Genomic DNA, 57,671 nt, shown 5'->3' with positions numbered 1-57,671 from the left:
GTTAACTTCACTGGTAAAAGTGTTAATTGCATTTACACTAAGGCGAATAAAGAAGAAATCATTTTATCAAGACTTAACTCTGTTAAAGTATTAAAAGAAGCCATAAAAAAATGTGAGGATCCACCTCAATCTTTTGTTCAAGCGGGTTCTCTAGCCATTTTTGGTGATACTCGAGAAGTATGTGATGAGGATTCTAAGCTTGGAGACGGGTTTTCAGTGGATGTTTGTAAGCAGTGGGAAGAAGAATTCTTTAAAGAAACACTACCAGAGACAAGACAAGTAATACTTCGAATTGGTTTTGCATTAGGAAAAAATGGTGGTGCTCTCGATCCATTAATAACATTAACCAAAATGAACTTAGGTGGAACAGTAGGAACTGGTAAACAGTTTATTAGTTGGTTACATATTGACGATTTGAATGAGATGTTTTTTCAATCGATTGAAAATGAAAACTATACTGGAGTATTCAATGCAACGGGGCCCAACCCAGTTACTAACAAAGAGTTTATGCAGAAGTTACGTAAAGTCATGGGGAAAGGCTGGAGTCCGCCCGCACCAACACCATTTGTATGGCTAGGTGCCTACCTCTTCATGAGAACAGAACCTAGTCTTGCTTTAACCGGAAGAAACTGTATTCCCAAAAAACTGCAAGAGAAAGAGTTTGAATTTCAGTTTACTGACCTGGAAGGGACTTTAGAGGATTTAATTCATAAGTAAATAATTTTTTACTTAAAAAGAATGATTGTACGAACTTGTTTCATCACCTCCTTTAAAAAAATCAGCAGATGCCCTGTGCAGTTGTCCATATCATTATTGGACATTTTACATAAGGTAAACTATCACGAGTAAAGGAGGACCTCATTAATGAGTAACCAAATTGATTTAGAAGCTGCAAATGTAAATAAAGAGATTCAAAGCTCTGAGGAGTTAATTCATATCCTAAATTCATGTGATGTTACAGTGAATACAACAGATACGAAAGCTGCAATCTCTTTACAAGCTTCTTTACAAGCTGTCATTGCATTAATTGTAAACATTGCCATTGCAGATAGTACTAAAGCTGATACAATTACACAAGAATTGTTACAAACTTCAAAAATCAAACAACAAACGGTACAAAAAATCGTTATCGATGGTTCACAAAATGTTGATGTTACAACAACAGACACACAAATCGCTGCAAACATCCAAGTCCTGCTTCAACTTCTAATCGCGTTGCTAGTTGAAATAGATGTTCTATAATTTATTTTTTTCGAAAAGGCTGACTATACCAGGTCAGCCTTTTCCACGTTTTCACTTATCTAGTTACATAAAATTATTTCAAAATAGCTATTTACTAATAAAATATAACCCTTTATAATAGTCAACGGTAGTATGATGTCAGACATCATACATCATGATTTTGTTATTAGTTTTAGGAGGGACGGTACAACTTTCGTGTTTTTTACATAAGCTCAACTTTATAAAACTTGTTTGTAACCGTTTTATAAGCTTTCAGTCAACTAGAATTGTCAAACTGGACAAACTAGTAAGTTACAACATCATGAAAAAGACTAGGGAAGGTTAGTGTTTTATGAATTTTTTATGGGGTATTTTCGGGATTATTACAGTTTTTTTGCTCGCGTTTCTATTCTCGACGAATCGTAAAGCGATTAAATTACAAACGATTCTTGGAGGATTAGCAATCCAGCTGACATTTGCTTTTATCGTATTAAAATGGGACATGGGTCGCGCGGCACTTCAATGGTTAACATTAAGGGTGACAGATATTATTGGTTATGCAAATGAAGGAATTGACTTTTTATTCGGTGGTTTATTTGTGGAAGGAGCGAATATTGGGTTTGTCTTTGCTTTTCAAGTGCTTACCGTTATTATTTTCTTTTCGGCACTCATTTCTGTACTTTATTATATGGGTGTTATGCAATGGCTGATTTTATTAATTGGTGGAGCACTTTCAAAAGTTTTAGGTACTAGTAAAGCTGAATCGATGTCAGCGGCAGCTAACATATTTGTTGGTCAAACGGAAGCACCTCTTGTTGTACGTCCTTACTTAAGTAAGATGACGAATTCTGAACTATTTGCTGTTATGACTGGGGGACTTGCGTCTGTAGCTGGGTCCGTTTTAATCGGTTATTCACTACTAGGCGTACCGTTAGAATATTTGTTAGCGGCTAGCTTTATGGCAGCACCAGCAGGTCTCATTATGGCAAAAATGATTATTCCTGAAACGGAAATAGTTAAAACAACTGACGATGTTAAGATCGAGAAAGATACTGAATCTGCCAACATCATTGACGCCGCAGCACGCGGAGCTGGTGTAGGCCTTCAACTAGCGCTCAACGTCGGTGCGATGCTACTGGCATTTATCGCTTTAATAGCTTTAATAAACGGTATATTAAGCGGTGTTGGCGGTTGGTTTGGATTTGAAGGGCTAACGCTGGATATGATATTAGGCGTTCTTTTTGCACCGATCGCGTTTGCTGTTGGGGTACCATGGTCGGAAGCTTTAGCAGCAGGAAGTTTTATCGGCCAAAAAATTGTGTTAAATGAGTTCGTTGCGTATGCATCTTTTGCTCCTGAAATTCCAGAATTAACGGATAAAACAGTTGCGGTTGTTAGTTTTGCGCTGTGCGGATTTGCCAACTTAAGTTCAATGGCGATACTTTTAGGTGGACTTGGTGGACTAGCTCCAGATCGCCGTAGTGACATTGCTCGCCTTGGTTTACGTGCTGTACTAGCAGGATCACTGGCTTCATTATTAAGTGCTGCTATTGCTGGAATGTTACTTTAATTAAATAAGCTAGAAAAAAACCTCTTAATCGTTGGTCACTAATCATGATACGATATGGAGGTTTTTTGACGTTTTTATTTCTGCTATTTAACATACAATATTTGCAAGTTCATTACTTAGAAATATGCAACAAACAAGTGTATACTATCTTATAGCATACGAACAATTGAATTTTAGGAGTTACGAATATGTGGGAACTTTTATTTGTCATGATTGAAAGACTTGGCATTATTATTGCAGTAGCATTTGTTTTGACGCGCTTAAAATTTGTACGTCATTTAATCGATAAACAAGAAATTTCTAAGTCACATAAGGTAGCTGTCATTGTCATTTTCGGATTATTTGGTATTATCGGGACCTATTCCGGCATAACGATAAATGTTTCCGATGCAACATATAGCCGGATCGTTCTTGATGTTGGGGAAAGCGAAGCCATTGCTAATTACCGAGTGATTGGCGTCGTGGTAGCCGGATTGCTCGGTGGATGGGCTGTTGGATTAGGGGCTGGTGTTATTGCTGGAGTTCACCGTTTTTTGTTAGGGGGATTTACAGGTTTAGCTTGTGGTTTATCAGCAATTATTTCGGGTTTAATTGCAGGGTACTTTTATAAAAAAACGAAAGAACGTAACAATATTGTCTCGATTAAAACAGCTCTTTTCGTCGGAATGGCTGCAGAAGCTGTTCAAATGGCATTAATTTTAATCATGGCAAGGCCATATGACCAAGCATTAAGACTCGTTGAAAATATTGGTATCCCAATGATTATTGCCAATGGAATCGGAACGGCAATCTTTATTTTAATTATTCGTAATGTCCTAAATGAAGAGGAAAAGAGAGGCTCGCTTCAAGCCCAAAAAGCACTTAAACTCGCCGATTTAACTTTAAAATATTTACGCAGTGGCTTATCTAGGAAAACGGCACAACCAACGTGCGAAATCTTGCTGAAGGAAATTGATGCTGATGCTGTTTCCGTTACGAACAAAGATAAAGTGTTAGCTTTTGTCGGCGAAGGTGAAGAACATCATCTAGCGAATGAAGAAATAAAAACAGAGGCAACGAAACGGGTTTTAAGAGAAGGGCGGCTCGTAATCGCTCATTCATGGGAAATTCGATGTAGACATAATGAGTGTCCTCTTCAGGCAGCGGTGATTGCTCCACTCAAGTTAAAGGAAGAAACAATTGGTACGATCAAATTTTACTTTAAGTCAGAAAAACAAATTTCACCGATGATTATTGAGTTAAGCAAAGGTTTATCCACCTTGTTAAGTCATCAACTGGAGTTGTCAGAAGTAGAGCGACATTTAGAGCTTGCTAAACAGGCTGAAATTAAAGCATTGCAAGCACAAGTCAGTCCTCACTTTTTATTCAATGCATTAAACACCATAGTTGCACTCATCCGAACAGATCCAATGAAAGCGAGGAAATTACTAATTTCACTCTCCCATTTCTTCAGACAAAACTTAGCTGGAACGACGGCAACAGAAGTGACACTAGAGGATGAATTAAAACACGTTAGAGCTTATTTATCGATCGAAGAAGCGAGGTTTGCCGATAAGCTAACCATTATATATGAAATTGACGAGGGTGTATTTCATTACAAAGTTCCGCCAATGACGTTACAGCCGATTGTAGAAAATGCAATCAAGCATGGGGTAAAACAATTAACAGATGATAGTTTTATCTTAATTCGGATCCGAAAACATCAGGAGTATGTAACCATTACAGTTCAAGATAACGGTGTCGGTATGACAGAAGAGAGGCAATTAGAATTAGGACAAGAAGGTGTTGCCTCTAAAACTGGAACTGGGATTGGACTTTATAACTTAAATCGTCGCTTACAAATGATGTATGGAGATACAGCAACACTGCAAGTTGAAAGTGCTGTAAATCAAGGGACAAGTATATCGTTTACAATAGGAAAAAAGTGAGGAAACCTTAGTATGAATAGAAAAATGAAGACGATCATTATTGATGATGAGCCTTTAAGTCGTGATGAGCTGAAATTTCTCTTAGAAAGTTTTAACGATATTGAAATTATTGCCGAAGCCGAATCTGGAGAAAAAGGGCTTGAAATGATTATGATGAAAGAGCCTGATATTGCGTTTATCGATATTGAAATGCCACAAATGTCAGGTTTAGATTTAGCACGTGCGATCCAAAACATGAAAAAGACACCACTTATCATCTTTGCTACTGCTTACCCAAATTACGCAGCTAAAGCGTTTCGTGTCGATGCTGTAGATTATTTACTTAAACCATTTGATGAAGAGCAGCTTTTTGAAACAATGACGAGAGTAAAGGAACGTCTAAAACGGGATGACAAAAGCGACCAAGTCAGTCCAATTGCACGCTTAGCAGTAGAAGACGAAGGGCGAATCGTCTACTTATCCCCATCCGAAATTGTGTATTTATATCGTGAGGAAAGGGAGACGATTATTTGTACACAAGACAGGAAGTTTAGTTTGAAAACACCAATTAAAGAATTAGAAGAAAAATTGAAAGGGTATCCGTTTTTCAGAACACATAAGAGTTACTTGGTAAATCTAGATAAAATTGAAGAACTCATTCCATGGTTTAATGGTGCCTACCAATTAAAAGTGGAAGGTAAGCAAGATGAAATTCCTGTTAGTCGGAACTATGTAAAATCGCTAAGAGAACGTTTGGAGCTTTGATTTTTTACCGAATATACTTAAATACATGCATGTTAACATCCTCTTTCGACATGTTGAACAGGTTTTCGTCACAAATTGTTCAAAGATGCTAGAATAATAGTATGATGAAAACGCATTCAAAACAGAAAGAGGTGTTCATATATGTTTACATTTTTAATTGCTATTGCACTTTTAATTATCGGTTATTATACGTACGGTAAGTTAATAGAAAGAATTTTCGGTGTAAAAGAGGCAAGACAAACACCAGCATATAGTATGAAAGATGGAGTGGACTACATTCCAATGGGAACCAATCGTAACTCTTTAATCCAGTTATTAAACATTGCTGGAGTCGGTCCAATTTTCGGCCCAATTATGGGTGCGCTTTATGGTCCAGTCGCTTTTATCTGGATCGTCGTTGGGGCAATTTTTGCAGGAGCTGTTCATGACTATTTAACAGGCATGATTTCCATCCGTAATAAAGGAGCCCATTTACCACAACTTGCTGGTAAGTTTTTAGGAACGGGTATGAAGCATATCGTTAATGCCGTTGCTGTTCTTCTGCTACTTCTAGTTGGAACCGTTTTCGTGACTGCACCTGCTGGATTGTTGTTTAGCTTAATGGATGGCGTGATTGCATTAGGAATTATTACTGGAGCCATTTTTGTTTACTATATTATCGCTACGTTGTTACCTGTTGATAAAATTATTGGAAGAATTTATCCGATCTTAGGAGCACTTCTTTTAATTAGTGCAATCGGTGTAGGTGGGATGCTGATTGTAACAGGTGCACCAATTCCTGAATTAACATTACAAAATATGCACCCGTCAGGAGCAGCGATCTTCCCATTACTGATGATTACAATCGCATGTGGTGCGATTTCTGGGTTCCACGCGACACAGTCACCGATTATTTCAAGAACCCTGCAAAATGAACGAAATGGCCGTAAAGTATTTTACGGAATGATGATTGTTGAAGGTATTATTGCGATGATCTGGGCAGCTGCAGCGATGAGTCTTTTCTACGGACAAGATTTAAGTGAATTAATCGCTACAGGTGGTGCGGGTCTAGTTGTAAGTGAAGTTGCATTTACATTACTAGGTGCAATTGGTGGTACATTAGCAGTACTTGGTGTTATCGTGTTGCCAATTACATCTGGAGATACAGCGTTCCGTTCAGCTCGTATGATTATCGCTGAATATATCAATCTACCACAAATCAAGCTATTCAGTCGTTTATGGATTGCTTTACCGTTATTCGTAATCTCGTTTATCTTAACAAACATGGATTTCACATTACTATGGAGATACTTTGGTGTAACCAATGCCGCAATTAGTGCTATTGCATTATTCGTTGGAGCGATGTATTTAGCTATTCAGTATAAATTCCACTGGGTGGCTTCGATCCCTGCAACATTCATGACTATGGTTGCTCTTACGTTTATCTTTAACGCACCAATTGGGTTTGGATTGCCAATGACAACATCTTATATAGCTGCAGGTATAGGTACAGTAATTATTCTTGTATTGTTTGCTTATAAGTTAAAATTAAATCGTGCAGAATCTGAATTTAAAATTGATGCGGATGAAAAGATCGCAGCATAATAATTATGAAATACAAAGACCACTTGGGCCATTACTAAATGCTCAAGTGGTTTCTTTGTAGACCAAAAAGATGTACTTTATAACACTAGTCTTAATTAATGCGATAGCAGTTTCTCTTGTATATAAATTTGGAAAAGAACAAATGATACTTAGGACAAATTTAAATAAATAGGAGGGAATAAATTGACTGAGTCTAAGAAAAATCAAAACCGTCCGGCTAGTAATGATGAACAGGCTATGCAGGATACTTCCGAACGCCAGCAAAATGAAGAAACGACAGCTCAAAATGATGGGTTTCGTTACGACTATGATGATTCATCAGATCTATAGGCAGTTTGTTTAAATGTGATTGCATATACATACTAATAAAGGAAATTTTATGAAAAAGTGATGTCTACCCATTGACTATGTAAGCGTTTTCATTTATAGTGAATGTAGGCAGGATAGCAATTGTGGCTATCGTAGTATTCAGCGTAGGTGGGGCTAATACTGTAACGAGGAGAAGTGATATCTTTTCGCTGGAACTCGTAATTGTTTGAAAAAACCAAAGTGAAGATGATGTCCTTTTCCTTCATTTCTAACTTATAATTTTAACAAATGTTGAAAGACCTGCTGTGATCCAGTAGGTTTTTTTGTTGTGCTTTTTGGCAATAATGATCAATAGGTCATCCATTGGTACGAGCAATCATTAGCTAATAAAATATTATTAGAATATTCCGTCAATTATAAATCTATAATGAATTAAAAGAGAGAAAGTAGGGGATGAGATGTTTCAACAAATACTTTTAGCGGCAGATGGTTCAAAACACTCGGTACGCGCTGCAGAAAAAGCGATTCAATTAGTCAAGAACCAAGCCAATAGTTTAGTTGAAGTCATCTACGTCATCAACGGGTCTACTTCTAAGGCAGATGCGCTTCAAAATAATGACTCAAAACAAATAGAAGAGCAACGGCGAGAAAAGTTAAAAGACATTATAAAGCTTCTTACGATGGAAGGAATTAAACATCAAGTCAATATATTACGTGGAGAACCTGGACCAACTGTCGTCCAGTACGCCAATGATAAAAATTTTGATTGTCTGGTCATTGGGAGCAGAGGGTTAAATACATTGCAGAGTATGGTGCTAGGAAGTGTCAGTCACAAAGTTGCTAAACGAGTTAAATGTCCAGTCATGATTGTTAAGTAGAAACATTGTAGGCGTTTACTTTATGTATAGAATGAATTAAACGGTAGCTGGTAGCTGGGTATTGAAACCTAGCTACCTAAATTATTGTTTACATGGGGTTGAAAGTTAAACATTAAATTTACGAATTTTATCATACAATATAAATAAATATATATAAATGGTTATCGTTTTTAATTGTGACAAATATGTGTTATAGTACAATAGTACATACCTCTTATTTCCTCTTTGTTCTTCCGTTCACAATTATTCCTAGACATACATTCTTCTTAGATAGATTAATTAAAAATAAATGACAGAAAGGTGGATATGATGAATAATGAAGAGTTCTTAACTGATGAAGAGCTTAATCAAATTGAACAATTGACTGACCGAATGGTAAACCATGCAACAGAAGATGAAATCAAACGTTGTATAACAGAAATCACGATGATCAAAGAAAGAGCAAGACTTCGTCAGCTGCAAATTACCGACAAGTAAAAAGGAAAAGGCTGACCAGATAAATGGCAGCCTTTTTCGATTCCCTTCCTACAAGGAATCTGCAATGAAACTGTTTTCATTTTACAATTGAATTTCGATCGTGACAAGTTTTGTGATTAAATTTCAGCAGAATTATATTTTTATCTTAAATAATTCAAACCATGGAAAATCTCGCTGTCCCTATCGATGTTCCATAACAACCACAAATATCTCCAACTACACTTACGTTTCGTCCCCCAAAAATGAATTTAATATATCCACAAAGAAGATACTACTCCTATTGAAGGGTAAAAAACTCCATTACTGTAAAAACCCTACATAGATAAAAAAATTAAAATTTTACATAAGAAGGAGTGGTTATTCTGAAACGAATAGCTGTTTTAACAAGTGGTGGTGACTCACCAGGCATGAATGCTGCGGTACGTGCAGTCGTTCGAAAAGCGCTTTATCACGACCTTGAAGTGTTTGGCGTATACCGTGGTTATAATGGTTTGATCGAAGGAGACCTTCAGCCGTTTCAATTAGGGTCTGTAGGTGACATCATTCACCGCGGAGGGACAATTTTACATTCTGCTAGGAGTGAAGAATTTAGAACGAAAGAAGGACAATTAAAAGCGGTAAAACAACTACAAGAACGAGGTATTGACGGGTTGGTCGTCATTGGTGGGGATGGTTCCTATCGTGGAGCAGATAAGCTTGTAGAGCATGGGATTGCAACTATTGGCGTACCGGGTACAATTGATAATGACATTCCTGGCACTGATTTTACAATCGGATTTGATACAGCACTTAACACCATTATTCAAGCGATAGATAAGATCCGTGATACTGCTTCTTCACATGAACGAACGTTTTTAATTGAAGTAATGGGAAGACATGCAGGTGATTTAGCGCTTTGGAGTAGTTTGGCTGCAGGTGCGGAAACGATTTTAATACCTGAAGTATCTTACAACATAGATGAAGTTATTAAAAGGTTAGAACGAGGATCTAAACGAGAAAAGAAACATAGTATTATTGTGGTGGCCGAAGGTGTCGGAAGTGCCATGGAAATTGGTGAAGAAATTAAAAATAAAACCGATCTTGAGCCGAGGGTTACTGTACTTGGACACCTTCAGCGCGGTGGACAACCAACAGGTTTCGATCGAGTGCTAGCTAGTAGACTCGGGGCCTATGCGGTAGAATTACTATTAGAAGGTAAAAAAGGATTAGCCGTTGGTCTTGAAAATAATCGTCTTGTTCATTATCCGATTGCTGAAGTTTCAGAGAAAAAGCATACCATTGATGAGAAGATGTACGAGCTCTCTCATCATTTGTCTATATAATTAGGTATGGTCGCTTGAAATTCATTACCGAAAGCCGAAGTTGCTAAAAAGTGATGGTGCCTGGAAAGCTTCTGGACACTGAATTGACGAAAAGCTATATCTTGAACGGTATAGCTTTTCGTTATACTATGGATAGAGACAGATAAAAATGAAATTTTTGGGAGTAGTGATGATATGTTTCAACGTATTCTTTTAGCGGCAGACGGATCAGAGCATTCTTTAAGAGCAGCAGAAAAAGCAGTTGCGCTAGTAAATGGTAATGAGGATGCTGTTATTGAAATTATTTATGTGGTAGATAGTGCAACATCGAAAGCGGATGTTCTTCATAATAGAGGATCGATTGAAGTCGCAAATAAACGAAAAGAACGACTTACTGGGATTGTCGAAAAGCTGGACAAAGCAGGAGTTAAGTATGAGATTAAGACACTTCATGGTGAGCCAGGGCCAACTGTTGTCGATTATGCTAACGAACATGACTTTGATTGCGTACTATTAGGCAGCAGAGGATTAAACCGTCTTCAAAGCATGGTTCTTGGCAGCGTTAGTCATAAAGTTGCAAAACGTGTGAAGAGTCCAGTTATGATTGTGAAATAATGAGTGAGTATGAAGAGGTTATAACAGGTTTGAGCTGTTGTAATCTCTTTTCTGAGTATTTTAGTGTATTATCGGGAATTTTGATTTTTAATATAAGTCTTAAATAAATGGCTTCGAACTCTGCCATTTTCTGTAGCAAGCTAATTTCTCCTTTGTATTCTTACTCTAATTCACCAAACGATACATAAGTCGACATATTTTAGAAAAAAATGAACATGTATGAACTATGAAGGAGGGGTAAAAAAATGGCACGAGGAAAAAGCTTAAATCATAAAAAGAAGAGTCACCCTGGAGAGTTCCCAAAACACGGCGAGCAAAAAGAGCCGAAAGTCGAATCATCTGGGGATGATGGGTACTTAGTGGAAAAGGAAGCCTTTAAAAATCGCCTTCCTGAGTAATTTTTAATAGGGTAACATTTCTTTAAAGAGGCTGAACACTTGCTGTCAGTCTCTATTTTGTTTAAACACTAATAAATGTTTGTTCGGTGGTCGATTGTTTTGTAAAATAATGAAATGAACAGAAATTGAAATAGAAAAGGTGTTTTATAATGAAAACATATATAGTAGTGGGAGCAGGGATACTTGGAGCCTCAACTGCCTATCATTTAGCGAAAACAGGAGCTAAGGTGACCTTAGTTGATCGGAAAGATAACGGACAGGCTACAGATGCCGCAGCGGGGATCGTTTGTCCATGGCTAACGCAACGTAGAAATAAAGCGTGGTACCAACTCGTAAAAAACGGTGCTCGTTTTTATCCAGTTTTAATTCGGGAGTTAGAAAAAATCGGTGAAACGAATACAGGATATGCAAAAGTAGGGGCGATTAGTTTACATACAGATGAGAAAAAGTTGGACCAGATGGAGGAGCGGGCTAGAAAGCGAAAAGAGGATGCACCAGAGATCGGTGAAATTACACGATTAACACCTGCAGAAACAAAAGCTCTATTTCCGCCTCTTTCGGATAAATACGGTGCTGTCCATATAAGCGGGGGTGCTCGAGTAAATGGCAGAGCGCTTCGGGACTCAATGATCAATGCAGCTAGAACAATGGGTGCAACGATTGTTACAGGGGAAGCCTCATTAGAGTACAAGGGTAATCAAGTTTCAGGTATTACAGTAAATGACCAAACATTTGAAGCGGAACAAGTGATCATCACAGGGGGAGCGTGGGCAAACGAGTTACTTAAGCCGCTTGGGGTTCATTTCATTGTCAAACCGCAAAAAGCCCAAATCGTTCATTTGGAAATGCCGGACATGGACACTAGCGAATGGCCGGTTGTAATGCCACCTAATAATCAATACTTACTTGCATTTGAAAACGGTAGGGTCGTAGTTGGCGCAACCCACGAAGATGAAAAAGGCTTCGATACTCGTGTCACTCCAGGCGGTCTCCATGAAATATTTGATAAAGCTTTAATGATCGCACCTGGGTTAGCTGATAGTACAGTTCTTGAAACTAGAGTTGGTTTTCGTCCATTCACACCAGGATTTCTACCCGTCATTGGACCAGTACCGAATGTTAAAGGCGTTCTAGTAGCCAACGGCTTAGGAGCTTCTGGTTTAACTGCAGGGCCATACTTAGGTGCAGAACTCGCCAAACTAGCATTAGGAAAACAATTGGAAATTGACATAAGCCAATATGATGTCGCAGGAGCTTTGGAATAAAGTATCGGTAGCAGGTACCTTTAGTAAAGTGCAGTACTAAAGGTACCTGCTACCGATTTTTAGTTAAAATAGTTTTAACAATTATCTATAAGTTTGCTACGTAATTGCTAGCTAATGGATATCATAAATGTAGGTGAAAATAACCTCTCTTACAACTACCATAGGAAAAGTTAAGAGAGGATCCTCAAAAAAACAGTGGAAAGGTTCCCACTGTTTGGTATCCTGTGTAGATGGTTGGAGTTCACCTGAATAATTGTCTTTATTTCCGGTCTACCTCTGTCGGTGCATAACCTGGTCGAGCTTTTAATTCATAACGGTCATCTAGCTCTTTTGCTAACTCTAAATCTTGATCATCGGTCTTGATGTCTTTCTTTGGTGTTTGTGGTAATCCGGCTTTATTTTTGTCGCGTGCTTTTTGTTTATGATGTCTGCCCATATTGTTTGTCTCCTTTATAGTAGAATAGATAATTAGCCCTTAATATTCAATTTCTTCAAAATCTTTGGGTTGAGGAACCGGTTTGTTTTCCCTATTTTTAATATCATCCTGGTTCTGTAACTGCTCATCTCTCTCATCGATTGTTGGGTGGTTTCTATTCTCATGCTTTTTCATCGTAAGTCTCCCTTTGAGTGATGTGCTTTAATTTATTATGTGCCGTGCTATTCCGTTTTATCTTTCCTTCTCCAGGTCGTTTCTCCACCCTTAACAGGACAGACTGGAAACGTATCGTTGTTTTTAAATTGCTTCATTACACCGGCATCACATACATAATCTGTAGTTTCAATAACTCGTTCTCCTGTAGAAAAATTAAGTTCATTTCTTTGAGGCATATTACCCACCACCTTTACCTTTACAATAAAATGTACTTCAATAAATTAATCTGTTCTTTTCCTTGTTAAACTATCCTGAATTTTAAGATCGTTAGGCTTGCTAAAATTGTGGAATTCCAGAAAAGTTTTACTTACTTTATCGGGAAAAACTAGTAAAATGGACGTATAAAAATGTATTTGTCAGAAAGATGCTCTAACATGAATAACATTACAAATACAACCTTAAAACGATTAAAAGAAGTGAACTTAGAAAAGGTGAGGGGAAAATGAAAATTGATGTAAAAAAGTGTCCACTTTGTAATGAAATGAACCATTGTGGAAACGAAGAAAGTGAGTCGGCTTGTTGGTGTAGTAAAGAATCTTTTCCTAAAGAAATTTTCGAGCTAATACCTAAAGATCAACTCCATCGCTCCTGTATATGCCAAAATTGTTTGGATCAATTTAAACGTAGCCTTAAAAAATAATCAAAAGAGCAGGAATCCTAAAACACTGCTCTTTTGTTTCGTCCCCAAATTATAATATTACTGGTAATTGTTATTTTGCATTTGATTCATAGAATGGTTCATTGTTGGATTCATTGTACTCATTGCATTCATTGTATTGATGGCATTCATTGATGCTTCCGCTGGTTGGAACATTGCTGTCATTTGGGAAGTTTGAGTAGTTGAGAAGGTAGGGGGTTGATAGTAGCCATTTTGGTTCATCCAATTCCAAATCTCATAGCCCATTTCTTGACACATGTTAGCGCCGTTAACATGATACATACGAAGTTGTGGGTCTGCACATTCGTTTGCCCACTGCATTCCCATCACTGCACCTGATTTATGAGCATTTAAAGCTAATGTTGCGATTGTTTGGTCAGAGAGAGTTTGTGTATTTGTCATCGGTGCAGACATTGTTACTTGTTGGTGCATGCCCGTACTTACATGTTGTGCATTAAAAGAGGGACTTTGATGCGTAATTTGAGCTCCTTTACCTTGCATCATACTTACACCTTGCTGGTAGGCTTGAAGCATTGATTGTTGGTGTCTCATTAAAATTTGCTTAAGTTGTTGATCCTTACACTGTGCTGCAAATACACCGTGTTGCTCAATTTCAGCCGCCTTTGTACGTAATGCTTCAGAAGTTTCTAAAAGTTCATGTGCTGCGATATTCATTCAAACGCCTCCAGATGTTTTTTGGGTCTTACCCAAATCATATTGTGATCTAAAGGTCGAGATAAATTCACAAAAGATATTGGATTTAAATGGAATAGTGAACCATGATTAGTCAAAAAACCCCCTCTGGTAGAGCATGCAACTATTATCTGGGCACGCACTTGACCAAAAGGGGGAACTTCAATCGATATCGGTTTTAACTTTGAGTTTCTAATTCATCTTCGGTAGACCTAATGAAAAACTTATGAAAAACCCATTCACCAGCAGAAATAATAATGGCTGAAATTAGCGCTACCGAAAATGGGATGAATGCGCCTTGGAAAAAAGGACCGACTATCCAAATAATTAATGTTGCTAACACTAAGTCAGATAGTGTTGCAATGGTATTATTGGTCGCTTGAAGTATAGCCAAATCTCCGACAATATAACTTAAAATGACGATCAAAACCGCTAAACCTATCGTAGCACCGGCAGGGTAATTATATATTCCCGTCAATACAACAAGTAGGACAATTCCCGCCATTGCTGTTTTTATAAGTAGTGCTTGAATATGGCTCATGATTTAACACCTCCTATTAAAAGTATTTACGCAAAGTTATTTTTTATGAAAATGTCAGAACATACTGTCAATTATGTATACCCATATATGTAAATAAATGTTAGAATATTACAGTAGATTAAGATTTAGGGGGAGAAAAAATGAATGCACATCATCCTTGGTACGTTTTAAGTTATGCGATGAGCAAGGAGTCAGCTATTTTAGAAGATTGTGTGGAACAATTGCAGGAGGTCCCTGAAGGTGGGATTGCGGTTTTACCTGAATATGTAGCTAATTCAATCGAACATTCTGAAACCGCTTTCGCCAAGTTAAGAGAGGTTTGTATTGAGCGAAAAATTAGTGTCATCACTACTTTAAATATCGTTCCAAAAGATTTGCCGCATGCAGAAGTAGGAAAAAACTACAATACGTTAACCGTTTTTACAAAAGAGGGGGAAGTACATACCCCACAAGCGAAAATAACACCGCAATCCTTTGAGAGAAAACAGTACGATGAAAAATTCCCTGCGATCAATGTCGGTGACTATGATTACTTAAACACTGTTGATATCGACATTAACGGCGAAAAGAAAAAAGTTCTTTTTGTGATTTGCTCGGATATGTATACGTTAATGGCTGGTGTTCAAAATATACAAGATCTAAAAGTGGATCTTTGTATCGTTCCAGGTAATTTCGGTAACGGAGCAGAACAAGCGGTGTATCGAACGCTCAATGCGTTTAGGCAAGCAGGTATTTTTGATATTACGATTTTCGCTAATCCGTATCAAAAGTTAAAAAAGCATACGCACACTCCACTCGTTCAGCAAGCGACAGACTATACGAGTAGAGACCAGGCTGAAGAAACGATTGAGTTAACCGATTGGGACCGCATTCAATTAGTCAAAGAAAACGTTGCGATTTACCCTGATGAGCAAGTTCCAAGCTTTGTGCATATGGCGAGCTTAACGACAATGGACAAAGGTAGAATGACAATTGGAATGAGCCGTTTAGCTGTTGATGTGAAAGTGGACAAATACCCTAAAGTGATTTATTTCTAATGTAGCACTAGAAAAGTGTAATTTTTCGAGCAGGGAACATTATTTCTAGAATTTAAAGAGACGTTCATCAGGTAGATGGGTGTCTCTTTCTTTTTGAATTGGCGAGTCAGAAGTTTTAATGATTTAGGAATTTACGTTAAACTAGTAAGAGTACCTTTAGACTGACAAATAGCTAAAAAAGAGAGAAAATAGGAGGAAAACCAGATGATCCAAGAAATTAATAAACAAGTCATGCACAGTTACCCTGGAATGGTTGCCCTTGTAACCGTTTCAAACAATGGTGTAAATAACATTATGGCTGCCGGATGGCATTCCTACATATCTTATGAACCGCCGATTTACGGTGTTGCGATTGGACGAGAGCGTCATACGTACCACTTAATGAAAGAAGCAGGAAAGTTCGCTATTAACTTTCTTCCATTCGAAAAGGCCAATATTATACAACAAGCTGGGGTTTATTCGGGTTCAAACGTCAATAAGTTTGAGCAAGGGAACATGAACTTTGAAAAAGGGGTAGCAACAGGTGCGCCTATTTTACATGATGCTTACATTGCTTACGAGTGTGAGGTAATCGACCGGAATACATATGGAGATCATGATTGGTTTGTAGGAAACATTGTACAATTTTATCGAGACAATGAGCTTTTTGAGGAGAATGGCTTACCTAATTTCGATAAGCTTTCTATTCCTCTTTATATTGGGCGTTCTAAGTATACGAGTGTAGATAAAAATAGTACATTTGTAGATCATCCTATCATGGAGGAATAAACTTTGTATTGATTAAAATGGACCTTTTTGCAGACTCAAAGGGCCTATAAAATCATAAGAAACAATGTTTTTATAGGCCCTTGGTTCTGGTTCAACTCTGTGTTCTAAGGTTTGTATATCCGGTAACCCAAGCCATAAATTATATATCTTTGCCTAGCCTTCACCACTCTCTATCGATCGGAGAAGTGATGTGATCATGATACGTATCAATATAAACATTTCCGTTTGCTGCAAGGACCGCGTAAGCGACTTCTTCCGGCTTATATTTGCGCTTTTTTAAGACGTCGCTAAGCCAATGATTGCTTAGGTTATTCTCAATTAAATTCTCTTCAATAATTTCTCCATCCATAATGAGTTCAATCGGTAACTTTGTTTCAAAAGGAGCAGGGAGGTTTAAATCTTGTTTTGTCACATGTCGGTATTGTGGTTTTTTCAATACAGTCAAGTTCCCATTTGGCTCTATAATTGCAAATAGCACTTCTTCAATATTAAATACATCTTTCTCACGCATCTGTTGATTTAAATAATCAATTGTGTAGCGCATTTTCCTCATATTACCTTCTAATATTTTCCCATTTTGAACAAGTACGATTGGATCTCCAGCAAAAAGTCTTCTTGCCTTGCGATTTTTCATTGAAATATAAGCAGTGATAAAACTAACAAAAACAAAGATGAAAAATGCGAGAAGAAAATGGTGAATATCAATCGTTGTATTAAAGGCTAAGTTTGCAGTAATTGAACCTAGTGAAACAGCTGCAATAAAATCAATCGTATTCATTTGAGATATTAATTGCTTTCCTAATATTCTTGCTCCCATTAATAAGATCGAAAAGGCCATTACTGATCTTAATATCACTTCAATATGTTCCGCCATTGTTTAACTCCTGATGATTGATCATATTTTCATGTAAATTCACTTTATAATTGTTTATTTTTTACAAATGAGACTGGAAATATTCTACTTGGTTCTTCTCATAGCGTTTTTTTAAAAAACGTTCACATATTACCCTAATTAAAAGTGTGATTTTTGTCACACACTTCTTCCATTTGTTCATGTAAAATACATTATGAGGTATATACCCTATATGGTAATTAAACTGTTCGAAATCAAAGGGAGGAATATAGAATGAGTAAAAAAATTGTTATTGTAGGTGGAGTTGCAGGAGGAGCAACAGCTGCAGCACGACTTAGAAGAATAGATGAGACGTCAACGATTGTTATGTTTGAAAAAGGAGAGTACATTTCTTTTGCCAATTGCGGGTTACCGTATTATATCGGTGAAACAATCAAAGACCGTGAAAAGCTGTTAGTACAAACGGTTGAAGGGATGTCTAAAAAATTCAACTTAGATATTCGCAATTTAAGCGAAGTCATTGATATCAATCGAGAAACTAAAAATGTAACGGTGAAAAATGTGCTAACTGGTGAAACGTACGAAGAGTCTTATGATGAGTTAATATTATCTCCAGGGGCACGTCCAATTGTTCCGCCGATACCTGGGCTTAGTGAGGCAAAAGCAATTTTCACGTTACGTAATATTCCTGACACTGACCGAATTAAATCATATGTTGATCTCCAACAACCGAAACGGGCTGTTGTTGTTGGCGGTGGGTTTATTGGTCTAGAAATGGCTGAAAATCTGCATGATCGTGCCATAGAAGTAACGATTGTGGAAATGGCAAATCAAGTTATGGCACCTCTAGACTATGAGATGGCAGCGATTATTCATAACCATCTCGAAGATAAGGGCGTTCAACTTATTTTAGAAGATGGAGTGAAGTCTTTTGAAAATGAAGGATCAAAAGTTGTGACTCAATCTGGTAAAGAAATCGAAACGGATTTAATTATTTTATCCATCGGTGTTCGTCCAGAAAATGAACTTGCTGTAAACGCTGGATTAAATGTTGGTCAACGAGGTGGAATTCAAGTTAACGACTATTTGCAAACGAACGATCCCCATATTTTTGCCATTGGCGATGTGATTGAAGTAAAAGATTATATTAACGAACAACCAACGATGATCCCACTCGCATGGCCAGCCAACCGTCAAGGCCGTATTGTTGCTGATAATATTTACGGCAAAGAGGTCAAGTATAATGGTACTCTAGGAACATCTATTGCTAAAGTGTTTGATTATACTGTGTCGACAACTGGAAATAATGAAAAAACGTTAAAAAGACTAGGTATACCTTACGAGGTCGTTCACGTACATCCCGGATCGCATGCTGGCTATTACCCAGGAGCAGCTCCGATCGCCTTAAAACTTGTGTTTGATAAAGACACAGGAAAGATTTACGGTGCACAAGCGGTAGGAATGGACGGAGTTGATAAACGAATTGATGTCATTGCTACAGCCATTAAAGGTAATTTAACGGTACTCGATTTGCCAGACTTAGAATTAGCCTATGCACCGCCGTATTCATCAGCAAAAGATCCTGTCAATATGGCAGGGTATGCAGCTTCTAATATTGTGGACGGAGTGATCGAGACTGTACAATGGTATGAAATAGATGACATTATTGCAAGTGGTGGTTTCTTAGTAGACGTTCGCAACCCGATTGAGCTAGAAATGGGATTTATTAAAGGTGCGATCAACATTCCAGTCGATGAGTTGCGGAACCGGCTTGATGAACTGCCGAAAGACCAAACCATTTATGTTAATTGCCAAGTTGGTTTACGAGGGTATTTAGCTTCTCGCATCTTACAAGAAAATGGGTTTGTAGTGAAAAATTTAGACGGCGGTTGGAAAACGTATTCCTCCGTTTTTAAAACAACCAATAACCAAAATTGCAAAGTTGTTACGGATGACGCTGGGGTTGCGAGAATGGAATGTACAGAGGACAACAAATTTAAAGCTGATGTATCAATAGATGCAACGGGTCTACAATGTCCGGGTCCAATTATGAGTGTAGTGAATGCCTTAAAGACTATGACAACGGGTGAAGTGCTTGAAGTTTCAGCGACAGACTCTCATTTTGTTAAAGACTTATCCTCTTGGTGTGTTCACAACGGACATACCTTGTTAAAAGAAGTGAGTAACGACAATGGCTTCCTGGCATATATCCAAAAGAAGTAACTGTCAGAAGAATATATATTATTATAGCAAAATAACAAAACTATAGTCCTATAAAAATAGATAGTATCTGATTAATTTCAGTTCTATCTATTTTTTAGATTCTATGAAAATTATTTAGGAATATCAAATCTTTAACTTGAAATTGATAGGATAACAGACAGTTTTCGACAATGGGACTTTGGGATTATTTTTAAGAAAATCTATGTTTTTTTGGAAAAATATGAATGAATACTATAAAATATTCTGTATGAGAAAAAAAATGACTATTAGATCAGAACATGATATTCGTATAGCTGTTAATGCCGTTCGTATACTAGCAAACTCTCTTTCATTTTCAAAAGTAGATTTGCAAAAATTAATTGTTGCTGTTTCAGAGTTAACACAAAATGTTTTGGATCACACAAATGAACCTGGGATATTCATATGTGAAATGATTGACGGGAGAGGAATTAGAGTCACCGTTCAAGACCGTGGTAAAGGCATTAAGGAATTGGATCAAATTTTAGAAGGAGCAGATGATTTTCAAAAAAAGGGTTTAGGACTAGGTTTAGTAGGTGCAAAGAGATTATTGGATGACTTCCAAATCGAGACTTCAGAAAAGGGGACGAAGGTCATTGCTACTAAATGGAAAAACGACTAACCAAATAAGAGAAGACAAAGACGATGTTACGGTTGACCGGCTGGCTTCTGTTGGTCAAATTGCAGCTGGAATCGCACATGAAGTTAGAAATCCATTGACTGCAGTTAAAGGCTTTCTGCAATTATTAAAAAAGGAACACCCGCACGCATATATTGATATAGCTTCAGAAGAATTAGAAAACGCACTGGCTACGATGCAAAACCTGTTAAATGTATCCAAACCTGACTTAGATGATGAAGGCTATTCTTTTATTAATCTTTGTTCTGAATTAGAAGCGATTCTCTACCTTTTCCAAGATAAGGTTTATAATGTTGAGATCATCAAAGAGTTTGATAATTTTGATGTCAATATTTACGGAAGAAAGAATCAACTAAAAAAAGCATTCTTTAATCTATTGAAAAATGCCTTTGAAGCGATCCCTGACTCTGGAACGATTACAATCAAACATTATATTCAAAAGGAGCAATTAGTCGTTTCGATTTCTGATACGGGTGTCGGAATACCCGAGGAAAAGATCAATATGCTGGGTACACCTTTTTTCACTTCTAAAGAATCGGGAACGGGAATGGGATTAACCCAAGTTTATTCGACGATATACGAACATCATGGGAAGATCGAAGCAAAGAGTGAAGTAGGATTAGGAACAAATTTCACTATTTATTTTCCAATTCAACAAAACAATGGTATAGGAGTGATGAAATTGAACTTAGTTTATGAAGAACAGCAAACCTTTAATGAATTTTATCTAACGAATAGAGAAGTGTTCAACGATTTGCTAACAAGACAATCTCGAGAGTTGTTTGAAAGAATTAAAGAAAATAACGAAATCAATGATCAATTTATTTTAAATTCGACCCATAAAGTCATTGAATTTTTACACGAGGCAAATGAGTACGGTTTAATTATGCATGCCAAGGAACAAGGTAAAAAGTGGGCGATGCATGATATCGAATTAATCCTTATTTTAGAATGGTTTCAAATGGTCCGAAAGATTTACTGGGATTTCCTTGCTAATTATTATGAGCAACAAATTCAACTTAACTTGCAAGAATTTTTCGAACTTGAAAGACGTGTAAACTATAATTTAGATTCATACATTAAGCATTTCTCATCTAGCTTTTCGGAATACAGTCAAGAACTCATTCAATCTCAAAATGAGCTCATTGATGATCTAAATGTACCAATCATCCCACTATATGATACGATGGCCATCTTACCTATTATCGGTGCGGTTGACACACGTCGTGCTAAAAATATTCAAGTCAAATTGTTAGAAGAAATACATAACCAAAGTTTAAAACATATTATTATCGATTTATCAGGTGTTGCTTACTTAGATACAGCTGTACTCGGACACTTATTTAAAATTATTAACGGGATCCGCATTCAAGGTTGTAAAGCGGTATTAACAGGCATCCGTCCTGAAATTACAAATACAATCGTTGAATTAGGAATCGAGTTAAATGAAAAAGTAGAAACGAAAGGAACTTTACAACAAGCAATTCAAGACTATAATGAATCTCTTAAAGAGTTAAGTAGGTAACTTCCCAATTCACTTTTTGCTCGATTTGTTCAACAGAGAACACTGCTTCCTTTATATTTTTAAAAAATGTTTTTATGATAAAAATTATCGGAATTTCCTTAAGGAAGTTCCGTTTTTTTATTTCTTAAACGTTTCTTAATATTTCCGCTGTATAACTGAAGAGAGGAGACAAGGAGGGAAATTATGGAGGAGTTTTTTTCACTGGGTCCTATTATGCTCCCGACCAAGTGGATCTTTATAGGGGTGGGTTTTGTGGCGGCTTATGTTGCCATGAAATTACGCTTAAAACGAAGTGTGTTAAAGGAGAAACTGTTAATTGACTCAATTTTTAATGTTGTGTTAATTGGGTGGATCGTTTGGAAGCTTAGCTATGTATTATTTCATCCGGTATATGCTTTTACGAATCCATTAGGGATCTTATATTTTAATGGCGGACGAAAAGGTCTAATACTAGCTCTTTTTGTTGGGTGTATTTATTTGTATTACCAATCTATCAAACATAAATTAAATTTGACGGTTTTCATTGATTTATTGTTCGCCGGTTTATTAGCAAGTTCAGTTATTTTTTATACGTATCAAGATCAGTTAAGCTTTTTTTACCACGCTGGACAGATCGGGTTAGCATTCTTTTTACTAGTTACTCTATTTAAGCTGGTTAAACCAGTGGGAGAATGGCACCGTTTATCTTTGCTCATTTTAATCTACAGTTTAGGACAATTCTTTTTACAAAATTTCTCGACCTCGTATGATGTTCTTTTATCATTTACGTTTGGTCAAGTAATCTTTTTTGTCATTATTGTTCTAACACTAACTTTTAAAACGAAAGGAGGGGAGACGGATCGATAATTTATCTTTATTTGTTGCCTTCTCAGCAGGGATGCTCTCTTTCTTTTCACCTTGCGTATTTCCGCTCATACCAGCTTACATCGCTACGTTAACAGGTTCATCACTTAACAATAATAAAGTGAATGCGATGAAGAGAACTGTCATGGTTCGTTCGATCAGTTTTATTCTAGGGTTTAGTATCGTTTTCATTTTACTAGGTGCGTCTGCTAGTTTTATCGGTCAATTATTTTTTGATAATCGTAATCTAGTTGAGAAAATTAGTGGATTTCTCATTATTGTGTTTGGTTTACAAATGGCTGGGTTATTGCAGTTGAAATTTTTAATGCGTGAAAAAAGAGTGCAAATCAGTACAAAGAACGATGGGATTGGAAATGCCTTCATTATTGGGGTGGCCTTTGCGTTTGGGTGGACACCATGTGTAGGCATTGTTTTGTCGTCGATTTTGCTTTTAGCAGCATCAGTTGAAACGATGGGAAGCGGGATGTTAATGCTTTCGGTCTATTCACTCGGTTTAGGTATACCTTTTTTCTTCTTATCTCTTGTATTAACGTACTCGCTAAAAGCAATAAAAAACGTCAACAAATGGCTGCCTAAACTAAGTGTCATGAACGGGTGGGTGTTGATTGGACTTGGATTACTGTTATTTACTGGACAGTTTCAAAGACTTAGTGCGTGGTTAGCTCAATTTAGTTTTATTTCTTAAAAGAGAGGGCGATTGGTTATGAAACGAAATATCATTGTCATTGTTTTATTAGCTGGTTTAATTACATGGGGCTTGTTGGATTTACGGGGAGAAGATGGGGTGAAAACCGCAAATGAGGAACAAGTCATTCAGACAACAACAGATGTAACTGACGATGCTGTAACTGAAATAGACCAAGGTGCTGACTTAGAAACCGAACAGGATAAAGCCGTTAAGAAAGAACCGAAGGAAAAGGTAATCGTCGGCTTGCAACAAGGAAATTATGCTCCTGATTTTGAACTTGAGAATTTAGACGGGGAACTTGTAAAATTATCTGATTTCTACGGACAAAAAGTCATCCTTAATTTATGGGCCAGCTGGTGTCCGCCTTGTAGAGCGGAGATGCCCCATATGCAGAAATTTTTTGAGAAATATAAAGATGACGGCATCACAATACTAGCCGTTAATCTAACGACATTAGAGCGAAACACAGACGACATCATTCCATTTGTAAAGGATGAATTTCAGCTGACGTTTCCTATTTTATTAGATGTAGACGGGGAAATTGGTCATATTTATCAAGCGGTTTCAATTCCAACAACTTATATTATAGATACAAGCGGAAGAATTCAGCACAAAGTCATTGGTCCAATGTCTTATGAAATGATGGAACACTTCAAAAAAAATATTGATTAATTGCAGGATTTCCTTATAGAGTTTAAAGTAATATTTTAATTGAACAAATCTTTGAGACTTAGATGAATGAAAGACGAGAAAATGTTACTTGAGCAAACCAGCTAAGAAGGCGGCGGTTAAAGTGAATACGAAAGGTAAATCGATTTTAATTGTTGAAGATGATCAAAAAATTAGACAGTTAATTAAGGTTTATTTAGAACGAGAAGGCTATGAAGTGTGGGAAGCAGCGGACGGGAAGCAAGCGATTGAATATTATGATCGATATGAACCTTGTTTTACAATTATCGACCTAATGCTCCCTGAAGTCAGTGGAGAAGAAGTATGTCAATGGATTCGGACGGTGAAAAAAAGTGACAGCCCAATTATTATGGTTACGGCAAAAGTTGATGAGACAGATCGCATCAACGGACTAAAAATAGGCGCAGATGATTACGTAACAAAACCCTTTAGTCCTAAAGAACTTGTTGCTCGAGTCGAAGCGGTGCTTCGTCGCACAGCTAATCGCTGCCATAAAATCAGTTATCGAGGGATTACTATTAAACCGTACAAAGGTGAAGTGAATTATGTAGGCAAAGAACTCTCGCTTACTAACAATGAGTGTAAGCTTTTACATATGTTAATGAAAAACCCGAATCAGGTATTGTCTAGAGATCAAATGATTGCAGAATTGTACCCAAATGATGAAAAAGAAATTACGTGGCGAACGATTGATGTTCATGTGCGGAACCTTCGCGAAAAGCTAAGAAAAGTCGATGCTCCTGATTGTATCCAAACTGTTAGAGGGATGGGGTATCAATTTGATGCGTTTTAAACGAATTTTACATCAGGTTATAAAACGCAAACTAATGTGGAAACTAACGCTTATCAATAGTATTGTGATCGGGTTGGTGATTTGGTTAGTCGGTATCTCAGTCAAGGACTATGCTTGTTATTTAATAGAAAAAGAAAATGCTCTTAGTGTAGAGCAACGGCTTGCGTTTATCGAAGGGATGGACACTTATCTTTTATTTGCTGTTATATTGTCAGTCATCATTGCAGCTGTTGTTCACTTTTATTTTATTTCTCGATTACTAGACCCGCTGCACAGTCTAACGAATGCGACAACAGAGATTATGGAAGGAAAGTATCCTCAATTAACTGAAAACACCGCTCAAGATGAGATTGGTCAATTAACGCTACACTTTAATGAGATGGTCAATTATATGAAGAAGATAGAAGAAAACAGAGAAAAGATTACAAGAGATGTTGCACACGAGTTACGAACGCCGCTAACGAACATCAATGGCTATCTAGAGGCATTAAGTACTGGTGTCATCAAAGGTGATAAAGAATTATTTCAATCGCTTCATGAGGAGTCTATTCGTTTAACCGATTTGGTTGAGCAATTACGACAAATTAATAAGTGGAACGAACATGAGCGAGACACTGCAAATTATGAATGGGTTTCGATGAAATCACTATTGGAACAGGCGATGCACCATTTTCAAATGGAGTTTAAAAATCAAGAAATCATCGTAGATCTTCAATTATGTGATGCCACACTGTTTGTGAATAAAAACGGATTACTTCAGGTAATCTACAATTTAATTGAAAATGTCCATCGGTATGATCAAGGGAAGTGGATGAAAATAAAGGGGTTTGTAGATAATCAACACTATAAACTGCAAATAATCAACGAAGGGCTTCCCATCAGCGTTGACGATCCAGAACAACCATTTGAACGATTTTATCGAGCTGAAGCATCACGTAATCGCAACTCTGGTGGAACAGGGTTAGGCCTCGCGATCGTTAAAGAAATTATTGAGAGTCATAACGGCGAAGTTGGTTTTTCTACAGAAAATAATATTCATACGTTTTGGTTTACGCTTCCTTTAACTCATTCGCAAGAGCAGGTAAGTAATTTATATGATTTTAACAATGCAAGTACGACCCAGACATAGGTTGTTTGATCAAGGCAAAACGAATAAACTAAAAAACATTAGGACTGCTTTCCCTAATGTTTTTTATAGTAAACGTGCTTTTATAGTTGAAGGAGCACTTTACAATTTAATTTTAAAACTAATACTGTAAAATTTCTTCTAATTCTTCAATGTTGAATGGAAATTCTTTTTCTCTAACATTACAAGTAGTGCATTTCGCTCCTTTTGAATTTCAGAAGGGGTGCGAACGCCAAAACGCCGAATTACGGGCAATGGTGGACACCAACCTTGCAGAGCGTGTCGTAATAAATAGTATCCAATTACCCCTGAAAACAAATGCCAGCTTCGGTTTTTAGTAAATCCCAATACAGTGCCGATTAGCATAAAGCTCCCCGCAGAGGTTTCCAATACTCTTTCCGTATCCCATTCTTGATCTAATTGCATTAACCGTTTTAAAATGTCTTCTTTATTTTTATGATTAAAGCTTTCAATTGTCCTCTGTGTATCGTGAGCGATCCTATCATTGATTTCTTTCGCTGTGTTCAAAGGTACTCTCATCGTTGTTGCAGGTAGTAGTGCCATCAGATTCACCTCAATACGTATTATGGAAACAACAGATGAACGATATACACCACGTGTTCTGGTATTAATGTCCATAAGGAATTTACAGCAAGCCTAACAATTATTAGCGTAAGGTCCATTAAAACCATAAACATAACATCGTATTTATTAACCTATATACATAATAATAAGCTTGTTAAGAAAGAAGGTTATGCACTTGGAAGTTATAGTTTGAAGTTCACTTTTAAATTCCTATGAGAGAATGGAGCGTATTTAATGATACAAAGTACTGCAGTAAAAAGAATTTCCGTTAAAGAATTGACTAAAAAAATTATTGCTGGTGATCGATTGTTTATATTGGATGTTCGAAACACCGGTGATTTTGATGATTGGAAAGTAGAAGGGAAAAACGTTGAGGTTATAAATCGACCTTATTTTGACTTGATTGAAAGCGTCGATCCGATCATGGACAAGCTTCCTAAAGGTGAACCAGTTTATGTTATTTGTGCAAAAGGCGGTTCTTCCGAATTCGTAGCTGAACAAATCTCCAAAAAAGGGTATGACAATGTGTATTCGATTGAAGGGGGTATGAATGCGTGGAGCGAACATCTTGAACCGATTAAACTTGGTGAACTTACAAATGGAGGAGTTATTTATCAGTTTGTTCGTATCGGTAAAGGGTGTCTGTCTTACTATATTGAGTCCAATGGGGAAGCGGCGATCATCGATTCAGTTCGGGTTACAGCACCATTCGAGCAAATGATTGATGAGCATAACGTAAAGCTCACCCATGTTCTTGATACTCATCTACATGCCGATCATATCTCAGGTGCAAGAGGGTTGGCAGAAAAATACCGGGCAACGTATCACTTACCTCCAAAAGATGCTGAAGAAGTAACTTTTAAATATAAATCGTTAGAAGATGGTAATGAAATAAAAGTTGGTGACATTATAATTAAAGCCATCTATTCACCAGGGCATACAATCGGAAGTACGTCTTTAATCGTTGATGATAAATACCTGTTAACTGGTGATATATTATTTATTGACTCGATTGGGCGACCTGATTTAGCAGGTAAAGCAGAGGATTGGGTGGCTGACTTAAGACAAACGCTATATCAACGTTATAAAGAGTTAGCTGATAACCTAATCGTTTTGCCGGCCCATTTCATGGGGATCAATGAAATGAATGAGGACGGAAGTATTTCTAAAAGCCTAGGAACATTATATGCTGAAAATCATGGCTTAAACATTGAAGCGGAAGATGAATTTAGAAAAACGGTCACTGAAAATCTACCACCCCAACCAAATAGCTACCAAGAAATCCGAGAAACAAATATGGGTAAAATAACCCCAGATACCGATAAGCAACGAGAAATGGAAGTCGGCCCGAACCGTTGCGCGGTTCGTTAATTAACGTAGGTCAGTATATTGTACAGCTAATAAAGATTGCTTAGTTTGCAATCTTTATACATACCGTTTAGTGAGGAGTCTGGTTATTATGAAAGAAAAAAACGAGACACATGAGTCAAAATACATTCAACAGCATTTAGCCAATGAAAGAACATACCTCGCTTGGATTCGAACGGCTATTGCCATAATTGGTATCGGATTTTTAGCAACAACATTGCATTACAATACCCCTCTTGCTGATATTTATGACCAAACATTAGCAATATTTATTAGTGTATTTTCTTTAATCTTAGGACTTATAACGATTGCATTAGCCACTTTTATATATTTAAGAAATCGAAAAAATATAAATTCACAAACCTTCCATTCTTCCTTTAAACTTATTATTTTTATGACCACTTTTATCGGTTTCATTTTATTGGTGTTTGCTATTTATTATTTAATTTAATAAAATGATTTGACATTATACCTAGTAGGGTATATTATAGGAATTGTAAAGAATAAATCAGTAACATTCCCAGATTAATGGAGGGATAACAATGATGTATACCGATCAAATGAAAAATAGAGTCAAACGCGTCGAAGGACAAATCAAAGCGATCTTGCGTATGATGGAAGAAAGCAAGGATTGCAAAGATCTTGTTGTCCAATTATCTGCAGCGAGAAATGCATTAGACCGAGCATTAGCTGTAGTGGTTAGTGCAAATCTCGAACATTGTGTTAGAGAGCAACTACAAAAGGGAGAAAATACCGATGCACTTATCCAAGAAGCTGTGAACATGTTGGTTAAAAGTAGATAGTTAGCGGTTCTTTTTTAAATTAAATTATACCCATGTAGGTATTTGTTGAAGGTTATAATGCTAATGCATTCACAGTTAAGGAGGAAATGAATGGAGTACTTTAATTATATCATTCCAATATTTCTCGTACTATTTTTAATTAATAAATTCATGCCCGCAAAAGGTGTTAGACAGATGACCACAGCTGAGTTAAAGCAAGTGTTAAACAAAAAAGACGTTCAACTGATTGATGTCCGAACACCCGGAGAGTTCCGTTCTAATCACATAAAAAAATTTAAAAACATTCCACTTCATGACCTTTCGAATAAAGTAAATCTTTTAACGAAGGAAAAAGAAGTAGTTGTTATTTGCCAAAGTGGCATGAGAAGTAATAAAGCGACGAAAATGTTAAAAAAGTTAGGATTTAAAAAGGTAACAAATGTTAAAGGAGGCATGAGTGCTTGGTATTAAATAAACAACCAGGTATAACAACGAAACAAATCCTACTAGTTCTAAAAATTTTTGTTTAACTAAATACCCATTACGGTATAAAATTCTAATCAATTAGGTGAAAGGGGCTTTTACAATGAAAAACATTACGGTTTATACAACAAATTCATGTCGTTACTGTGTAATGCTAAAAAACTTTTTAATGGATCAAAACATTCCGTTTAATGAAGTGAATCTAGAAACGAACCCAGCATTAATGGAAGACTTGGTTCGAAAAACTGGTCAGTATGGGGTTCCACAAACAGAAATTAATGGTCAATGGGTGTTAGGTTTTGATCCAAATTCAATTATTAATCTATTGAATAAATAATAATACTAATTACAATTTTAGGAGGATTTTATAATGAGTGGAAAATTAGCAATTATCGCAAGTAATGGTGGACTATTTGATGCATATAAAGTATTTAACGTAGCAAATGCTGCTGCAGCAACCGATCAAGAAGTAGCTATTTTCTTTACATTTGAAGGCTTAAACTTAATTCATAAAGAAGCACACAAACTACTTCCAATGCCTGAAGGAAAAGAACATTACCAAGCTGGCTTTGAAAAAGCACAAGTTCCATCTATCCCTGAACTCGTACAAATGGCCCAAGAAATGGGTGTGAAACTGATCGGCTGTCAAATGACAATGGATGTAATGGGATTAGAGAAGGACCAATTCGTTGACGGTATTGATGTAGGTGGAGCGGTTACATTTTTAGAATTTGCCAAAGGCGCTGATGTAACTTTAACGTTTTAATCCTATATTTTTTTAAATAAAAATATACTGACGGGGGTATTCAAGATGACTGTAAAAGCAATGGAAGCTAAAGAAGTAACGAAAAAGGTTTTTAACAAAGAAGATTTATTTATATTAGACGTTCGTAATGAAGTAGACTTTGCAGATTGGAAAATTGAAGGAGTGAATTTTGCGTATTTCAACATTCCATATTTTGATTTATTAGATGGTGTTGAAGGAATTATGGATAAAATTCCTACTGATAAAGAAATCTTAGTGGTATGTGCAAAAGAAGGTTCTTCAATTATGGTAGCTGAAATGCTTTCTGAAAAAGGTTTAGACGTTTATTACCTACAAGGAGGAATGAAAGCTTGGAGTGAACACTTAGAACCGGTAAAAGTTGGTGATTTAACAGACGGTGGTGAACTGTACCAATTTGTACGTATCGGAAAAGGTTGTTTATCTTATATGGTCGTTTCTAACGGAGAAGCTGCTATTATTGACTCCACGCGTATGACAGATGTATACACTGATTTTGAAAAGGAAATGGGAGTTACAATTAAGCATGTGTTTGATACACATCTTCACGCTGACCATATTTCAGGTGGACGTACAATTGCTGAACAAACAGGTGCAACGTATTGGTTACCGCCAAAAGATGCAGAAGAAGTAACTTTTGAATACGAAGCATTAGAAGGTGGTACTGATGTGAAGATCGGAAATACTACGATCAATATTCATGCGCTTTATTCACCTGGTCACACAATCGGTTCAACATCTTTTGTTATTGATGAAAAGTTCTTACTATCAGGAGACATTTTATTCATCGACTCGATCGGTAGACCAGACTTAGCAGGTAAAGCTGAAGACTGGGTAGCAGACTTAAGAGAGTCACTTTACAACCGTTACCGTGAGTTATCAGAGGAGTTAGTTGTATTACCAGCTCACTTTATGATTATCGATGAGCTCAATGATGACGGTAGTGTATCAGAAAAATTAGGAACATTATTCGCAAAAAACCATGGTCTCAATATTACGGATGAAGAAGAGTTCAGAAAAATTGTTACTGAAAACTTACCACCACAACCGAATGCGTACCAAGAAATCCGTGAAACAAATATGGGAAAAATTAACCCGAACGAAGATGAAAAGCGTGAAATGGAAATCGGACCAAACCGTTGTGCAGTTCGCTAAATAGATATACTAAATTTAAGGATTTAGGCAACGGGTGGTCATGAATTTTTAAGTGATCTTGAAGATTATGTTGTGTTGAAATTCTTAAGGAGAAAAGGGTAAAGCTATTACCAACATAACAAATGCCCTTCCCTGCTGCAAGAGGGAAGGGCATTTCGTTTGCGTGCTAATTCTCATCCGTAACTAAGGGAAGTGTTATTTCTACGTCAGTTCCTTTGCCAACCGTACTAGCAATTTTTATATTTCCTCCATATGATTGAACAATTCGCTTACAGACTACAAGACCTAAACCTGTCCCTGTTTCTTTCGTTGTAAAGAAAGGATCAAATACACGTATTAATACGTCTTCAGGCATACCTACACCATTGTCAGCAACTTTAATGAAGCAATTCGTGCCCTTCTTTTCTAAACAGATCCTTACTTGACCACCATTTTCATTTACCGCATCTAAAGCATTCTTTATTAAATTTAATAGCACTTGTTTAAGGTGATCTTTTACACACGATATAGGAAGTTGATCGTTGGCAAATTGTATAGATAAGTCAACACTATTTATATTAGCTTCAGAATGAATGATTGGCTCTATTTCTTTAATAATATCGTTGGCACAATACGTGTTTAATTTATGAGCAGTGGGTTTTCCTAGTAATAGTAACTCGCTTACGATTGCGTTGATCCGATTGACTTCTTGTTGGATGACATTAAAGTAAAGTTGATCTTTTTCATCATTATATTTCTCACTTAAAAGCTGAACCAATCCCTTAATCCCAGTTAACGGGTTTCGTATTTCATGGGCTGTACTAGCTGCTAAGTTTTCAACTAATTCAATTTTTTGCAGTTCATTTTGTTTCTTTTCAATTTTAATTTGTCTTTTCAGCAAAGAATATTGAATTAACAAAAATAAGATATGAGTGAAAATAAATAAGATTAATACGTTTGTAAAAAATGCCCTAGCATACAAATTCTCATCTGTCGTTTCTATCTGAGCTTGGATCCTCCAAGGTACTTTGTCGATTTCTACTGTGTAATTATACGTTCCGTTCCTAGCCAGGTTGAAGCCAGTGTCTAAGATCAATTGTCCCGTATCGTCTATTACTAAAACCGCTTCGTCTTCACTATGCATAATAACAGATTCCTCTATCTTATCAATTCTCAAACTACTTAATAGAACTCCGTGCATTTCTCCATTGTTTATAACTGGAGTAGCAATGGTTATGATAAAGCGCCCTGTGACACGGCCAATGTGGGCAGGGGAAATGGTGTATTGTCCTGTTTCTATTGCTTCTTGAAAATATTCACGGTCTGCTATGTTTATTGGATTAGTAAGTTCATTTGTTCCAATCAATATATCGCCTTGCGGATTGGACCAATAAAAGCCCGAAAATCGGATGTCTTTATCTCGGGTTCTCTTTAGTATTTCTTCAACATTACTTAAATCATCCGGATTAATTTCAATCAGAGTAGCTAACATATCAATCCTACTAACCGTTTCTCCAATAAAGCGGTCAATATGACGCGCATGGAGATGAGCGTAATTTTCGGTTAGATCCATATAATGATTTTCAGTCACTTGAACTTTTTGTAAAGCTAAAGCATGACTAACCGTTATCGTAGGTATGATTGTAATCATCAAGTAGACAAGCACATTCTTTTTTGATCTAATGAACGATTTCCACAACATACTAACTCCTTATAGGAAAGTTTTGTACTAATACTTTTATATTATCTTAGCATTTTAATCATACCTAGGATAGGCAAAGCTTCCACTATAATCGTCATTTTTTATTATTAAATTTGTTACATTTTTTTCTTCCTGCGAATAAAAAGAAAGGTATAATAGTACTATTCTAGTCATTTCCTGTCGATTTTATATATAAATTCACTTATAAAATGGGTTGAAAAATAGAGATAATGGGAAATGTTATTTGTTTGGCTCATGTAAAAACATGCTAAAGCCAATTACTTATATGTTCTTGTTCTATTAAAAAATTGGGGGACTCAAAATGGGAGACAAAAGATACAAACGAAATGAAGCCTTTAGGTATGACTTCGGAAAACCACTGGGCTGCGAGTACAGGCACATAACTAATGTTCATGATATAGAAATTAAATCAGCACCGTTTCAAGGGGAAATCAACAATATTAGTCCGAATGGCCTACAGTTAAGTTGCAGTAAAGAGGATGCTGGCAATTTAAAAAATGGTGAACAGGTCGAAGTGACTTTTACGTTATCTACCGAACTTTTTGTTATGGTCGGTGAAGTCGTTTGGGAGAAAAAAGATGTTTATGGCTCTTTGTATGGAATTAAGTTCTTAACGCTCGGAATGGAAAAAACAATCGTGGATGAGCTTAAAAAATTTGCAAAGGATCAACTTAAAAAGTAACTGCACCATTATATAAGTAACATAAAAGAGAGAGAACAAGGGAGTAAGGAGCCTTGTTCTTTTTTATTATTTTATTACTTGGAATTCACTGTATAGTGACCAGTCGGCTTACTAACATAATTAAATAGATGGTATATTTTTCAAATTTATATCAAACCCTATAGCCAATCGATCCATTCGTAAACAAAGTAGGGAGGAATGTTTATGAGAAGAGCACTGGCGTTATTCGTCATTGTAATGATGGTCAGTGTCCAACTACCTCTTGTCACCTTCGCACAAATTGATGAAGAAGTCATCGAGCAATATCTTTCACCCATTGGTTGGACCAAGTCAGACTTAGAGGACTATTTACAAAACTACTTCGAGATGTCGATAAATGACTTCGGAACTTTCGAAGAGTTAAAAGAATGGGTAGGAACGCCCATAACTGCTGAAAACCGCAAAAAGCTTTTAAATCAGTATAATATGTCTTTTGACGAACTTGAAATTTTACTCATCGAACATGGTGACTCTCCTCAAGACTACTATTTCTTAGAAGACTTAGACGCAGCAATTGACTTTTACCTTACATACAGTAATGAACTAGATGAAGTCACTGGCTTTTTTGAACAGTTAGGAATAACAGATGAGGAGCTGGACCGGCTTTTTTTACATTTAAGCAAGTTAGATGAAGAAACAATAGAAGCACATATGGCCGCAATAGAGGCGAGGCTGTTAGAAATGGGTGATTTTTCGGAGGTTACAGAGTTAACCGAACAACAGAAACAGGAAATTGCTTCTATATTCAACGATATGTTAGCTGCCTTTAAGATGACAGCATCATTTTATCTAGAAGCAAATGGACATAGGGAAGCCACTTCGCTTTTAGCCTTATTAGATAGGGAAAGCTTAGATGGAAATATACTCGTTATCGAATTTTACGATGATGAAGGAAACTTGCTGTTAGATTTATCGATAGATGAAAATATATTTGACTCGCAATTACTATCTGATATAGGAAATATGTTACCTGTACTTCCGCACTTAGCTCATGAACATCCACTGGGAGAAAAGATGCCTGAAACCGCTTCTCCTTACATTACAAATATGTTCATTGGTTTATTCCTTTCGTTATTGGCAACTGTGCTATATATAGGTCTCCGTCGTAAGGGAATTAGACATGATTATTAGATCTTTCAAAACAGGAAGAATGATGGGCCTAAACCTCATCATTCTTCTTCTATTCTTTACAGGTTTATGTGTTATGAGTTGGAATGGCTTCTGGTTTTTGAAAGGATTTTTTGCAGTAGAGCAGATACCTGTTGAAATGACTGAAACCGCTCGACCTAGTCCAGATCCTGACACAAATTTAGAAGTAATGCCTGTTGTTGAACCAACTAGACGAGAAAAAACTCGACCTGTTAGTGGAGAGAATTACGGTTACTTCATTATTCCTAAACTAGAAGCAAGGATACCAATCTTTTATGGCACAAGAGAGGAGCAGCTTAAACAAGGTATTGGGCATGTAGAACGGACAGCACTACCCGGTGAAAGCAATAATGCTGTACTATCAGGGCATCGTGATACCGTGTTTCGTCATTTGGGGAAAATTGAAAAGGGTGATCAGTTCATCGTTGAAACAGAAGCAGGAAAATTTACGTATTTAGTAAGAAAAATACGAATTGTAGATAAAGAAAACCGAACTGCCCTTGCACCTAAACCGAAAGCCACCTTAACGGTCATTACCTGCTATCCCTTTGGCTTTGTTGGACACGCACCAAAGCGTTTTGTAATTATAGCTGATTTAATCGCTCCACAATGACTCGTGTTTGAATATAGATAGAGTCAATAGAAAAGGGTGGAGGAGTTCCACCCTTTAATTACGCTTTTATTTAATTTAAACTATGCACCAAACCGTGTTCGGTAGCCGCACTTTCTGCATAATTCTTCGACAGCTTCACGGCGTGAAAAGCCGTCATACAAATTGTTCGCTCGTTCTCCTTCAATAATATCAGAGAAATTCGCCTCGTTAATATTTCCTAAATTAATAATTCCTTCTCCATCGAGACAACATGGAATAACAGTACCGTTTGCTAGTATTCCCGCTTGATTTCGAAGCCCGTGACAGAAACCTTTACCGTCGTCTTCTTCCTCGTGCAAGCTCGGCCATTTAAATTCAATATCTTGATTTAGATAAATGCGCTCCGCTATTTTTACACCGGTGCCAGGTACCACTTTTTCTTCAATTTTATAATCGAGGTTAAATTCTTTTTCAATGATTTCAAGGACTTCGCGGTTTCGCTCTTTTTGAATGTTCGTCAAGTTATCCTCGGTTAAGTTCCACAATCGCAACGAAACAATTAAGTCTGATTGAGCAGTTGCTTCTTTAATGAAATCTAAAATACTACCTACATAACCTTCTCTGTCTGTTGATCCTTCATGTCCATCAAAGCTATGCAAGGAAAAGTTCATTTGTCTTAGGGCTGGCTTATTTATAATTTTATGCTTCGCTTTACGCAATAACGTCCCATTCGTTGTAATGTTGACTTTAAACCCTTTTTCATGACTAATGTCAAGTAGTTGATCAATTTTCGGATGAAGTAATGGTTCACCTTTGACGTGCAAGTAGATATAGTTTGTGTGAGGTTTAATTTGATCTAATCGCTTTGAAAAATCATCTACCGATAAAAATTGTTTTTGCCTCTCAGTAGGAGGGCAAAAGCTGCAAGCGAGATTACAAACACTCGTAATTTCCAAATAAAATTTCTTAAACTTTTTCAATCGTTTTTCCTCTCTTCTTCTCTAATCAACGTTGGGGAAGCAGACCTGCCTAATATGCATGCTTATTATTATACCAAATCCAATAGAGAAGAGAGAAATGTTTAGTTGTGGAAAATAATTGGTTACCTAAGCTAATGAAAAAGAAGTCGCCCTTTGTATAAAGGGCAACTGCTATATGTAAAGGAGTAATTGAACTAGTGGAGTTGTTGCTGTATACGATCATGTGTTGTTTCAATTTTTGACGGGAGAATATATAAATATTCAATGATCCCTTCTAGTAACTCAATTAACAACCTAGCCATATCTTCATCCAAGTCTCGTTCTAATTCTAAAATTTGATGAAAGTGGCTTTCCGGATGAATAAGGCTTGTTAATGATGTAATTGGTTTATTTAAATCAAGATGCTTCGGTAAGTGTTCCAACTGCTCCGATAAAGATTGTCCTTTGACCTTATCACCTAGGAAGCTTTTTACGACACTTTCAAGAACACGTTTTGATAGTACCGCTGTCGCAGAGGGGTCTTTAGACTGATGTACATTTAGCGCAGAACGATAGGCACGAATCAAATCTTCTGGGATGTGCGTGTGATTTTCTACTTCAGCAAATGTTGTTTTAGGATCGTAAATATACACTTCCGCTTCCCCGTTCGATTTATCCAAATAATCTGAGAGCATAATTACAAAAGACGAGCTTGATTTGCATTCTGGACAATTTCCTTTTGAAAACAATCCCGTTCGATTTGCCTGGTAATCCGCTTTAAGTGAGAAGCGAGTTGTTTTACTACAATCTGGACATTTGCATTTCACCTCTTTAGGGATTTTCACATGACCATATTGGCTGTAAGTTAATATCGAACCTGGCAATAACCTTCTCATTGTTATCCTCCTACATCACAACAAATCATTAAACTGGCTAGCGTGTTTTTATTATCTTACCCCAAAATAACAAAATCCCCGTACGAAACCTTTACAGTAAATAATTCCATGTTCACATTCATGTTTCTTCACTACTATATTTGTTACAATAAAGTTGTGAATATAGATGCTTCTTTATTCCATCTTTTTCTGCAACAGTACATATAAACACGTTAAAAGGGCATCAAACTAAAGAAAATAAGATAGAGGAGAGAACAAATGGGAAACTCTAACATCAGCAACAAAGATATTAAATTAATTGCAATTGATATGGACGGAACCCTTTTAAATAAGCAACATGAGATTTCTGAGCAAAATCGGAAAGCCATTAGAGACGCGGAACAAAAAGGGATCCACGTTGTCATTAGTACAGGTCGAACGAGAATGACCTGCGATGACCTTGTCAATTCACTGTCCCTTAGCTCTTACCTGATAACAGTTAATGGGAGTGAAATTTGGGACGAGAAGGGAAATCTCATTGAGAGACAGTTACTGGACTTTTCGTTTGTTGAGCATATGTACAAATTAAAACAAAAACATAATACACTTTGTTGGGCTGCATCAGTCGGTAACGTCTGGCGCGAGCAATTTCCTGAAGATTTTTCGTCGCAAGAATGGATGAAATTTGGATTTGATATAAAAGACGACCAAGTGAGAGAAGTGATATTAAACGAGTTAAAGCAAAACGAAGAACTTGAAATTAGTAATTCAAGTCCGACGAACCTTGAAATTAATGCGGCTGGTGTGAATAAAGCAAGGGCAATTGAAAAAGTGTGTGAACGACTTGGCATTACCATGGATAATGTCATGGCAATGGGTGATAGTCTCAATGACCTAGCCATGATTAAAGAAGCCGGGATTGGTGTTGCAATGGGAAATGCTCAGCCTTTCGTCAAAGAGTCTGCTGATTGGGTCACCGCTTCCAATATAGAAGACGGAGTTGCGGTCGCCATACGAAAATGGGCATTATAAATTTTGAACTTTTACACTTGTTTAAAAGAAACATGTATTTAAAGACTTATCTTTCAAGGAACAGGTTTGTTCCAGAAGAGGATTAGAGTGGGAACGGACTCCAGAGCCGTTATTTGTGACAAAACTCTGTTTTCTACGATTTAGCGGACTCAGATACCCTTATTAACTATAAAAACAGCCTTTGGAACAAAAAATACTACAAATAAGGTCCTCTCAGTCCGCGAACACTTATAAAATGAAGGGTTTAACTAAATAAGGTCCTGTGTGTCCGCCAAATTGATTACGTTCTAAGTTTCTATTTTAGAGTCATTTCTCTTTAACATGCGAGGGCGTAGACATTTAAGTGCGTTTTGGCGTACAATCTTTGGTGATCATTTCTTGTTAAATGCTATGCTATTAGTATACGACTTGAACTTTAATAGCAATTTCCCCAAAAAGCTGAACCCGTTACGTGCACGGGGAAGGCTTTTTTTCTTTTAGTAAATCCTTCAAAGTACCGGTTTTTAATCAGCTGTTTGAATTAATTCCATCATTATTTCTTAGAACGAAAAGTTAGGACGCTAATGTTTTTAAAACAAACTAACACAAGAATATTGCGAAAAACTGCAAATTTATTTAAAATTATGGAATAGAATTAGTTAGGAGGCTAATAAAAATTGGAACGGAATATTGATGAGAGGGTAGGTTACCACATTGGTGTTGTAGGACACCTTCTCCAAAATTTATACAATGAGAAGTTAAGCGAATATGGCTTAACAGTAGCTCAAGCAAAAGTGATTTATTTACTTCATGCCCACGGTGACCTCCTTCAGTCTGAGCTCCAAAAAAATTTATTGATTAAAGCACCGACGATGAATGGAATTATTGAATCGATGTTAAAAAAAGAGCTCATTGAGAAAAAAGATACCGAAAGTGACCGGAGAAGTAAAACCATTATTCTAACTGAAAAAGGTAGAGTTCTAGAAGAAACGCTATGGAACGACATTGGTCGACTAGAGGAAGAGCTAACCAACGGCCTTTCTAAAGAAGAACAGAAGATCCTTATTATTTGGTTAAAAAAATTAGCACTAAATTTACAAAAGTAATACGTTACTAGTTATATAGAAAGAAGGTTCAAACAACATGAATCAAAAATTCCAAAGTGAACGTCTCGGTACAGAACCAATTCCGAAATTACTAAAAAGGTTATCAGTTCCGGCTATTATCGGTATGGTCGTTATGGCACTATACAATGTCATTGATACGATCTTTATATCATATGGTGTTGGGATCTCAGCAGTCGCGGGGGTAACGATCTCATTCCCGCTCATGATGCTAATGATGGCCATTTCAGCAGCAATGGGGATCGGTGGTGCCTCTGTTATTTCGCGAAGGTTGGGCGAGAGAAAGGAAAAAGAGGCGAATAAAGTGTTTGGGAATGTCTTAACACTAATTCTATTACTTAGTGTTATAGGGTTTGTCGGGGCCTTTACCTTTTTAGAACCCGTTCTCATTTTATTTGGAGCCACACCTGATATCTTGCCGTATGCCCTTGATTACATGTTTCCGATTTTATTAGCGACATTGTTTTTTACATTTGGGTTTGCAACAAATAGTATTATTCGTTCAGAAGGCAATGCTCGGTTTGCGATGATGGCGATGATCATTCCTTCGGTTCTTAATATCATTCTGGATGCCGTTTTTATTTTTGGATTGAACATGGGAGTTCGTGGGGCGGCGTATGCAACTGTCATTTCTCAAGTAGTTACAAGTGCTATGGTTATTCAATATTTTGTTTCCGGTAAGAGTACTTTATCGTTAACGATAGCTGATTTTAAATTAAAATTTGCACTTGTAAAGGAAATTACGCTCGTTGGCCTTCCTGCCTTTGTTCAACAGGCAGCAGGAAGCGTTATGATGATAGCAATCAATGCGATGCTTATTCGTTTTGGTGGTGAATTCTACGTTGGGGTATTCGGAATTATTCAGCGTATTATTATGATGTCCTTTATGCCAATGGCAGGAATTATGCAAGGAATGCAGCCGATTGTCGGTTACAACTATGGAGCCAGGAATTTTTCGCGTCTGCGCGAAACCGTCTTGTTAAGTCTGAAGATCACGACAATTATGTCGGTTGCTGTATTTCTTATTGTCATGTTGTTCCCATCGTACCTAATGTCAGTATTTACTTCAGATCCAGCTGTTATTGAAGCAGGAGCAGAATCTATGAGAGTGATGTTTGCTGCCGTGTTTTTAATTGGAATTCAAATTATCAGCAGTGGTCTATACCAAGCACTGGGTAAAGCAAAGCTCGCGTTAATTTTATCTTTATCGCGACAATTTCTATTTCTAATTCCACTTGTTTTAATTTTGCCACACTTTATCGGGACAACTGGGGTTTGGTTAGCATTTCCGATTGCTGACTTCTTCTCATTCTTATTAGCTGGCTATCTACTGTATCGTCATCGTGAAACGTTTCTTTCCAACGAAAGTAGCAGTGACGTGAGCAGTCAACAAGAGGCGGTTGGATACAACGAGGCGACCCAATCAAGTAATTAAGCATATTAATCTCAAAGAACGGATAAGACAAATTTATGTCTTATCCGTTTTTGGTTAATGATACATCATCATTTCTGGGTGAAAAAATAGAAAACTATTAAACTGGAAACTTTCTAAACAGGGAATTGAAGTCGGAATGAAGTTCCTTTATTTACTTCACTTTCTACTGAGATTTCACCTTTAAAATGGTTGACGAGTTTATACACCATAAACAAACCGATCCCTTGACCAGTTTCTTCTTCATTTAATTTATGATACTTTTGAAAGAGCTTATTCAAGTTATCAGATGAAATCCCAATGCCTTGATCAATTATATCAATCACGAGTTTGTTGTCTTTAATAAAACTATTTAGGTAAATCGTGCTGTCCTCAAAGCTGTATTTAATTGCATTACTTAATAGATTAGAAATGATTAATTTAAAACCCATATTATTCCCGTGAATGATTGTATTACTAGGTACACGCAAGTCTGACTTAATGTTAATGTTTTGTGTTCGCGCTTTAACCATCATAATTTCATATACTTCTTCTAACAGCGGTTGTACTTTTATGAGTTTCATTTTCCAAAACGTATCACTCGTTAACATTTGTTCCGTTTGGATAATATGGTGAATTTCGTGGTCAATTGCTACAGAATAATCTTCAATTAAACTTAATCTAGCTTGGACATCTGGATCATGTAATTCGGTTTTTAATATAGTAGCAAATGACTTAATGACTGTTAGTGGATTGCGGACTTCATGAGCTACGACATGAATAAAATCTAACTTTTGCTTATAGAAGTCTAGTTCAGATTCAATCTCCCGTTGTGTCGCTAATGAAGGAAACACTGTTTGCTCATTTCGTTGATATAGCGATGATTTTACAATCTCATTATCCGTCATGAAGTACGGGTGGCTTTTCATCATTTCTGTAAGAATATAGGAAGGGACAGAATTGCCGTCATAACAACAGACCGTCATATATCCGATTTCACTTACAGTCAGGTCACATTCGCATTCATATGTATGTAGTTTTTCTAAAATATTCGGTTGATCCTTCCATTCCACGAGCCCCCAAACCCGCGCGCATAGATTTTCATTAACAAACGGTTGGACTGTAGTCTTAAAGTTTTCCAATACTCTATCAAAACGAAAATCTTGGTATTTTTGATAAAATTCATAGTTATTAACATAGTGGAGATAAGGTTTAAACTCTTCTTCGCTTAATTGTTCAGATAACTTATGTATTGCGGATTCAAATCGGGCTGGTGTTTCAATGACAATTGCGTGTTGATTTAATTGAATAGCACTGAAGATAAATGATACGAGATTTTCTAAATAGAGTTCTTCCGATTGGTAAAAATAGAGAATGTGTGAGCCTTCATTCACATGAATACTTTCCGTAAGTGCTATGGTTTTGGTAGCTATAGACATGATAACCTCCTTTATCCTATTAATCATATCATTTTTATCTTGCTATAACAATTTTTGGTTTAATAGACTATTATTGCATCTTTCGACAAGAAACTTCCTTTTGCATTTACCGACATTATGAATAAGTGTAAAATGAAAGGGCGAGGTGGATGCATTATGCACATTAAAGATATGTTTCAAAAGCCGATTGACCGGGATATAAAAGGTGTGGTTAAAGTCGGTCAAGATGATGAATTAAACGTATATCAAGAGTTGGATGAATATGTTATTACAAATGAGTTATCTGATCACTTTGAATACTTTTTTAAGGCATACAAAAAAGGAGTATTTGGCCATACCGATAAAATGGGTGTTTGGATTTCGGGTTTTTTCGGTTCAGGTAAATCGCACTTTCTAAAAATTTTATCGTATCTTTTAGCTAATAAAGAAATAAAAAATAAAAAAGCATTATCTTTTTTTGAAGAAAAAATTCAAGACACAGCAATCCTAGAAAACATGAAAGACGTTTCGACAGTCACGACTGATGTGATCCTTTTTAACATTGATGCCAAGTCGGACTCTGACTCCCAATTAAATAAGGACTCTATTTTACGAGTATTTAATAAAGCATTTAATGAGATGCAAGGTTTTTGTGGTTCTCTTCCGTGGATTGCCGATTTAGAGCGACAATTAGTAAAAGAAAATGTATATGAGGTTTTTAAGCTCACATTCAAGTCGATTGCAGGAGCGACATGGGAACAATCTCGTGAAAATCTGTACTATGAAGAAGAGGCGATTGTTCAAGCGTTAGCTAAAACGACAAAAATGAGTGAAGAGGCAGCACGGAATTGGTATAAAAAAGCTGAAGACAATTATAGTTTAAGTATTGAAAAATTCGCCCAGCGGGTTAATGAATATATAGAAAGTCAAGTTAACAATCATCATGTATTGTTTCTCGTTGATGAAATGGGACAATACATAGGCAACGACACCCAACTCATGTTGAACCTGCAGACCATAGTGGAACAATTAGGGATTTATTGTGCCGGGAAATGTTGGGTGTTAGTAACGAGCCAACAAGAAATAGACTCAATTACAAAAGAAAAAGGCGATGACTTCTCTAAAATTCAAGGTCGATTTAATACAAGACTTAGTTTATCAAGCGCAAATGTTGATGAAGTCATTCGTAAACGATTATTGGAAAAAAATGATACAGCGAAGCAAACTTTACAATTGTTATATCCGAATAAGCGATCGGTTATTAATAATTTAATTACGTTTAAAGAAGTACCTGAAATGAAATCGTTCGCAGATGAAAACGATTTTATTGATGTGTACCCATTCATACCTTACCAAGTTCACTTACTACAAAAAGTGTTCACTGGTGTCCGTGTTCACGGTGCTGCAGGAAAAAGCTTATCTGAAGGAGAACGCTCCTTACTAGGTGCTTTTCAGGAGTCTGCAATTGCTCATGCTTCCGATGAAGTAGGTACACTCGTCCCGTTTTCTGCTTTTTACGAAACGATTGAAGCGTTCCTTGAGGAGAGTATCCGCTCAGTGATTATTCAAGCAGAACAAACCAATCGATTAACTGATAAAGATGTTGAAGTCCTTAAACTCTTGTTTTTATTAAAATATGTAAAAGAAATTCCAGCCAATCTCGATAACATCACAACGTTGCTTGTAAAACATATTGATGAAGATAAAGTCGAGATAATGAAAACGATTCAAAGTTCCCTGCAACGACTCATTCGCGAAACATTAGTACAGAAAAACGGTGAAGAGTACATTTTCCTTACGAGTGATGAACAAGTTGTCAATCGTGAAATTAAAAGTATACATATTGATTTTGCTGAAACGATTCGTGATATTGGGCTCTTCATCTTTGAAGATATCTATAACAAAAAAAAGTTTCGTTATTCAACTCGTTATCACTTTCCGTTTAATACATATATTGATGATCTCGCCATACATCAACAAGGACATCCGTTTGGTGTGAAGGTCATTACTCCGTATTTTGAAGGAATAAACCCACTTCACGAAGCTGAACTTAAATCAATGTCACAGCGAGAAAATAATTTAATTATTAAACTTCCACAAGATACAACGTTGATTGAAGAAATGGAACAAGCGAAAAAGATAGACTCTTATTTAAGAAAAGCAGGCGGAACGACATTTACATCGACTGTTGACGAGATTAGGTTGAGGAAAAGAACAGAGTCAACTGATAGAAAGAAACGAGTAAAAACACTATTAATTGAAGGACTGAAAGAGGCGGACCTTTATGTAAACAATCAGGCGTTAAAAGTAAAATCAAAAAAACCTGAAGCGCGAATGAATGAAGCGATCAAAGTCCTGATTGAGTCTCTATATCATAAGCTTAACCAATTCCGACAACATACAGACTCAGAAAAAGATTTATCCCCATTATTAAATAGAACTAACGAACGGTGTTTGATTGAAGAAGACCCTAATAAGCTGGCACTAGCTGAACTAAATGCTTATATTAGTCGAAACAGCCAAAGAAATATTCCAATTACAATGAAGAGTGTTTTAACGTTTTTCTCCACCATTCCGTACGGTTGGCATAAATATGATATCGTTGCTTCTGTTATTAAGTTGTTTAAATCACAAAAAATTAATTTACTTTTAAACAAACAGCATATTGAGCTAGAAGATAAAGAATTTCTAAATTATTTAACAAAACGGGATTACATTGAGCAAACGTTCATAAAAGAACGAGAGAAAACACCGTCGAAATATATAAACAATATTAAAGACCTTTATAAAGAGTTAACAGGTGTGGCTGCGCCGCCTGCAGATGAAGAGCGATTACGAGGTTATTTTAATTCAGTAGTAGAAAAAGAGCTCAAAACAGTTATTAAAATATATGTAGATCGGTATGATAAAAAGCTTTATCCAGGAAAAGACCTATTGCTAGAAGCAGCGATGACATTTAATGAACTACTAGCTATTCCTGACACGCTCACCTGGTATAAAGCGGCCTATCAATTAAAAGAAGATATTTTAGATTATGTCGATGATAGAAAAGATATAAAACATTTCTTTGAAGAACAACAATCGATTTTTGACGATGCACTTGAAAAAATTGAGACTTTTGAGAAAAACCGATCGTACGTTATGGACGAGGAGATCATAAAAGCAATTAGGGACATGAAAAAAATTGTTCAGCAAGCAAACCCTTACGCCAACATTTACCAATTACCGGTTTTAATCAAACGGTTTGTTGATAAGTTCACCGAGTTATTAGAAATAGAATGTCGTCCTGTGCGCAAAGTGATTAAGGCTGATTATGAAAAAGTCATGAAAGAACTTTCTACAAAGCCATTTAAAAACGAGTTTTTACCGATCGTCAAAGAGCGCTTTGATGATTTAACACACCGGTTAGAAACTGTGAACACCTTTTATGAAGCCATTGCCATGAAAGAAGAAAGTGATCGATTAAAGCTACGTTCATTTAATGAAATCCATGCAAAAGAAGCGGAACTGAGACAGTCACAAGAAAAACGAATTATACCGACAGTACCATCTGTAACCAAAGTAAAACCGGTGGAACCGAAGTTGGAATTTAAACCGAAAACGACTCTAAATGTAAGCATGGCGAGTCTGTTACGGGAATCAACAACGATCGAAAATGAACAAGAAATTGACAATCTGCTTGACCAGATGCGTGAGCGCCTCAAAAAAGAATTAAAAGAAGATACGATCATTCGTTTAATTTAATAGAAGGAGAATTACATGAATAAATCTGCTATTCGAAAATTCGCTGTCCAAGCCCGAACGCAGCTGGTTATTGATATCGAACAAAAAGCGTATGAACTGGGAATAACTCCAAGCGAGTTTAAAGAAGCGGAAGTCTGTGAAGGGGGCTTCCGCGTCAATCAAAGAATTTTTCCCTCTTTTGAACTAAAACAACGAGAAGAGCTTATTGAGAAAATAAAAGAAAAAGGCTACGAGCAAATTATTGAAGAGGTCGCTTATACGTGGTTTAACCGATTGATAGCCCTTCGTTTTATGGAAGTGAATGACTACTTGCCAACAGGGGTTAGAGTACTTTCCTCAGAACAGCCCTGGAAATCAGAGCCAGATATTTTAGCAGAAGCACAAAACATCGATTTAGACATTAACCTTAATAGGGTGTACCGTTTTCAAGATTCTAACGACAGAGAAGGGCTGTTTAAATACTTACTCATTAAGCAATGCAACGCACTACATACGATATTACCGGTTATGTTTGAAAGAATTAACGACTATACCGAATTGTTATTGCCCCACAATTTATTACAGGAGAATTCAGTCCTCCAACTTCTCGTCACTTTAATTCCAGAAGAAGATTGGAAAGAGCAAGTTGAAATCATCGGTTGGCTGTATCAATTTTACATCTCTGAAAAGAAAGATGAAGTTTTTGCTGGATTGAAGAAAAAACAAAAGGTCACGAAAGAAAATATCCCTGCAGCTACACAGCTTTTTACACCCAAATGGATCGTGCAATACATGGTTGAAAACTCCGTTGGGCGTTTATGGTTAGAAACCTATCCAAACGAAGAATTGAAAGCAAACTGGAACTATTATATAGAAGAAATTGCACAAGACGCTCAAGCTCAAGCTCAATTGGACAGCTTGAAACATTCCGATTTAAAGACTGAAGAAATTAAGGTGTTAGATCCTTGTATGGGTTCAGGGCATATTCTTGTGTACGCCTTTGATGTTCTTTATGATATTTATGCAAAAGCTGGTTATTCTCCTCGTGAAATTCCAAAGTTAATCCTGGAAAACAATTTGTATGGATTGGACATTGATGACCGTGCTGCACAGCTTGCCTATTTTGCGCTCATGATGAAAGCAAGGAGCTATAACCGACGCTTATTTAGAGACTCAATTCAAGTGAACGTATGCTCCATCCAAGAAAGTAATGCAATTCCAATAGATGCAGTTGACTACTTTATAGACGCAACCAATGTTGAAGTCGATGCAACAGTTCAAATTGACTTAAACCATTTCATCGCTAGCTTCCATGATGCAAAAGAATATGGTTCAATATTAAAACTAGAAAATCTTCAATTTGCTGCAGTCGAGCAACGACTAGAAGACATCCGCACGAATGATTCAATTAATTTGTTTGAATCACAATATCGTGATGTCATTTTAGCAACTATTCCGCCGTTGCTTCAGCAGGCCAAATTACTAACAATGAAATATGATATCGTTATTACAAATCCTCCTTATATGGGTATAGGAAATATGAATCCTGTTCTTAAAAAATACATTGAAGAGCATTACAAAGAATCCTCCAATGATCTTTTCACTGTTTTTATGAAGCAGATGCACGAATTAGGAAAACCTGCAAGTTATATTGCGACAATTAATCAACATTCCTGGATGTTCTTAAGCAGATACGAACGAGTTCGATCGTTTTTAATGGAAACTCAATCGATCGTTTCCATGGTCCATCTCGGTGCACGCGCGTTTGAGGAAATCGGCGGGGAGGTCGTTCAAACAACATCGTATATCACTCGCAATACACCAATTGAAGATTTTACTAGTTGCTTTATTAATCTCGTTTCGTTTGGCACCCAAGAAAAAGAACAGCAAATGATGAATACAGAAAATTGGTTTATTAAAAAAATCAATCAATTCAAAGGAATTCCAAAGCATCCATTTGCTTATTGGACAAGTCAAACAATGCTTGAAAATTTCAAAGTGTACCCGTCGATTGAAACGGTTATAGACAAAGCTGGCTCAGGAAACAAAACGGCGAACAATGAACGTTTTTTACGGTTTGCATGGGAAGTTAATCATGAAGAGATGAACAAGCGTTGGTTTTTATATGCAAAAGGTGGAAGGTTAAGAAAATGGTATGGGAACTTAGAGACTATTATTGATTGGTCAGATGAAGCAAAGACATTTTACCGGGATAATCCGACGTCAAACTTATTAAACCAAGAATATTGGTTTAAAGATGGAATTACCTATACGGATTTAACGACACGTGCGTTTAATGCGCGAGTACTTTCAAGCAATACTCATTTTGATATGGCAGGACCCGCCTTGTTAGTTGAGCATGAAGGGGATCGACTCTATCTACTAGGGCTGTTAAATTCCGTTGTTGCAAATGAAGTATTTAAATTATTAAATTCAGGCCTGCACGTTAAATTAAACGACGTGGTACGCATTCCGTTTGTCAGTCCACCTAATGATGTGAAGGAACAAGTAATAGCAATCGTCACAGAAAACATCGAAATGGCAAAAGAAGATTGGGATTCTTTTGAGACCTCAGTTGATTTTAAAAAACATCCATTTTTACAGCACAATCAAGGTACGCTTGAAGAAACATTTACAAACTGGAGAAATTATACGACTGTACAATTTGAACACTTAAAAGCAAACGAAGAAAAGCTAAACGAAATATTCATTCAGTTGTATCGTCTAGAAGGGGAATATTCTCCAGCAGTAAAGGAAGATGAACTTTCCATTCGGGTTGCTGAGCGCGAACGGGATGTAAAATCTTTCATCTCCTATGCAGTCGGTTGTATGTTCGGAAGATACTCACTCGATGAAGACGGCCTTGTTTTTGGAGGGGGAACATTCAACCCGAGCCATTATGAAACATTTAATGCGGATAAAGATAACGTTATTCCAATCACAGACGATGAGTATTTTGTTGATGATATCGTCATACGTTTTGTAGATTTTCTTAGTGTAACGTTTGGCGAAGAGAAACTCGAACAAAACCTCGAATGGATAGCGGATGCTCTTAATAAAAAAGGAACAGAGTCCTCCAGACAAGCCATTCGACGATACTTTATTAAAGACTTCTATAAGGACCATGTACAATTGTATAAAAAACGTCCGATCTATTGGCAATTTGACAGCGGTAAACAAAATGGATTTAAGGCACTCATTTATATGCACCGATATGATGAGGGGCTTGCCGCGCGCGTCCGTACCGAGTACCTTCATCTGTTACAACGAAAGTACGAAGCAGAGTTGGAGCAATTGAACAACTTTTTAAGTGAAGATATTTCAGCTCGTGAGAAAACCATAACGAACAGAAGAATTGACACCATTGAAAAGCAACTTATCGAAACACAACACTATGATCAAGTCCTTGCTCACATCGCAACTAAATGTATGATGATTGATTTATCAGCTGGGGTTAAGAAAAATTATATGCAATTCCAGAACATTAAGGTCTTTCAAGCAGCAGAAAAAAAGCCTGAGAAAAAAATGAACGTATTAGCTGACGTAAATTTATAGGGCAGATCTTGTCACGGGTGCGGAAGTATTAGAATGAAAGAAGATAAAGTGTTTAATAATCAGTAAGATAAGCAGGGATTAGGAGGCTTTGGAGCGAAAGTGAATTCTATCCCCGTTTAACAGGTGCTCAGACTCCCACTTCAAGTCTTTGAGGAGGCAAAAAAGACGAAGGGGAGACGATTGAACACAGACTAAGGTGGCCTTAGTAACAACCCGATTGGTTCAACTAATTTTCAGTGGGGAAGAAGGATCCCCACTGAAAAAGTTTCAGTTTATGAACTATAAGTAAAATTACTTAGCAATGCGTATTGAAAGACATCTTAGGACCTCTTCTTCCTTACAATCATCACTAATAGAGTTACAGATCCGTAGACGACTAATTTGTAGAATCATTCCTAGTTTTTCACGAATAAGAATGGTCTTGTAGGAACCCAAATACATTCAGTCATGAATGGAGGATAGGATTATTATGAATCTAGCTGCACTTCGGAAGTTTGCTGTACGAGCAAGAGGGCAACTCATGGCTGATATTGAACAAAGAGCGTATGAATTAGGCATCACACGAACGGAAATTAAAGAACATGACGTTTTTCAAAGCGGGTTTCGTTTCCGAAATTATTTATCTCAGTCTGATGAGTTAAAGCAGCGTCAAAACCTTGTTACAAAGGTCCAAGAAAAAGGCTTTGATCATGTAATCGAAGAAGTAGCGTACACGTGGTTTAATCGTATTATCGCATTACGTTTTATGGAAGTGAATAATTATTTACCAACAGGAGTCCGTGTACTATCTTCGGATCAAGCGCAAAAAATGGAGCCGGACATTCTAACCGCTGCACTAGACCTTGATGATCTTAATCTAGAGCTAGATCAAGAAACCATTTTTCGACTGCACGACACCAAGAATACCGAAGCCTTATATAAGTATTTATTGATTAAGCAGTGCAACGCTTTACATACGATCTTACCGCTCATGTTTGAGAGGATTAGTGATTCTACTGAGATTTTATTACCTATGAATTTGTTACAAGAGCATTCAATCATCCGACTACTGATTTCATCGATACCTGAAGAGGATTGGAAAGACCAAGTTGAGATCATCGGATGGTTGTATCAATTTTACATATCGGAGAAGAAAGACGATGTATTTGCCCGTTTAAAGAAAAATGAAAAAATTACGAAAGAAAATATCCCCGCGGCCACACAACTTTTTACCCCTAAGTGGATTGTGCAATATCTAGTTGAAAATTCACTAGGACGGCTCTGGCTCGAAAACCATCCAAATGATGAATTGAAAAACAATTGGTCGTACTTTTTAGATGAGGTCGAACAAGATGTGTCAGTTCAACAGCAACTTGAAGTATTTAAAAATCCGTCATTACACCCCGAAGATATAAAAGTGTTAGACCCTTGCATGGGTTCGGGTCACGTTCTCGTTTATGCCTTTGATGTATTATATAAAATTTATGTGAAAGCGGGGTATTCACCGCGGGTTATCCCAAAACTTATATTAGAGAAAAACTTGTATGGGATTGACATTGATGATCGTGCTGCTCAATTAGCGTATTTTGCCTTGATGATGAAGGCAAGAAGCTATCATCGCCGGTTATTTAGCAGTCGAGTAAAGCTCAACCTCTGTTCCATTCAAGAAACGAACGGCATGCGAAAAGAAGTGGTCGATTATTTTCTTGAAACGGATAACCCTGAATTGACAACGCGCATTACACGAGAAGAAATAGAATATTTAATCAAGACATTTAAGGATGCAAAAGAGTATGGATCAATCTTAAAAGTTTATGAACTAGATTTTGAAGCGTATGAACAACGATTACATGAGATCGATCATGATAATACGAATAGTTTATCGAAAGCAGATGATCGCAACTTCATCCTTCAAGCCTTTCCTGGTTTAATTCAGCAAGCGAAATTTTTAAGCAGGCTATATGATGTAGTCGTAACCAATCCGCCGTATATGGGGGTCCGCAACATGAACACTCCAATGGCAAAAACATTAGAAAAACAATATCCTCATGCAAAATATGATCTATTTTCGATCTTCGTCGCCCGCGGAATGAAATTTTTGCGTGCGAACGGTTACAATGCAATGGTAACCATGCAATCATGGATGTTCTTATCTTCTTTTGAAAAATTTCGGAACGAATTACAAACAGAAAGTCACATTGTCACATTGAGTCATTTAGACAATATGGTAATGGGCATTGCCTTTGGGACTTCAGCTACGGTTTGGAGAAAATCAAGACTAGATTCATATAAAGGAGTCTACTGTAAAATAGAATTGGCTGATCTCGGTGACAATGGTGCACCTGCCGTTTTTCCGAACGAAGAAAAAATGAATGTGGCCTCCATGAACAAATTTCACTCTCTACCTGGGCAACCGATTACATACTGGATAGATGAAAAAATTCGAACGACTTTTAAAGAAGGGAAAAGTTTAGGAGAAATAGCGAGCCCAAGACAAGGTATGGCAACTTCTCATAATGATAAGTATCTACGGCATTGGTTTGAAGTTCCATTAGAAACGATTGGGTTCAATATAGAAAATAACGAGGAAGCGGCATTTTCTCTTAAGAAATGGTTTCCTTATAACAAAGGCGGTAAATATCGCAAATGGTATGGAAATGAAGAATATGTCGTGAACTGGGAAAATAATGGTCGTGAAATTAAGGAGTATGCAGCTTCCCTATATAATAGCTATTCTCGTACGGTTAAGAATATCGATTACTTTTTTAAAGAGTCGATCACATGGTCGAAAGTAACATCTGGGAAATTTTCTGCACGCTATATTAAAAACGGTTTTATCTTTGATGTTGCAGGCTGTTCGATTTTTGATTTAGAGCCTTATAATTATTATTTTCTTTCCTTGTTGAATTCAAAAGTGAACGAGACGTTGTTGAGCGCGATTAGTACGACAATTAACTTCGAAGTAGGGACAATTAAATCATTGCCAATTTTGTTACCGAATGAAGAGGATCTACAGATAATCAACGAATTAACCTCAACGTGTGTCGACATTTCAAGACAAGACTGGAATTTACATGAGTTGTCTTGGAACTTTAGTCGTCATCCATTTTTAGACGATAGTTGTAAAGCGAGTACGGTTAGAGAAACATTTAATCGCTGGACGATTTTTACAAATGAACAATTTAGCTGTTTAAAGACGTGTGAAGAACAATTAAATAAGACGTTTCTTAAAGTATATGGTTTAGAAGGACAAGTGACTGCCGAAATGAATAATGACGATATCGTTTTAACAACTTCTAATGTAGAAAGAGATGTCAAATCGTTTATTTCGTTCGCTGTTGGATGCATGTTTGGGCGCTACTCGCTTGATGAAGAGGGAATTGTATTTGCTGGGGGAACATTCGTTGCCTCACGATATCGAACCTTTGCTGCAGTTGAAGAAAATGTACTGCCAATAACTGATGACAAATATTTTGATGATGATATTGTGACAAAATTTGTTGAATTTGTAAAAGTAGGATTTGGGGAGGAGCACTTAGACGAAAACCTCCTATTTATTGCAGAAGCCTTAAAAAAGAAATCAAACGAGTCTCCTAGACAAGCAATTCGCAGATATTTTATAAAAGATTTCTTTAAGGACCACGTACAAGCCTATAAAAAGCGGCCGATCTATTGGTTGTTTGATAGTGGAAAACATAATGGATTTAAAGCGCTCGTTTATATTCATCGTTATGATGAAGAATTGGCCTCTAAGGTTCGAACCGGTTACTTACACTCACTTCAACGAAAATATGAAGCAGAAATAGACCGACTCGGTACGTTCATTCGGTCCGGTGGTGTTTCCACTGGGGAAAAAGCGGAAGCCCAAAAGAAGCTAGCCGACATCGAAAAGCAAATCATAGAATGCCAACAATATGATCAAGTCATTGCACATCTTGCAAGTCAAAAAATTACGCTAAATTTAGATGATGGCATTAAAGTAAACTATGCAAAATTCCAAAACATTAAAATCGCACAAAGTGAAAACCAACAACTAAAGAAGATGACCGTATTGGCAAACATAAAATAATCATGGTCGAGGTACCAGGTACCTTTATCACTGCAATAGGGTAAAGGTACCTGGTACCTGGTTTCATTTTTTGAGAATGGGGTATAGGTCTTATTAAAATTATATGCTTTAAGAAAATACTACTAGAATATAATTTTGGAGTTTAATAGGAAATCATTTTATAATAAAATAGAATAAATGTTCTGTAATTTATTGGAGTTTATATAGAGTGATGAAGACTGAGGAAATGGAGGAAACTGTTTATGGAGCAACTAGAAAGTTCGTATGAAAACATTACTTATTTTTGTAACCATAGTCCAATACCAATCATTGCAATCACGGTTGATGGTAGTATAGCGGTTGCAAATGACTTAGCAAATGATATATTAAATAATGGAAATAGTGTAGTAAGCGCTTCCTTTTATGATTTAATTCAACAAAGTTATTATGAAGTTATTCATCATTTGACTAATCAAATACATGAGATGAAGCATTCTTCTCGGTTGATTGAAATAAAAACTTTACATAAACAATGGCTGAAATTGCATTGTCGTTCTTTTTCCGAAAATGAAGCAAACCTTATACTTATCACGTTAGAAGATATTACGAAGCAAAAGCAGCGTGATTTATTATTAGAGCTAAATCAAACTGTTCTCAATATGATCGTTAAACGTGAGTCATTGCATAATATCCTGCAGCGTTTATCCACGATGGTTGAAGGCTATTTTGTTAGAAAAGCTTATTCGTCCATTTTACTTATAAATCAAGATAAAAAGATTAGTAAGATCGTTGCACCTAATCTTCCACACGAGTTTATTGCGCGGTTCTATGGTGAGAAAATTGGAGAAAAAGGTTCTTGTGGAACAGCGATGCTACGAAAAGAACCTATCATAACGCAAGACATTTTAACAGACCCATTATGGGAGGGATTTCGCACCCACACCGTAAGTTACGGACTTCACTCCTGCTGGTCTATTCCTATTTTTATTGATGAGGAAGTGGTGGGGGCTTTTGCTATCTACCATCCATATTCATCCGTCCCAACAGGACTAGAATTAGAAATGATTGAGATGTGTGCTAAGTTAGTAGGATTAGCTATTGAAAGAAAAGAAGGGGAAAAAAGATTACTCCATGAAACGGAAAAACGATTTAAGTTTGTAATGGACATTATTCCTGATTTAATCGTATTTAAAAATGAGAAAGGTCGCTGGCTTGAGGGAAATCAGACGGCAAAAGAAAAACTTCCAACTTTTCAATTTAGTCAAGCAGGTGACGAAACGAAGCCTTTATATCAACAATATCAATATTTCCTTTCTCAAGTAGAAGAAACCGACCAGTTAGTACTGGAGCTTAATTCACCTGTAAGAAGAGAGCTAAAATTCCCGCAAACGAATGGGGATGAGTTAGTATACGATATCATTAAAGTACCTCTTATAAGTGAGGACCACATACTAAATAAGGGAATCGTTGTTATTGGGCGCGATATAACAGAACGAAAGAAAACCGAACGACTGTTAGAGAGGAACGAACAACAATTTAAATCGTTGTTTGATCATAATCCGAACGGTATTTGTATTATGGACTTAAATGGAAAAATGACGAGCTGCAATCGTTCACTCGAACAAATTTTAGGGTATGAGTTTACGGAAATTAAGGAGAACACCTATCAATTTGTAAATCAAAGTGATGTAGAAAGAGCAAAGGCGTATTTCAATCAATCACTTACAGGGATTTCACAAGAATTTGAAACGACGATAAGACATAAAACAGGTAGAAATGTGTATTTAAAAGTTACAAACGTACCGATTATTGTCAAGGAAAACGTGATCGGTGTGTATGGGATTGTAGAAGATATAACAGAAAAAGTAAAATCACAAGAAAAACTCAAGCAAACGAAGGAATTTTTGGAATCTTTAATCTATCATAGTGCTGATTGTATTGGAACATTGTCATTAGACGGGAAGGTCCTACATGTCAACCCAGCGATCGAAAGTATTTATGGTTGGAAGCTCGAAGAAATTATTGGAAAGAAATATCCCGTTCTTCCAGACGAACAACGGGAAGAAATGAACCAAATTATTGAGAAAATAAAAGCTGGTAAAGATATTATCGGCATAGAGACAAAAAGAAAAAAGAAAGATGGTTCCATTATTGACGTCAGTATTACGTATTCACCATTACGAGATGGTACGGGTAATTTAATTGGCTTTACATCAGTTTCAAGAGATATTAGTGACCGGAAAAGAACAGATGAACTTTTAAAAAGGTCGGATAAACTATCTGTCATTGGTCAGCTGTCAGCTGCGGTAGCACATGAAATACGAAATCCACTCACATCTATAAAAGGGTTTATTCAGCTTTTTAGTGACCGTATCCAAAAAGAATATGCTGATTTAATGTTATCTGAATTAGAGCGAATTGAAGTAATTGTTACCGAATTTTTATCATTAGCTAAACCACAAGCTAATCTATTTTTAGAAAAAGACCCCGTACAAATTTTAAAAAACACATTGGCTATCATTGATACAGAAGCACTATTATATCAAATCGAAATCGAATGTGAAATTGATCCAAGTATAGATACCATCATTTGTAATGAACATAAAATTAAACAGGTATTAATTAACATCTTGAAAAATGCGATAGAGTCTATGCCAACAGGTGGTAAACTAAAAATTAAAATGAACAACAGTGATCCATACGTAAAAATAGAAGTTACGGATCAAGGATGTGGCATTCCAAAAGAAAAAATTAAAAGACTAGGTGAGCCGTTTTACTCAAGTAAAGATCATGGCACAGGACTAGGACTTATGGTTTGCTTTAAAATTATTGAAGAGCATAAAGGATTAATAGAAATTGACAGTGAAGTTGGAGAAGGAACAACGATTGTCATTCATTTGCCGATATATAAGGAAGACTAGAAATATAATAAAACTGCAAATAGACTTTAGTAAAGATCAATCAGTAGATTACCCAAACGGTTGGTCTTTTTTTTTGTTCTCTAAATTTTTTATTAACTCATTAATTTTAGTTTTAAAAGGTAAATGTACATTGTATTCAGATGATTAGTAGATAACTACATAGAGAAAAACAATAAAAAATAAGGTAATTGCCTAGAACCAATAATTTACAATTATCTATAATGCTATTATCTGCGAAAGGAGGTTAGGAACTTGGGCGAAAGAAAGGTAATGCGAAGAAAACAAAGACAGGAAGAACTATTAGAACAATTGGTATTATTGGATAATGTTGAAAAGGAAAGAGAAGAGCTTCAGCAAAGATTAGAACAGTTACAAGCTGAAGCTGAGGAAAATGAGAATACAAAAGAAAAGCTATTAGAGAAAATTGAAAAAATTGGAAGACGTTTAAATCGTGCAGAAGCACGTACTCAAAAGAAAGCAGATGCAGCAAAAAATGAAGAAGAAGTGGTTGAAGAAGAAAAACAAGAAACTAACTTACAGTAAAAAGGACAGTAGAATTATAAGATTAATAAAAGGCCTCGTTATATGAACTGAGGTCTTTTTTTGTTCTGTTTTAAGATGCTTACAGTTCTTGAGGATACGAGTCTGTAGTTATTAATACCAATTTAACTTTTTTTTTAGTTAAAACCTTTAATTTGAGGGTTTCACCTAGAACAATTAATTTTTTAAAAACTATAATGCTACTACATTTAGAAAAAGGAGGAGTAATTATTGAGTAACCATGATGAAAATTCCAGAGATGGTATGAGGGTAGACAGACTTAATGAAAGGCGAGAAAAACTTCTTGCTAAGCTAGATCAATTAGAACAGAGAAGTTTAAACCGCAATCATATTAATGTTAGGAAAAGAAGAGAGAAGATACTCTCGAAATTGCAACACTTAGAGGATCTTATTAATAGTTATATAGAGGTAGGTGTAGATAGCGATTTCGATTCTTTAGGTGTATCAGATTTAGGTGTTGGAACAATTGGCGGCGGATCTGACATTAACAATGAAGCCACTGCTATTGCCGATGCTGACGCTAATGCGGAAGCCAACGCCGAAGCCGATGCCGAAGCCGACGCTGATGCTGAAGCGGATGCCGATGCGGATGCTAATGCAGAAGCGGATGCCGAAGCGGATGCGGAAGCCGAAGCGGATGCTGACGCCGACGCCGATGCGGAAGCCGAAGCCGATGCTGACGCCGATGCGGATGCGGAAGCCGAAG

54 protein-coding genes (1 of these 54 running past the window's edge) are annotated in these 57,671 nt (G+C 36.7%); 43 read left to right on the top strand and 11 right to left on the bottom strand.

Annotated features, from left to right (window positions below; translation table 11 throughout):
* The 13 genes from AC2VNP_RS20645 to AC2VNP_RS20585 all read left to right on the top strand — a co-directional run.
* Positions 1-717, top strand: partial view of a TIGR01777 family oxidoreductase gene (locus tag AC2VNP_RS20645; RefSeq protein WP_486919151.1) — the 3' portion only. The gene continues 201 nt to the left of window position 1, outside the view; only the last 717 of its 918 coding nucleotides appear in the window; its start codon lies beyond the left edge, outside the window; it ends in the stop codon at positions 715-717.
* Between the two features lie 147 nt (positions 718-864).
* Positions 865-1,242 carry a spore coat protein gene (locus tag AC2VNP_RS20640; RefSeq protein ID WP_486919150.1) on the top strand — a complete coding sequence of 126 codons (378 nt, stop codon included), beginning with the start codon at positions 865-867 and terminating at the stop codon, positions 1,240-1,242.
* A 331-nt stretch (positions 1,243-1,573) separates the two neighbouring features.
* Positions 1,574-2,791: a NupC/NupG family nucleoside CNT transporter gene (locus tag AC2VNP_RS20635; RefSeq protein ID WP_486919149.1), complete on the top strand. Its 1,218-nt coding sequence runs from the start codon at positions 1,574-1,576 to the stop codon at positions 2,789-2,791.
* 188 nt (positions 2,792-2,979) lie between these two features.
* Positions 2,980-4,719, top strand: coding sequence for a LytS/YhcK type 5TM receptor domain-containing protein (locus tag AC2VNP_RS20630; RefSeq protein WP_486919148.1), 1,740 nt, complete (start codon positions 2,980-2,982; stop codon positions 4,717-4,719).
* A gap of 12 nt (positions 4,720-4,731) precedes the next feature.
* Positions 4,732-5,463, top strand: coding sequence for a LytR/AlgR family response regulator transcription factor (locus tag AC2VNP_RS20625; protein ID WP_486919147.1), 732 nt, complete (start codon positions 4,732-4,734; stop codon positions 5,461-5,463).
* A gap of 141 nt (positions 5,464-5,604) precedes the next feature.
* Positions 5,605-7,047 (top strand): carbon starvation CstA family protein, encoded by a 1,443-nt coding sequence (locus AC2VNP_RS20620; protein ID WP_486919145.1) that lies wholly within the window; start codon positions 5,605-5,607, stop codon positions 7,045-7,047.
* 183 nt (positions 7,048-7,230) lie between these two features.
* The gene (locus AC2VNP_RS20615) at positions 7,231-7,377 is read left to right on the top strand and encodes a hypothetical protein (protein ID WP_486919144.1); all 147 of its coding nucleotides are present in this window, start codon (positions 7,231-7,233) and stop codon (positions 7,375-7,377) included.
* 437 nt (positions 7,378-7,814) lie between these two features.
* Positions 7,815-8,234 carry a universal stress protein gene (locus AC2VNP_RS20610; protein WP_486919143.1) on the top strand — a complete coding sequence of 140 codons (420 nt, stop codon included), beginning with the start codon at positions 7,815-7,817 and terminating at the stop codon, positions 8,232-8,234.
* Positions 8,235-8,543: 309 nt separating this feature from the next.
* Positions 8,544-8,711: a hypothetical protein gene (locus tag AC2VNP_RS20605; protein ID WP_486919142.1), complete on the top strand. Its 168-nt coding sequence runs from the start codon at positions 8,544-8,546 to the stop codon at positions 8,709-8,711.
* 362 nt (positions 8,712-9,073) lie between these two features.
* Positions 9,074-10,033 carry a 6-phosphofructokinase gene (gene pfkA, locus AC2VNP_RS20600; RefSeq protein WP_486919156.1) on the top strand — a complete coding sequence of 320 codons (960 nt, stop codon included), beginning with the start codon at positions 9,074-9,076 and terminating at the stop codon, positions 10,031-10,033.
* A 174-nt stretch (positions 10,034-10,207) separates the two neighbouring features.
* A complete protein-coding gene (locus tag AC2VNP_RS20595) occupies positions 10,208-10,627 on the top strand; it encodes a universal stress protein (protein ID WP_486919141.1) in 420 nt (139 codons plus the stop codon).
* Between the two features lie 245 nt (positions 10,628-10,872).
* Positions 10,873-11,025 (top strand): hypothetical protein, encoded by a 153-nt coding sequence (locus AC2VNP_RS20590; protein ID WP_486919140.1) that lies wholly within the window; start codon positions 10,873-10,875, stop codon positions 11,023-11,025.
* 149 nt (positions 11,026-11,174) lie between these two features.
* On the top strand, positions 11,175-12,290 hold the full coding sequence (locus AC2VNP_RS20585; RefSeq protein WP_486919139.1) for an NAD(P)/FAD-dependent oxidoreductase: 1,116 nt from the start codon (positions 11,175-11,177) through the stop codon (positions 12,288-12,290).
* 259 nt (positions 12,291-12,549) lie between these two features.
* On the opposite strand, the gene AC2VNP_RS20580 is transcribed toward AC2VNP_RS20585, so the two are convergent.
* Genes AC2VNP_RS20580 through AC2VNP_RS20570 form a run of 3 tightly spaced genes read right to left on the bottom strand, consistent with a single transcriptional unit; the run spans position 12,550 to position 13,118 of the window.
* The gene (locus AC2VNP_RS20580; RefSeq protein WP_418200438.1) at positions 12,550-12,726 is read right to left on the bottom strand and encodes a YfhD family protein; all 177 of its coding nucleotides are present in this window, start codon (positions 12,724-12,726) and stop codon (positions 12,550-12,552) included.
* A 39-nt stretch (positions 12,727-12,765) separates the two neighbouring features.
* Positions 12,766-12,900 (bottom strand): hypothetical protein, encoded by a 135-nt coding sequence (locus tag AC2VNP_RS20575; protein WP_486919138.1) that lies wholly within the window; start codon positions 12,898-12,900, stop codon positions 12,766-12,768.
* A 47-nt stretch (positions 12,901-12,947) separates the two neighbouring features.
* A complete protein-coding gene (locus AC2VNP_RS20570) occupies positions 12,948-13,118 on the bottom strand; it encodes a hypothetical protein (protein ID WP_486919136.1) in 171 nt (56 codons plus the stop codon).
* Positions 13,119-13,384: 266 nt separating this feature from the next.
* On the opposite strand from AC2VNP_RS20570, the gene AC2VNP_RS20565 reads away from it, so the two are divergent.
* Entirely contained in the window at positions 13,385-13,582 is a 198-nt protein-coding gene (locus tag AC2VNP_RS20565; RefSeq protein ID WP_486919135.1) for a cysteine-rich CWC family protein, read from the top strand.
* A gap of 57 nt (positions 13,583-13,639) precedes the next feature.
* On the opposite strand, the gene AC2VNP_RS20560 is transcribed toward AC2VNP_RS20565, so the two are convergent.
* Both AC2VNP_RS20560 and AC2VNP_RS20555 read right to left on the bottom strand, forming a co-directional pair.
* Positions 13,640-14,275: a spore coat protein gene (locus tag AC2VNP_RS20560; protein WP_486919134.1), complete on the bottom strand. Its 636-nt coding sequence runs from the start codon at positions 14,273-14,275 to the stop codon at positions 13,640-13,642.
* Between the two features lie 196 nt (positions 14,276-14,471).
* Positions 14,472-14,834 (bottom strand): DUF2512 family protein, encoded by a 363-nt coding sequence (locus tag AC2VNP_RS20555; protein ID WP_486919132.1) that lies wholly within the window; start codon positions 14,832-14,834, stop codon positions 14,472-14,474.
* A gap of 140 nt (positions 14,835-14,974) precedes the next feature.
* Here AC2VNP_RS20555 and AC2VNP_RS20550 point away from each other — a divergent pair, with 140 nt between their 5' ends.
* Complete coding sequence (locus AC2VNP_RS20550; protein ID WP_486919131.1) at positions 14,975-15,871, top strand: hypothetical protein; 897 nt, start codon at positions 14,975-14,977, stop codon at positions 15,869-15,871.
* Positions 15,872-16,075: 204 nt separating this feature from the next.
* Positions 16,076-16,639 carry a flavin reductase family protein gene (locus tag AC2VNP_RS20545; RefSeq protein WP_486919129.1) on the top strand — a complete coding sequence of 188 codons (564 nt, stop codon included), beginning with the start codon at positions 16,076-16,078 and terminating at the stop codon, positions 16,637-16,639.
* Positions 16,640-16,799: 160 nt separating this feature from the next.
* Here the strand turns inward: AC2VNP_RS20545 and AC2VNP_RS20540 are convergent, their stop codons facing one another.
* On the bottom strand, positions 16,800-17,513 hold the full coding sequence (locus AC2VNP_RS20540) for a DUF421 domain-containing protein (RefSeq protein WP_486919127.1): 714 nt from the start codon (positions 17,511-17,513) through the stop codon (positions 16,800-16,802).
* 252 nt (positions 17,514-17,765) lie between these two features.
* Here AC2VNP_RS20540 and cdr point away from each other — a divergent pair, with 252 nt between their 5' ends.
* The 8 genes from cdr to AC2VNP_RS20500 all read left to right on the top strand — a co-directional run bounded on the left by cdr (position 17,766) and on the right by AC2VNP_RS20500 (position 26,062).
* Positions 17,766-19,715: a CoA-disulfide reductase gene (gene cdr, locus AC2VNP_RS20535; RefSeq protein ID WP_486919125.1), complete on the top strand. Its 1,950-nt coding sequence runs from the start codon at positions 17,766-17,768 to the stop codon at positions 19,713-19,715.
* A 259-nt stretch (positions 19,716-19,974) separates the two neighbouring features.
* Positions 19,975-20,355: an ATP-binding protein gene (locus tag AC2VNP_RS20530; RefSeq protein ID WP_486919123.1), complete on the top strand. Its 381-nt coding sequence runs from the start codon at positions 19,975-19,977 to the stop codon at positions 20,353-20,355.
* Positions 20,330-21,898, top strand: coding sequence for an ATP-binding protein (locus tag AC2VNP_RS20525; RefSeq protein ID WP_486919122.1), 1,569 nt, complete (start codon positions 20,330-20,332; stop codon positions 21,896-21,898). The genes AC2VNP_RS20530 and AC2VNP_RS20525 overlap by 26 nt, the downstream gene beginning before the upstream one ends.
* A 183-nt stretch (positions 21,899-22,081) precedes the next feature.
* Positions 22,082-22,744 (top strand): hypothetical protein, encoded by a 663-nt coding sequence (locus AC2VNP_RS20520; RefSeq protein WP_486919120.1) that lies wholly within the window; start codon positions 22,082-22,084, stop codon positions 22,742-22,744.
* Positions 22,737-23,447 (top strand): cytochrome c biogenesis CcdA family protein, encoded by a 711-nt coding sequence (locus tag AC2VNP_RS20515; RefSeq protein WP_486919155.1) that lies wholly within the window; start codon positions 22,737-22,739, stop codon positions 23,445-23,447. The genes AC2VNP_RS20520 and AC2VNP_RS20515 overlap by 8 nt, the downstream gene beginning before the upstream one ends.
* Before the next feature lie 18 nt (positions 23,448-23,465).
* Positions 23,466-24,122 carry a peroxiredoxin family protein gene (locus tag AC2VNP_RS20510; protein WP_486919119.1) on the top strand — a complete coding sequence of 219 codons (657 nt, stop codon included), beginning with the start codon at positions 23,466-23,468 and terminating at the stop codon, positions 24,120-24,122.
* Positions 24,123-24,210: 88 nt separating this feature from the next.
* Complete coding sequence (locus AC2VNP_RS20505; protein ID WP_486919117.1) at positions 24,211-24,933, top strand: response regulator transcription factor; 723 nt, start codon at positions 24,211-24,213, stop codon at positions 24,931-24,933.
* Complete coding sequence (locus AC2VNP_RS20500; protein ID WP_486919116.1) at positions 24,923-26,062, top strand: sensor histidine kinase; 1,140 nt, start codon at positions 24,923-24,925, stop codon at positions 26,060-26,062. Before AC2VNP_RS20505 ends, AC2VNP_RS20500 begins: the two co-directional genes overlap by 11 nt.
* Positions 26,063-26,200: 138 nt before the next feature.
* Here the strand turns inward: AC2VNP_RS20500 and AC2VNP_RS20495 are convergent, their stop codons facing one another.
* Entirely contained in the window at positions 26,201-26,623 is a 423-nt protein-coding gene (locus AC2VNP_RS20495; protein ID WP_486919114.1) for a YgaP family membrane protein, read from the bottom strand.
* Between the two features lie 255 nt (positions 26,624-26,878).
* Between AC2VNP_RS20495 and AC2VNP_RS20490 the strand changes: the two genes are divergently transcribed.
* The 7 genes from AC2VNP_RS20490 (at position 26,879) to AC2VNP_RS20460 (ending at position 31,216) form a co-directional block, all read left to right on the top strand.
* Positions 26,879-28,015 carry an MBL fold metallo-hydrolase gene (locus tag AC2VNP_RS20490; RefSeq protein ID WP_486919113.1) on the top strand — a complete coding sequence of 379 codons (1,137 nt, stop codon included), beginning with the start codon at positions 26,879-26,881 and terminating at the stop codon, positions 28,013-28,015.
* Between the two features lie 88 nt (positions 28,016-28,103).
* On the top strand, positions 28,104-28,463 hold the full coding sequence (locus AC2VNP_RS20485) for a YidH family protein (RefSeq protein ID WP_486919111.1): 360 nt from the start codon (positions 28,104-28,106) through the stop codon (positions 28,461-28,463).
* A gap of 91 nt (positions 28,464-28,554) precedes the next feature.
* Positions 28,555-28,815, top strand: coding sequence for a metal-sensitive transcriptional regulator (locus AC2VNP_RS20480; RefSeq protein WP_486919110.1), 261 nt, complete (start codon positions 28,555-28,557; stop codon positions 28,813-28,815).
* Positions 28,816-28,905: 90 nt separating this feature from the next.
* Entirely contained in the window at positions 28,906-29,265 is a 360-nt protein-coding gene (locus tag AC2VNP_RS20475; RefSeq protein ID WP_486919109.1) for a rhodanese-like domain-containing protein, read from the top strand.
* A 115-nt stretch (positions 29,266-29,380) separates the two neighbouring features.
* Positions 29,381-29,614, top strand: coding sequence for a glutaredoxin family protein (locus AC2VNP_RS20470; RefSeq protein WP_486919107.1), 234 nt, complete (start codon positions 29,381-29,383; stop codon positions 29,612-29,614).
* A 33-nt stretch (positions 29,615-29,647) separates the two neighbouring features.
* Complete coding sequence (locus tag AC2VNP_RS20465) at positions 29,648-30,043, top strand: DsrE/DsrF/DrsH-like family protein (protein ID WP_486919105.1); 396 nt, start codon at positions 29,648-29,650, stop codon at positions 30,041-30,043.
* 45 nt (positions 30,044-30,088) lie between these two features.
* Entirely contained in the window at positions 30,089-31,216 is a 1,128-nt protein-coding gene (locus AC2VNP_RS20460) for an MBL fold metallo-hydrolase (protein WP_486919104.1), read from the top strand.
* A gap of 166 nt (positions 31,217-31,382) precedes the next feature.
* On the opposite strand, the gene AC2VNP_RS20455 is transcribed toward AC2VNP_RS20460, so the two are convergent.
* The gene (locus tag AC2VNP_RS20455; RefSeq protein ID WP_486919102.1) at positions 31,383-32,846 is read right to left on the bottom strand and encodes an ATP-binding protein; all 1,464 of its coding nucleotides are present in this window, start codon (positions 32,844-32,846) and stop codon (positions 31,383-31,385) included.
* A 373-nt stretch (positions 32,847-33,219) separates the two neighbouring features.
* Here AC2VNP_RS20455 and AC2VNP_RS20450 point away from each other — a divergent pair, with 373 nt between their 5' ends.
* From AC2VNP_RS20450 to AC2VNP_RS20440, 3 genes are all read left to right on the top strand, one after another.
* Complete coding sequence (locus AC2VNP_RS20450) at positions 33,220-33,600, top strand: PilZ domain-containing protein (protein ID WP_486919101.1); 381 nt, start codon at positions 33,220-33,222, stop codon at positions 33,598-33,600.
* 204 nt (positions 33,601-33,804) lie between these two features.
* Positions 33,805-34,770, top strand: coding sequence for a processed acidic surface protein (locus tag AC2VNP_RS20445; RefSeq protein WP_486919100.1), 966 nt, complete (start codon positions 33,805-33,807; stop codon positions 34,768-34,770).
* Positions 34,760-35,401 (top strand): class D sortase, encoded by a 642-nt coding sequence (locus AC2VNP_RS20440; RefSeq protein ID WP_486919098.1) that lies wholly within the window; start codon positions 34,760-34,762, stop codon positions 35,399-35,401. The genes AC2VNP_RS20445 and AC2VNP_RS20440 overlap by 11 nt, the downstream gene beginning before the upstream one ends.
* Before the next feature lie 80 nt (positions 35,402-35,481).
* Here AC2VNP_RS20440 and AC2VNP_RS20435 read toward each other — a convergent pair whose 3' ends face one another.
* A complete protein-coding gene (locus AC2VNP_RS20435; protein ID WP_486919096.1) occupies positions 35,482-36,360 on the bottom strand; it encodes a radical SAM/SPASM domain-containing protein in 879 nt (292 codons plus the stop codon).
* A 194-nt stretch (positions 36,361-36,554) separates the two neighbouring features.
* Positions 36,555-37,235 carry a hypothetical protein gene (locus AC2VNP_RS20430; RefSeq protein ID WP_486919095.1) on the bottom strand — a complete coding sequence of 227 codons (681 nt, stop codon included), beginning with the start codon at positions 37,233-37,235 and terminating at the stop codon, positions 36,555-36,557.
* A gap of 258 nt (positions 37,236-37,493) precedes the next feature.
* Between AC2VNP_RS20430 and AC2VNP_RS20425 the strand changes: the two genes are divergently transcribed.
* The 3 genes from AC2VNP_RS20425 (at position 37,494) to AC2VNP_RS20415 (ending at position 40,784) form a co-directional block, all read left to right on the top strand.
* Positions 37,494-38,246 (top strand): Cof-type HAD-IIB family hydrolase, encoded by a 753-nt coding sequence (locus AC2VNP_RS20425; protein WP_486919094.1) that lies wholly within the window; start codon positions 37,494-37,496, stop codon positions 38,244-38,246.
* Positions 38,247-38,902: 656 nt separating this feature from the next.
* The gene (locus AC2VNP_RS20420) at positions 38,903-39,331 is read left to right on the top strand and encodes a MarR family winged helix-turn-helix transcriptional regulator (protein WP_486919092.1); all 429 of its coding nucleotides are present in this window, start codon (positions 38,903-38,905) and stop codon (positions 39,329-39,331) included.
* Positions 39,332-39,368: 37 nt separating this feature from the next.
* Positions 39,369-40,784, top strand: a complete 1,416-nt coding sequence (locus tag AC2VNP_RS20415; protein ID WP_486919091.1) for an MATE family efflux transporter — start codon at positions 39,369-39,371, stop codon at positions 40,782-40,784.
* A 113-nt stretch (positions 40,785-40,897) separates the two neighbouring features.
* On the opposite strand, the gene AC2VNP_RS20410 is transcribed toward AC2VNP_RS20415, so the two are convergent.
* On the bottom strand, positions 40,898-42,199 hold the full coding sequence (locus AC2VNP_RS20410; protein WP_486919089.1) for an MEDS domain-containing protein: 1,302 nt from the start codon (positions 42,197-42,199) through the stop codon (positions 40,898-40,900).
* 156 nt (positions 42,200-42,355) lie between these two features.
* Between AC2VNP_RS20410 and brxC the strand changes: the two genes are divergently transcribed.
* From brxC to AC2VNP_RS20380, 6 genes are all read left to right on the top strand, one after another.
* Complete coding sequence (gene brxC / locus AC2VNP_RS20405) at positions 42,356-45,922, top strand: BREX system P-loop protein BrxC (protein WP_486919088.1); 3,567 nt, start codon at positions 42,356-42,358, stop codon at positions 45,920-45,922.
* A 15-nt stretch (positions 45,923-45,937) separates the two neighbouring features.
* Positions 45,938-49,456: a BREX-1 system adenine-specific DNA-methyltransferase PglX gene (gene pglX, locus AC2VNP_RS20400; protein WP_486919087.1), complete on the top strand. Its 3,519-nt coding sequence runs from the start codon at positions 45,938-45,940 to the stop codon at positions 49,454-49,456.
* Positions 49,457-49,925: 469 nt separating this feature from the next.
* The gene (pglX, locus tag AC2VNP_RS20395) at positions 49,926-53,504 is read left to right on the top strand and encodes a BREX-1 system adenine-specific DNA-methyltransferase PglX (protein ID WP_486919086.1); all 3,579 of its coding nucleotides are present in this window, start codon (positions 49,926-49,928) and stop codon (positions 53,502-53,504) included.
* A 242-nt stretch (positions 53,505-53,746) separates the two neighbouring features.
* The gene (locus AC2VNP_RS20390; protein ID WP_486919084.1) at positions 53,747-56,404 is read left to right on the top strand and encodes a PAS domain S-box protein; all 2,658 of its coding nucleotides are present in this window, start codon (positions 53,747-53,749) and stop codon (positions 56,402-56,404) included.
* Between the two features lie 252 nt (positions 56,405-56,656).
* The gene (locus tag AC2VNP_RS20385) at positions 56,657-56,947 is read left to right on the top strand and encodes a hypothetical protein (RefSeq protein ID WP_486919082.1); all 291 of its coding nucleotides are present in this window, start codon (positions 56,657-56,659) and stop codon (positions 56,945-56,947) included.
* Between the two features lie 228 nt (positions 56,948-57,175).
* The coding region (locus tag AC2VNP_RS20380) for a hypothetical protein (RefSeq protein WP_486919081.1) at positions 57,176-57,671 on the top strand (496 nt) is incomplete at its 3' end.

The sequence above is a fragment of the Alkalihalobacterium sp. TH-98 genome (assembly GCF_057473385.1).
The sequence above is the reverse complement of the archived record's forward strand: the minus strand, read 5'-3'. Positions and strand labels throughout refer to the sequence as shown.

Coding starts and splice junctions, on each gene's coding strand:
- AC2VNP_RS20640 (WP_486919150.1), top strand. CDS start 865: ATGAGTAACCAAATTGATTTAGAAGCTGCAAATGTAAATAAAGAGATT.
- AC2VNP_RS20635 (WP_486919149.1), top strand. CDS start 1,574: ATGAATTTTTTATGGGGTATTTTCGGGATTATTACAGTTTTTTTGCTC.
- AC2VNP_RS20630 (WP_486919148.1), top strand. CDS start 2,980: ATGTGGGAACTTTTATTTGTCATGATTGAAAGACTTGGCATTATTATT.
- AC2VNP_RS20625 (WP_486919147.1), top strand. CDS start 4,732: ATGAATAGAAAAATGAAGACGATCATTATTGATGATGAGCCTTTAAGT.
- AC2VNP_RS20620 (WP_486919145.1), top strand. CDS start 5,605: ATGTTTACATTTTTAATTGCTATTGCACTTTTAATTATCGGTTATTAT.
- AC2VNP_RS20610 (WP_486919143.1), top strand. CDS start 7,815: ATGTTTCAACAAATACTTTTAGCGGCAGATGGTTCAAAACACTCGGTA.
- AC2VNP_RS20605 (WP_486919142.1), top strand. CDS start 8,544: ATGAATAATGAAGAGTTCTTAACTGATGAAGAGCTTAATCAAATTGAA.
- AC2VNP_RS20595 (WP_486919141.1), top strand. CDS start 10,208: ATGTTTCAACGTATTCTTTTAGCGGCAGACGGATCAGAGCATTCTTTA.
- AC2VNP_RS20590 (WP_486919140.1), top strand. CDS start 10,873: ATGGCACGAGGAAAAAGCTTAAATCATAAAAAGAAGAGTCACCCTGGA.
- AC2VNP_RS20585 (WP_486919139.1), top strand. CDS start 11,175: ATGAAAACATATATAGTAGTGGGAGCAGGGATACTTGGAGCCTCAACT.
- AC2VNP_RS20580 (WP_418200438.1), bottom strand. CDS start 12,726: ATGGGCAGACATCATAAACAAAAAGCACGCGACAAAAATAAAGCCGGA.
- AC2VNP_RS20575 (WP_486919138.1), bottom strand. CDS start 12,900: ATGAAAAAGCATGAGAATAGAAACCACCCAACAATCGATGAGAGAGAT.
- AC2VNP_RS20570 (WP_486919136.1), bottom strand. CDS start 13,118: ATGCCTCAAAGAAATGAACTTAATTTTTCTACAGGAGAACGAGTTATT.
- AC2VNP_RS20565 (WP_486919135.1), top strand. CDS start 13,385: ATGAAAATTGATGTAAAAAAGTGTCCACTTTGTAATGAAATGAACCAT.
- AC2VNP_RS20560 (WP_486919134.1), bottom strand. CDS start 14,275: ATGAATATCGCAGCACATGAACTTTTAGAAACTTCTGAAGCATTACGT.
- AC2VNP_RS20555 (WP_486919132.1), bottom strand. CDS start 14,834: ATGAGCCATATTCAAGCACTACTTATAAAAACAGCAATGGCGGGAATT.
- AC2VNP_RS20550 (WP_486919131.1), top strand. CDS start 14,975: ATGAATGCACATCATCCTTGGTACGTTTTAAGTTATGCGATGAGCAAG.
- AC2VNP_RS20545 (WP_486919129.1), top strand. CDS start 16,076: ATGATCCAAGAAATTAATAAACAAGTCATGCACAGTTACCCTGGAATG.
- AC2VNP_RS20540 (WP_486919127.1), bottom strand. CDS start 17,513: ATGGCGGAACATATTGAAGTGATATTAAGATCAGTAATGGCCTTTTCG.
- cdr (WP_486919125.1), top strand. CDS start 17,766: ATGAGTAAAAAAATTGTTATTGTAGGTGGAGTTGCAGGAGGAGCAACA.
- AC2VNP_RS20530 (WP_486919123.1), top strand. CDS start 19,975: ATGACTATTAGATCAGAACATGATATTCGTATAGCTGTTAATGCCGTT.
- AC2VNP_RS20520 (WP_486919120.1), top strand. CDS start 22,082: ATGGAGGAGTTTTTTTCACTGGGTCCTATTATGCTCCCGACCAAGTGG.
- AC2VNP_RS20510 (WP_486919119.1), top strand. CDS start 23,466: ATGAAACGAAATATCATTGTCATTGTTTTATTAGCTGGTTTAATTACA.
- AC2VNP_RS20500 (WP_486919116.1), top strand. CDS start 24,923: ATGCGTTTTAAACGAATTTTACATCAGGTTATAAAACGCAAACTAATG.
- AC2VNP_RS20495 (WP_486919114.1), bottom strand. CDS start 26,623: ATGGCACTACTACCTGCAACAACGATGAGAGTACCTTTGAACACAGCG.
- AC2VNP_RS20490 (WP_486919113.1), top strand. CDS start 26,879: ATGATACAAAGTACTGCAGTAAAAAGAATTTCCGTTAAAGAATTGACT.
- AC2VNP_RS20485 (WP_486919111.1), top strand. CDS start 28,104: ATGAAAGAAAAAAACGAGACACATGAGTCAAAATACATTCAACAGCAT.
- AC2VNP_RS20480 (WP_486919110.1), top strand. CDS start 28,555: ATGATGTATACCGATCAAATGAAAAATAGAGTCAAACGCGTCGAAGGA.
- AC2VNP_RS20475 (WP_486919109.1), top strand. CDS start 28,906: ATGGAGTACTTTAATTATATCATTCCAATATTTCTCGTACTATTTTTA.
- AC2VNP_RS20470 (WP_486919107.1), top strand. CDS start 29,381: ATGAAAAACATTACGGTTTATACAACAAATTCATGTCGTTACTGTGTA.
- AC2VNP_RS20465 (WP_486919105.1), top strand. CDS start 29,648: ATGAGTGGAAAATTAGCAATTATCGCAAGTAATGGTGGACTATTTGAT.
- AC2VNP_RS20460 (WP_486919104.1), top strand. CDS start 30,089: ATGACTGTAAAAGCAATGGAAGCTAAAGAAGTAACGAAAAAGGTTTTT.
- AC2VNP_RS20455 (WP_486919102.1), bottom strand. CDS start 32,846: ATGATTACAATCATACCTACGATAACGGTTAGTCATGCTTTAGCTTTA.
- AC2VNP_RS20450 (WP_486919101.1), top strand. CDS start 33,220: ATGGGAGACAAAAGATACAAACGAAATGAAGCCTTTAGGTATGACTTC.
- AC2VNP_RS20445 (WP_486919100.1), top strand. CDS start 33,805: ATGAGAAGAGCACTGGCGTTATTCGTCATTGTAATGATGGTCAGTGTC.
- AC2VNP_RS20440 (WP_486919098.1), top strand. CDS start 34,760: ATGATTATTAGATCTTTCAAAACAGGAAGAATGATGGGCCTAAACCTC.
- AC2VNP_RS20430 (WP_486919095.1), bottom strand. CDS start 37,235: ATGAGAAGGTTATTGCCAGGTTCGATATTAACTTACAGCCAATATGGT.
- AC2VNP_RS20425 (WP_486919094.1), top strand. CDS start 37,494: ATGGGAAACTCTAACATCAGCAACAAAGATATTAAATTAATTGCAATT.
- AC2VNP_RS20415 (WP_486919091.1), top strand. CDS start 39,369: ATGAATCAAAAATTCCAAAGTGAACGTCTCGGTACAGAACCAATTCCG.
- AC2VNP_RS20410 (WP_486919089.1), bottom strand. CDS start 42,199: ATGTCTATAGCTACCAAAACCATAGCACTTACGGAAAGTATTCATGTG.
- brxC (WP_486919088.1), top strand. CDS start 42,356: ATGCACATTAAAGATATGTTTCAAAAGCCGATTGACCGGGATATAAAA.
- pglX (WP_486919087.1), top strand. CDS start 45,938: ATGAATAAATCTGCTATTCGAAAATTCGCTGTCCAAGCCCGAACGCAG.
- pglX (WP_486919086.1), top strand. CDS start 49,926: ATGAATCTAGCTGCACTTCGGAAGTTTGCTGTACGAGCAAGAGGGCAA.
- AC2VNP_RS20390 (WP_486919084.1), top strand. CDS start 53,747: ATGGAGCAACTAGAAAGTTCGTATGAAAACATTACTTATTTTTGTAAC.